The sequence below is a fragment of the Stenotrophobium rhamnosiphilum genome (assembly GCF_003052265.1).
Taxonomy (GTDB): Bacteria; Pseudomonadota; Gammaproteobacteria; order Nevskiales; family Nevskiaceae; genus Stenotrophobium; species Stenotrophobium rhamnosiphilum.
Map to the genome: position 1 here is coordinate 346,029 of NZ_QANS01000005.1, position 57,671 is coordinate 403,699.

53 protein-coding genes (2 of these 53 cut by a window edge) are annotated in these 57,671 nt (G+C 55.2%); 22 read left to right on the forward strand and 31 right to left on the reverse strand.

Translation table 11 applies throughout. The annotated features are described in order from the left end of the window. On the forward strand, nucleotides 1–253 hold the end of the coding sequence (locus CJD38_RS14545) for an ABC transporter substrate-binding protein (RefSeq protein WP_107941076.1). It extends 506 nt beyond the left edge of the window; the window shows 253 of its 759 coding nt (coding positions 507–759); its start codon lies off the left edge, out of view; its stop codon occupies nucleotides 251–253. A 29-nt stretch (nucleotides 254–282) separates the two neighbouring features. Here CJD38_RS14545 and hisD read toward each other — a convergent pair whose 3' ends face one another. Further along, complete coding sequence (gene hisD / locus CJD38_RS14550; protein WP_240783646.1) at nucleotides 283–1,578, reverse strand: histidinol dehydrogenase; 1,296 nt, start codon at nucleotides 1,576–1,578, stop codon at nucleotides 283–285. Beyond that, a complete protein-coding gene (gene hisG, locus CJD38_RS14555; protein ID WP_107941077.1) occupies nucleotides 1,571–2,203 on the reverse strand; it encodes an ATP phosphoribosyltransferase in 633 nt (210 codons plus the stop codon). The genes hisD and hisG overlap by 8 nt, the downstream gene beginning before the upstream one ends. 269 nt (nucleotides 2,204–2,472) lie before the next feature. On the opposite strand from hisG, the gene CJD38_RS14560 reads away from it, so the two are divergent. Both CJD38_RS14560 and eutC read left to right on the forward strand, forming a co-directional pair. Next, nucleotides 2,473–3,870 carry an ethanolamine ammonia-lyase subunit EutB gene (locus CJD38_RS14560; RefSeq protein ID WP_107941078.1) on the forward strand — a complete coding sequence of 466 codons (1,398 nt, stop codon included), beginning with the start codon at nucleotides 2,473–2,475 and terminating at the stop codon, nucleotides 3,868–3,870. Continuing rightward, nucleotides 3,867–4,625 (forward strand): ethanolamine ammonia-lyase subunit EutC, encoded by a 759-nt coding sequence (gene eutC / locus CJD38_RS14565; RefSeq protein WP_107941079.1) that lies wholly within the window; start codon nucleotides 3,867–3,869, stop codon nucleotides 4,623–4,625. The genes CJD38_RS14560 and eutC overlap by 4 nt, the downstream gene beginning before the upstream one ends. 46 nt (nucleotides 4,626–4,671) lie before the next feature. Here the strand turns inward: eutC and murA are convergent, their stop codons facing one another. From murA to CJD38_RS14580, 4 genes are all read right to left on the reverse strand, one after another. Beyond that, nucleotides 4,672–5,937, reverse strand: coding sequence for a UDP-N-acetylglucosamine 1-carboxyvinyltransferase (gene murA / locus CJD38_RS14570; RefSeq protein ID WP_107941080.1), 1,266 nt, complete (start codon nucleotides 5,935–5,937; stop codon nucleotides 4,672–4,674). A 130-nt stretch (nucleotides 5,938–6,067) separates the two neighbouring features. Next, a complete protein-coding gene (locus CJD38_RS18585) occupies nucleotides 6,068–6,286 on the reverse strand; it encodes a BolA family protein (RefSeq protein ID WP_206363015.1) in 219 nt (72 codons plus the stop codon). A 3-nt stretch (nucleotides 6,287–6,289) separates the two neighbouring features. Next, on the reverse strand, nucleotides 6,290–7,057 hold the full coding sequence (locus CJD38_RS14575; protein WP_206363016.1) for an ABC transporter permease: 768 nt from the start codon (nucleotides 7,055–7,057) through the stop codon (nucleotides 6,290–6,292). Then, the gene (locus CJD38_RS14580; protein ID WP_107941081.1) at nucleotides 7,054–7,977 is read right to left on the reverse strand and encodes an ABC transporter ATP-binding protein; all 924 of its coding nucleotides are present in this window, start codon (nucleotides 7,975–7,977) and stop codon (nucleotides 7,054–7,056) included. Before CJD38_RS14580 ends, CJD38_RS14575 begins: the two co-directional genes overlap by 4 nt. Before the next feature lie 96 nt (nucleotides 7,978–8,073). On the opposite strand from CJD38_RS14580, the gene CJD38_RS14585 reads away from it, so the two are divergent. From CJD38_RS14585 to CJD38_RS14630, 9 genes are all read left to right on the forward strand, one after another. Then, nucleotides 8,074–9,516: a cryptochrome/photolyase family protein gene (locus tag CJD38_RS14585; RefSeq protein ID WP_107941082.1), complete on the forward strand. Its 1,443-nt coding sequence runs from the start codon at nucleotides 8,074–8,076 to the stop codon at nucleotides 9,514–9,516. Between the two features lie 55 nt (nucleotides 9,517–9,571). Further along, the gene (locus tag CJD38_RS14590) at nucleotides 9,572–10,054 is read left to right on the forward strand and encodes a YajQ family cyclic di-GMP-binding protein (protein ID WP_107941083.1); all 483 of its coding nucleotides are present in this window, start codon (nucleotides 9,572–9,574) and stop codon (nucleotides 10,052–10,054) included. A 167-nt stretch (nucleotides 10,055–10,221) separates the two neighbouring features. Continuing rightward, nucleotides 10,222–11,193 (forward strand): KpsF/GutQ family sugar-phosphate isomerase, encoded by a 972-nt coding sequence (locus tag CJD38_RS14595; protein ID WP_107941084.1) that lies wholly within the window; start codon nucleotides 10,222–10,224, stop codon nucleotides 11,191–11,193. Continuing rightward, nucleotides 11,193–11,702: a KdsC family phosphatase gene (locus CJD38_RS14600; RefSeq protein ID WP_107941085.1), complete on the forward strand. Its 510-nt coding sequence runs from the start codon at nucleotides 11,193–11,195 to the stop codon at nucleotides 11,700–11,702. The genes CJD38_RS14595 and CJD38_RS14600 overlap by 1 nt, the downstream gene beginning before the upstream one ends. Next, on the forward strand, nucleotides 11,702–12,262 hold the full coding sequence (gene lptC / locus CJD38_RS14605) for an LPS export ABC transporter periplasmic protein LptC (RefSeq protein WP_107941086.1): 561 nt from the start codon (nucleotides 11,702–11,704) through the stop codon (nucleotides 12,260–12,262). Before CJD38_RS14600 ends, lptC begins: the two co-directional genes overlap by 1 nt. Continuing rightward, nucleotides 12,246–12,887, forward strand: a complete 642-nt coding sequence (gene lptA, locus CJD38_RS14610; protein WP_161554253.1) for a lipopolysaccharide transport periplasmic protein LptA — start codon at nucleotides 12,246–12,248, stop codon at nucleotides 12,885–12,887. Before lptC ends, lptA begins: the two co-directional genes overlap by 17 nt. Continuing rightward, nucleotides 12,884–13,612: an LPS export ABC transporter ATP-binding protein gene (gene lptB, locus CJD38_RS14615; RefSeq protein ID WP_107941088.1), complete on the forward strand. Its 729-nt coding sequence runs from the start codon at nucleotides 12,884–12,886 to the stop codon at nucleotides 13,610–13,612. The genes lptA and lptB overlap by 4 nt, the downstream gene beginning before the upstream one ends. Nucleotides 13,613–13,887: 275 nt before the next feature. Beyond that, nucleotides 13,888–15,288 (forward strand): DUF1329 domain-containing protein, encoded by a 1,401-nt coding sequence (locus CJD38_RS14625; RefSeq protein WP_107941090.1) that lies wholly within the window; start codon nucleotides 13,888–13,890, stop codon nucleotides 15,286–15,288. Nucleotides 15,289–15,348: 60 nt separating this feature from the next. Next, on the forward strand, nucleotides 15,349–17,616 hold the full coding sequence (locus CJD38_RS14630; protein WP_107941091.1) for a DUF1302 domain-containing protein: 2,268 nt from the start codon (nucleotides 15,349–15,351) through the stop codon (nucleotides 17,614–17,616). A gap of 106 nt (nucleotides 17,617–17,722) precedes the next feature. Here CJD38_RS14630 and mpl read toward each other — a convergent pair whose 3' ends face one another. Together mpl and CJD38_RS14640 are read right to left on the reverse strand one after the other, a co-directional pair. Continuing rightward, nucleotides 17,723–19,078: a UDP-N-acetylmuramate:L-alanyl-gamma-D-glutamyl-meso-diaminopimelate ligase gene (gene mpl, locus CJD38_RS14635; protein ID WP_107941092.1), complete on the reverse strand. Its 1,356-nt coding sequence runs from the start codon at nucleotides 19,076–19,078 to the stop codon at nucleotides 17,723–17,725. Between the two features lie 99 nt (nucleotides 19,079–19,177). Further along, entirely contained in the window at nucleotides 19,178–19,759 is a 582-nt protein-coding gene (locus CJD38_RS14640) for a hypothetical protein (protein ID WP_107941093.1), read from the reverse strand. A 323-nt stretch (nucleotides 19,760–20,082) separates the two neighbouring features. On the opposite strand from CJD38_RS14640, the gene rnd reads away from it, so the two are divergent. After that, entirely contained in the window at nucleotides 20,083–21,180 is a 1,098-nt protein-coding gene (gene rnd, locus CJD38_RS14645) for a ribonuclease D (protein WP_107941094.1), read from the forward strand. 75 nt (nucleotides 21,181–21,255) lie between these two features. On the opposite strand, the gene CJD38_RS14650 is transcribed toward rnd, so the two are convergent. Continuing rightward, nucleotides 21,256–21,816 (reverse strand): adenylate kinase, encoded by a 561-nt coding sequence (locus CJD38_RS14650; protein WP_107941095.1) that lies wholly within the window; start codon nucleotides 21,814–21,816, stop codon nucleotides 21,256–21,258. 331 nt (nucleotides 21,817–22,147) lie between these two features. Between CJD38_RS14650 and ppa the strand changes: the two genes are divergently transcribed. The 3 genes from ppa to CJD38_RS14670 all read left to right on the forward strand — a co-directional run bounded on the left by ppa (nucleotide 22,148) and on the right by CJD38_RS14670 (nucleotide 25,646). Further along, nucleotides 22,148–22,678, forward strand: a complete 531-nt coding sequence (gene ppa, locus CJD38_RS14655) for an inorganic diphosphatase (protein ID WP_107941096.1) — start codon at nucleotides 22,148–22,150, stop codon at nucleotides 22,676–22,678. Between the two features lie 604 nt (nucleotides 22,679–23,282). Continuing rightward, nucleotides 23,283–25,352: a putative bifunctional diguanylate cyclase/phosphodiesterase gene (locus CJD38_RS14665; protein WP_161554254.1), complete on the forward strand. Its 2,070-nt coding sequence runs from the start codon at nucleotides 23,283–23,285 to the stop codon at nucleotides 25,350–25,352. Between the two features lie 66 nt (nucleotides 25,353–25,418). Continuing rightward, the gene (locus tag CJD38_RS14670; protein ID WP_107941099.1) at nucleotides 25,419–25,646 is read left to right on the forward strand and encodes a TraR/DksA C4-type zinc finger protein; all 228 of its coding nucleotides are present in this window, start codon (nucleotides 25,419–25,421) and stop codon (nucleotides 25,644–25,646) included. Nucleotides 25,647–25,748: 102 nt separating this feature from the next. On the opposite strand, the gene CJD38_RS14675 is transcribed toward CJD38_RS14670, so the two are convergent. From CJD38_RS14675 to ilvB, 7 genes are all read right to left on the reverse strand, one after another. Next, nucleotides 25,749–28,430 (reverse strand): DUF1302 domain-containing protein, encoded by a 2,682-nt coding sequence (locus CJD38_RS14675; RefSeq protein ID WP_107941100.1) that lies wholly within the window; start codon nucleotides 28,428–28,430, stop codon nucleotides 25,749–25,751. A gap of 135 nt (nucleotides 28,431–28,565) precedes the next feature. Beyond that, the gene (locus tag CJD38_RS14680) at nucleotides 28,566–29,534 is read right to left on the reverse strand and encodes an ABC transporter ATP-binding protein (protein ID WP_107941101.1); all 969 of its coding nucleotides are present in this window, start codon (nucleotides 29,532–29,534) and stop codon (nucleotides 28,566–28,568) included. Next, the gene (locus tag CJD38_RS14685) at nucleotides 29,531–30,406 is read right to left on the reverse strand and encodes an ABC transporter permease subunit (RefSeq protein ID WP_107941102.1); all 876 of its coding nucleotides are present in this window, start codon (nucleotides 30,404–30,406) and stop codon (nucleotides 29,531–29,533) included. The genes CJD38_RS14680 and CJD38_RS14685 overlap by 4 nt, the downstream gene beginning before the upstream one ends. Beyond that, nucleotides 30,403–31,326: an oligopeptide ABC transporter permease OppB gene (gene oppB / locus CJD38_RS14690; RefSeq protein WP_107941103.1), complete on the reverse strand. Its 924-nt coding sequence runs from the start codon at nucleotides 31,324–31,326 to the stop codon at nucleotides 30,403–30,405. Before oppB ends, CJD38_RS14685 begins: the two co-directional genes overlap by 4 nt. After that, complete coding sequence (locus tag CJD38_RS14695) at nucleotides 31,326–32,912, reverse strand: peptide ABC transporter substrate-binding protein (RefSeq protein ID WP_107941104.1); 1,587 nt, start codon at nucleotides 32,910–32,912, stop codon at nucleotides 31,326–31,328. Before CJD38_RS14695 ends, oppB begins: the two co-directional genes overlap by 1 nt. 101 nt (nucleotides 32,913–33,013) lie before the next feature. Further along, nucleotides 33,014–33,931 (reverse strand): EamA family transporter, encoded by a 918-nt coding sequence (locus CJD38_RS14700; protein ID WP_107941105.1) that lies wholly within the window; start codon nucleotides 33,929–33,931, stop codon nucleotides 33,014–33,016. Nucleotides 33,932–33,946: 15 nt separating this feature from the next. Continuing rightward, complete coding sequence (ilvB, locus tag CJD38_RS14705; RefSeq protein WP_107941160.1) at nucleotides 33,947–35,608, reverse strand: biosynthetic-type acetolactate synthase large subunit; 1,662 nt, start codon at nucleotides 35,606–35,608, stop codon at nucleotides 33,947–33,949. A gap of 333 nt (nucleotides 35,609–35,941) precedes the next feature. Between ilvB and CJD38_RS14710 the strand changes: the two genes are divergently transcribed. Beyond that, complete coding sequence (locus CJD38_RS14710) at nucleotides 35,942–36,964, forward strand: AI-2E family transporter (RefSeq protein WP_107941106.1); 1,023 nt, start codon at nucleotides 35,942–35,944, stop codon at nucleotides 36,962–36,964. Here CJD38_RS14710 and CJD38_RS14715 read toward each other — a convergent pair. Then, on the reverse strand, nucleotides 36,961–37,608 hold the full coding sequence (locus tag CJD38_RS14715) for a trimeric intracellular cation channel family protein (RefSeq protein WP_107941161.1): 648 nt from the start codon (nucleotides 37,606–37,608) through the stop codon (nucleotides 36,961–36,963). The genes CJD38_RS14710 and CJD38_RS14715 overlap by 4 nt on opposite strands. Before the next feature lie 122 nt (nucleotides 37,609–37,730). On the opposite strand from CJD38_RS14715, the gene dinB reads away from it, so the two are divergent. Next, nucleotides 37,731–38,792, forward strand: coding sequence for a DNA polymerase IV (gene dinB / locus CJD38_RS14720; protein ID WP_107941107.1), 1,062 nt, complete (start codon nucleotides 37,731–37,733; stop codon nucleotides 38,790–38,792). Between the two features lie 6 nt (nucleotides 38,793–38,798). On the opposite strand, the gene CJD38_RS14725 is transcribed toward dinB, so the two are convergent. After that, on the reverse strand, nucleotides 38,799–39,359 hold the full coding sequence (locus CJD38_RS14725) for a YceI family protein (protein WP_107941108.1): 561 nt from the start codon (nucleotides 39,357–39,359) through the stop codon (nucleotides 38,799–38,801). A gap of 20 nt (nucleotides 39,360–39,379) precedes the next feature. Further along, nucleotides 39,380–39,922, reverse strand: coding sequence for a cytochrome b (locus tag CJD38_RS14730; RefSeq protein ID WP_107941109.1), 543 nt, complete (start codon nucleotides 39,920–39,922; stop codon nucleotides 39,380–39,382). A 110-nt stretch (nucleotides 39,923–40,032) separates the two neighbouring features. Here CJD38_RS14730 and CJD38_RS14735 point away from each other — a divergent pair, with 110 nt between their 5' ends. Together CJD38_RS14735 and CJD38_RS14740 are read left to right on the forward strand one after the other, a co-directional pair. Then, complete coding sequence (locus tag CJD38_RS14735; protein WP_107941162.1) at nucleotides 40,033–40,758, forward strand: esterase/lipase family protein; 726 nt, start codon at nucleotides 40,033–40,035, stop codon at nucleotides 40,756–40,758. A 4-nt stretch (nucleotides 40,759–40,762) separates the two neighbouring features. Then, nucleotides 40,763–41,380: a DUF1294 domain-containing protein gene (locus CJD38_RS14740; RefSeq protein WP_161554255.1), complete on the forward strand. Its 618-nt coding sequence runs from the start codon at nucleotides 40,763–40,765 to the stop codon at nucleotides 41,378–41,380. A gap of 418 nt (nucleotides 41,381–41,798) precedes the next feature. Here CJD38_RS14740 and dusB read toward each other — a convergent pair whose 3' ends face one another. The 7 genes from dusB to CJD38_RS14775 all read right to left on the reverse strand — a co-directional run bounded on the left by dusB (nucleotide 41,799) and on the right by CJD38_RS14775 (nucleotide 49,822). Further along, the gene (gene dusB, locus CJD38_RS14745) at nucleotides 41,799–42,782 is read right to left on the reverse strand and encodes a tRNA dihydrouridine synthase DusB (RefSeq protein WP_107941111.1); all 984 of its coding nucleotides are present in this window, start codon (nucleotides 42,780–42,782) and stop codon (nucleotides 41,799–41,801) included. A gap of 78 nt (nucleotides 42,783–42,860) precedes the next feature. Continuing rightward, nucleotides 42,861–44,453 carry a GMC family oxidoreductase gene (locus CJD38_RS14750; RefSeq protein WP_107941112.1) on the reverse strand — a complete coding sequence of 531 codons (1,593 nt, stop codon included), beginning with the start codon at nucleotides 44,451–44,453 and terminating at the stop codon, nucleotides 42,861–42,863. 187 nt (nucleotides 44,454–44,640) lie between these two features. Further along, complete coding sequence (locus tag CJD38_RS14755; protein WP_107941113.1) at nucleotides 44,641–45,570, reverse strand: MBL fold metallo-hydrolase; 930 nt, start codon at nucleotides 45,568–45,570, stop codon at nucleotides 44,641–44,643. Between the two features lie 46 nt (nucleotides 45,571–45,616). Then, on the reverse strand, nucleotides 45,617–46,078 hold the full coding sequence (locus tag CJD38_RS14760) for a DUF6691 family protein (protein WP_206363018.1): 462 nt from the start codon (nucleotides 46,076–46,078) through the stop codon (nucleotides 45,617–45,619). Between the two features lies 1 nt (nucleotide 46,079). Further along, complete coding sequence (locus CJD38_RS14765; RefSeq protein ID WP_107941114.1) at nucleotides 46,080–46,493, reverse strand: YeeE/YedE family protein; 414 nt, start codon at nucleotides 46,491–46,493, stop codon at nucleotides 46,080–46,082. Between the two features lie 10 nt (nucleotides 46,494–46,503). Next, complete coding sequence (locus tag CJD38_RS14770) at nucleotides 46,504–47,898, reverse strand: OmpP1/FadL family transporter (RefSeq protein ID WP_107941115.1); 1,395 nt, start codon at nucleotides 47,896–47,898, stop codon at nucleotides 46,504–46,506. A gap of 127 nt (nucleotides 47,899–48,025) precedes the next feature. Then, nucleotides 48,026–49,822, reverse strand: a complete 1,797-nt coding sequence (locus CJD38_RS14775) for an acyl-CoA dehydrogenase (RefSeq protein ID WP_107941116.1) — start codon at nucleotides 49,820–49,822, stop codon at nucleotides 48,026–48,028. 250 nt (nucleotides 49,823–50,072) lie between these two features. On the opposite strand from CJD38_RS14775, the gene CJD38_RS14780 reads away from it, so the two are divergent. Further along, entirely contained in the window at nucleotides 50,073–51,089 is a 1,017-nt protein-coding gene (locus CJD38_RS14780) for a response regulator (protein ID WP_107941117.1), read from the forward strand. Here the strand turns inward: CJD38_RS14780 and CJD38_RS14785 are convergent. Continuing rightward, nucleotides 51,019–51,387, reverse strand: a complete 369-nt coding sequence (locus CJD38_RS14785; protein WP_107941118.1) for a DUF423 domain-containing protein — start codon at nucleotides 51,385–51,387, stop codon at nucleotides 51,019–51,021. The genes CJD38_RS14780 and CJD38_RS14785 overlap by 71 nt on opposite strands. Next, entirely contained in the window at nucleotides 51,387–52,562 is a 1,176-nt protein-coding gene (locus tag CJD38_RS14790; RefSeq protein WP_107941163.1) for a saccharopine dehydrogenase family protein, read from the reverse strand. The genes CJD38_RS14785 and CJD38_RS14790 overlap by 1 nt, the downstream gene beginning before the upstream one ends. Nucleotides 52,563–52,746: 184 nt before the next feature. Between CJD38_RS14790 and CJD38_RS14795 the strand changes: the two genes are divergently transcribed. Beyond that, nucleotides 52,747–54,789 (forward strand): protein-disulfide reductase DsbD family protein, encoded by a 2,043-nt coding sequence (locus CJD38_RS14795; protein ID WP_107941119.1) that lies wholly within the window; start codon nucleotides 52,747–52,749, stop codon nucleotides 54,787–54,789. On the opposite strand, the gene CJD38_RS14800 is transcribed toward CJD38_RS14795, so the two are convergent. The 3 genes from CJD38_RS14800 to CJD38_RS14810 form a co-directional block, all read right to left on the reverse strand. Beyond that, entirely contained in the window at nucleotides 54,755–56,956 is a 2,202-nt protein-coding gene (locus tag CJD38_RS14800) for an Ig-like domain-containing protein (RefSeq protein WP_107941120.1), read from the reverse strand. The genes CJD38_RS14795 and CJD38_RS14800 overlap by 35 nt on opposite strands. After that, a complete protein-coding gene (locus tag CJD38_RS14805; protein ID WP_107941121.1) occupies nucleotides 56,953–57,315 on the reverse strand; it encodes a post-PEP-CTERM-1 domain-containing protein in 363 nt (120 codons plus the stop codon). The genes CJD38_RS14800 and CJD38_RS14805 overlap by 4 nt, the downstream gene beginning before the upstream one ends. A gap of 66 nt (nucleotides 57,316–57,381) precedes the next feature. Next, nucleotides 57,382–57,671 carry the 3' portion of a CsgG/HfaB family protein gene (locus CJD38_RS14810; protein ID WP_107941122.1) on the reverse strand. It continues 532 nt past the right edge of the window, so only the last 290 of its 822 coding nucleotides appear in the window; its start codon lies off the right edge, out of view — the gene reads right to left on this strand; its stop codon occupies nucleotides 57,382–57,384.

Genomic DNA, 57,671 nt, shown 5'->3' on the forward strand with positions numbered 1-57,671 from the left:
GGCAGCGAAGAGTATTCCATTAGAAGATTCAGCGGTCGTCGACGCAGCACCCGACGCCATCGTGATGAGTTGGTGTGGCGTGAAAGTGCAGAACTACCGCGCCGATGTTGTCATCCGCCGTCCCGGACACAACACAATTCCTGCGGTGCGTAATCAGCAGGTTCACGCAATCAGCGAAGAATTTTTAGGCCGCCCCGGCCCGCGCTTGGTCGAAGGCTATCGCGCGTTGCGCGACATTATTTCGAAGCTTTAGGAGCGCCTCTTAAGCGCTCCTACAAAATCTTAGAGACGATCTCTCGCACTGGCAGCATGCGCTTGCAAGCCTTCAGCATCCGCAATCGCACCAGCAATTTTCGCCAGTTCGCTCGCGCCCTTTGGGCTGCACTCAATCAGGCTGCTGCGTTTCTGGAATTCGTAAACGCCTAGCGGATTCGAGAAACGTGCGGCGCGTGAGGTTGGTAGCACGTGGTTGGGGCCCGCACAGTAATCGCCGAGTGCTTCTGGCGTGTGACGGCCGAGGAACACGGCGCCAGCGTGGCGGATTTTTGGCAGCCAATCGCGCGGAGCATCGACTGACAATTCCAAGTGCTCAGGCGCAATCTGGTTCGACAATGCAATTGCCTCGTCGAGACCACGCGTTGCGATCAGTGCACCGCGATTCTTCAGCGATGCGCGCACAGTCACTTCGCGCGGCAGTTCGCTCATGCGCTTAGCCATTGCATCAGCAACGCGGTTGAGAAACTCAACATCCGGCGAAAGCAGAATCGACTGCGAATCTTCGCCATGCTCGGCTTGCGAGAACAGGTCCATCGCAATCCAGCCCGGATCGGTTTTGCCATCGCAAATCACAACGATCTCGGATGGACCAGCAATCGAATCGATGCCGACCTGACCAAAAACAATGCGCTTGGCTGCAGCAACGTAGGCGTTGCCGGGGCCGACAATTTTATCGACTGGTGGAATCGTTTTCGTGCCGTATGCGAGCGCAGCAACAGCCTGCGCGCCGCCGACGGTGAAGACGCGATCAACGCCCGCGAGATGAGCAGCAGCGAGTACGACCGAATTCAGTTCACCACCGGGCGCAGGCACCACCATGATGACTTCGCGCACGCCAGCGACTTTCGCCGGAATTGCGTTCATCAGCACAGACGACGGATAAGCAGCTTTGCCGCCCGGCACATAAAGGCCTGCGCGATCCAGTGGCGTAACCATCTGGCCAAGTTGATTGCCGTGCTCGTCGGTGAACGAGAATGGCGCAATCGTCTGATGTTCTGCGTAAGCGCGAATGCGTTGGGCAGCGGCTTCAAGTGCAGCGCGCAATGCGGCAGGCTGTGCATCCCAAGCAGCTTTGCGCTGTTCAACGCTGACTTCGAGTTCTGCAACGCTAGCAACATTGCGACGATCAAATTTGTTGGTGAGTTCCAGCAGCGCGACATCACCACGCGTGCGCACATCAGCAACGATGTTCTCAACCGCGTGCGTCACATCTGCACTTTGCTCAGGCGCACGATCCATCAACGACGCAAATGCTGCGTCGAAATTTACATCGCTCGTGCTGAGGCGAGTGATCTCAACCACGCTCCACCACCCCACTCAGACGATCCAACCAATCCTGCACCATCGCGTGCTTGGTCTTCATCGACGCTTTGTTCACAACCATGCGCGCGCTGATCTGCGTGATGATTTCAGTTTCGATCAAGCCATTGGCTTTGAGCGTGTTGCCGGTGTCGACAAGATCAACAATCACGTCAGCCAAGCCCACGAGCGGCGCGAGTTCCATCGAGCCGTAAAGTTTGATCATCTCGACCTGCTGGCCCTTGGCGGCGTAGTGACGGCGCGTCAGTTCCAGATATTTGGTTGCGACGCGCAGGCGACGAATGCCGTCGTGCGGCGGTGCGTCTTTTTTCTGCGCGATCGACAAACGGCAGCGTGCGATGCCCAAATCCAGCGGCTCATAGAGCGCTTCGCCGCCGTGCTCCATCAGCACGTCTTTGCCGGTGATGCCCATGTCTGCCGCGCCGTATTCGACGAATGTCGGAACGTCGGCTGGGCGAATGATCAGCAGGCTGATGTTGGGATGATTGGTCGGCACGCGCAGCAGGCGGCCAATGTCGCCCGCTGGTTTGAGGCCAATCTTGGCCAGAAGCGGAAGGCTATCTTCGAGAATGCGGCCCTTCGAAAGGGCAATGGTCAGCGTCGTCATAAGGCGCGCATTCTAGCTGCGCAAGGCTAATAACGGAGGCTTTTTGCCATTTATCCATTAGTTTTCATGGAACAGACTTGTTTTATTATATTTGTTTAATATTTCTATAATAAATATTTAATAACAATATATGAAACGGACTCACTTTATTGATTTCGTTTAAGCGCGGGTGCGGCCCAAGTCTTGCGTCATTCATCTCAGAATTTATGAGCTCGCTTGCGTACCCGCTAACACGCTCGCAAGCTCTAAGCGCTTAAGGACTTGATCTCATGCAATACCGGCATCGCATTGGCCCCGTCACTCACGTCTTTAACGACCTGCGTGAACTCATGGCCAAAGCAACGCCTGCGCGCTCAGGTGATGTACTCGCTGGCGTCGCCGCGAAAAGTGCCGAAGAAAGAGTGGCCGCGCAAATGTGCCTCGCCGACTTGCCGCTGAGTACCTTCCTTAACGAGGCACTGATTCCTTATGAAGGCGACGAAGTCACACGACTGATTGTTGATCGTCACGACGCCGACGCCTTCGCACCAATCCGCGCACTCACCGTCGGTGGCTTTCGCGACTGGCTGCTCTCGGATCAAGTCGACAGTGAAACGCTCAAAAAACTTGCGGCTGGCGTCACGCCAGAAATGGCAGCCGCAGTGAGCAAGTTGATGCGCAATCAGGATCTGATTCTCGCTGCGCGCAAATGCAACGTCGTTACACGCTTCCGCAACACACTGGGCCTACCGGAGCGTTTGGCCGTGCGTCTGCAACCGAATCATCCAACAGACGACGCACGTGGCATCGCCGCTAGCATTCTCGATGGCCTGCTCTATGGCTGCGGCGATGCAGTGATCGGCATTAATCCGGCGAGCGAAGATCCGACTAAGTTGGCGCAACTCTGGCGCATGCTTGATGAGCTGATTCGTCGCTTCGAAATTCCGACGCAATCCTGCGTGCTGACTCATGTCACGCGCCAACTCGATGCCATCTCTGCGGGCGAGCCGCTGGATCTAATCTTTCAATCCATCGCAGGCAGCGAAGCAGCCAACCGCAGCTTCGGCATTGATCTCGCGCTGCTACGCGAAGCGCACTCTGCGGCCTTAAGCCTCAAGCGCGGCACAGTTGGTGACGACGTCATGTACTTTGAAACTGGCCAAGGCAGTGCGCTTTCAGCCAATGCGCATCACGGCGTTGATCAGCAAACGATGGAGACACGCGCTTATGCGGTAGCGCGCGAGTTCCGGCCACTACTGGTCAACACCGTGGTCGGCTTCATCGGCCCCGAATATCTCTACGACGGCAAGCAAATCATCCGCGCGGGACTCGAAGATCATTTCTGCGGCAAGCTCATGGGCCTGCCGATGGGCGTAGATGTTTGCTATACCAATCACGCCGAAGCCGATCAGGACGACATGGATACGCTGCTGACGCTGCTCGGCGCAGCAGGCGTGAACTACATCATGGGCGTGCCTGGTGCCGACGACATCATGCTGAACTATCAAAGCACTTCGTTTCACGATGCGCTGTATTTGCGTGAAGTGCTGGGGCTCAAGCGCGCGCCGGAATTCGAAGTCTGGCTAGAGAAAATGCGTCTGACCGATCACACAGGAAAACTTGCCGACGGAAGTGCATCACTCGCATTACCTGCCCTGCGAAAATTCACCGACGACAGTGCCGCATGAATAAGCCGCCAGTATTGATTGATCAATGGAGCGATCTGCGTCGCTACACCGCTGCGCGCATTGCACTAGGCCGCACCGGCGCAAGCCTGCCAGTGAATGAAGTACTGGAATTTGCCCTCGCTCATGCTCAAGCGCGCGATGCAGTACACACACCATTGGACGTAGAAGCGCTCACTGCACAACTTGAATTGCATGAGACCGAGGTTTTACAAATCCGCAGTCGCGCACAGGATCGCGCGACTTATCTGAGTCGCCCCGACTGGGGTCGACGACTTGATGATGAAAGCGCGAAGAAGCTAGCTGAATCGCAAAACAAAAATGCTGACGTGCTGTTCGTCCTCAGTGATGGCCTTTCATCTAGCGCCGTGCAAAAACATGCAGCGCCACTGCTGAATGCCTTGCGACCATTGCTTGCCAATTACCAATGGGCGCCACTACTGATTGCGACACAAGCACGAGTGGCGCTGGCCGACGAAGCTGGAGAATTGCTCGGCGCACGATTGGTGATCAGCCTGATTGGTGAACGCCCGGGTTTGAGTTCACCGGACAGTCTTGGCGCTTATCTGACGTTCAATCCGCGCATCGGTCGCAATGATTCCGAGCGCAATTGCATTTCCAATATTCGACCTGAAGGCTTGGACTACGCAGAAGCTGCGCGGCAAATCGCCGAGTTAATTCACGCAGCACTGAAGCTCTCGCTGACCGGCGTAAATCTACGACTCGATCCGACACTGCCCACGCTAAGCGCCATGTAGGGTGCGCTTTGCGCACCGACTACGAGAGCAGTGCCAGAACCGTTGCCTACATCAGATTGGTAACACGCTTCATGCGCGCACCGAGAGCGGTGAATTTGCCTTCGATATCTTCGTAGCCGCGGTCCATGTGATAGATGCGGTCGATGATGGTTTGGCCTTCTGCGCACAGCGCGGCAATAACCAGCGACGCCGAAGCGCGCAAATCGGTCGACATGATTGGCGCGGCCATCAGGCGCTCTTTGCCAGCGACGATAGCGAGATTGCCTTCGATGCGAATGTCCGCGCCCAGACGCAGCAGTTCTTGCGCATGCATGAAGCGGTTTTCAAAAATAGTTTCGCGAATCGTACCCACGCCTTCAGCCAAGCAATTCATTGCCATGAACTGCGCCTGCATGTCCGTTGGGAAACCCGGATGCGGCATGGTGTGAATGTTGACGGCTTTAGGACGGCGGCCTTGCATGTCGACTTCAATAAAGTCGGTGCCGGTGCGCACAACAGCCCCCGCTTGCTGCAGTTTCACCAGCACAGCATCGAGCAGCGCAGGATCAGTCTTGGTCACGCGCACGCAACCACGCGTTGCGGCTGCAGCGACGAGGAAGGTGCCGGTTTCAATACGATCTGGCAGCACGGAATGCGTGGCTTCGTGCAGCGCCTTCACGCCTTGGATGCGAATGGTGGTGGTGCCATCGCCAACAATATTGGCGCCCATGGCGCGCAGGCAGTTGGCAAGATCAACCACTTCTGGTTCGCGTGCAGCGTTTTCCAGAACGGTTTCGCCGTCAGCAAGCACAGCCGCCATCATCAAGTTCTCAGTGCCGGTGACCGTCACGGTATCGAACATGATGTGCGCGCCTTTGAGGCGGTTGCATTTAGCGTGGATGAAGCCGCCTTCGAGTTTGATCTCGGCGCCCATCGCTTCCAGACCCATCAAGTGCAGGTTCACCGGGCGCGCGCCAATGGCGCAACCGCCAGGCAATGACACATGCGCTTCACCGCGTGCAGCGAGCAGCGGACCGAGCACGAGGATCGACGCACGCATCGTGCGTACGAGTTCGTACGGCGCAATACACGTCGTGATGCTCTTGGCGTTGATGGTGATTTCGTGCGAGCCCGGTTGCTGCACATCCACACCCATCTGCGTGAGCAGTTTCTTGGTGGTGCCGATGTCCCAAAGCTTGGGCACGTTGGTGACGTGTAGCGGTTCGTTGGAAAGCAGACCTGCACAGAGAATCGGCAGCGCCGCATTCTTGGCTCCGCTGGCTGCGACTTCGCCTTTGAGAGGGCCGCTTTCTGCTACGACGAATTTATCCATGATTCTCTATCCATGATTTCCGCAGAGCGGAAGTCGGTGTGGCAATGCCGGAACAGTGACCGGCGATGTGGCAAAGATTAAATCTTTAGCTCAGCAAAGTTGTGCAGATTCAGTGCAATTTTTCAGGCTTTTAAGCCGCGCGGGTTTTCAACGCCAGCGCATGAATATCACGACCCATCTTGTCACCCAACGCGGCATAAACCATACGGTGCTGTGCCAGCGGCAGCTTGCCAGCAAAATCCGGGCAGATCACTTCGGCTTCAAAGTGCTGGCCATCATCGCCATGAACCGTCACGGTTGCATTCGGCAGGCCGGCTTCGATCAGTTTCTTAATGTCGTCTTTGTTCATGTCTTATTTTTTCATCTTGTAGCCGGTGATCAGCATCCACAAGCAGATGGCTGTCATCACGGCAAAAAATCCCGCAGTCCACATCAGGCTATGCCAAATGGAAACATCGGACACGCCGAAGAAACCAAAGCGGAAGCCGTCGATCATGTAGAAGAACGGGTTAAAGTGTGAAGCCTTGTACCAGAATGGCGGCAGCGCATGCACTGAGTAAAACACGCCAGACAAGAACGACATCGGCGTAATCAGGAAGTTGGTGAACGCTGCGATGTGATCAAACTTTTGCGCAACGATGCCTGCGATCAAACCCAGCACCGCGAGACTGCCACTGGTCAGCACAAAAATCGCGATCAGCGCGAGTGGCTGATGGATCGGCAGATGCACGAAGGGCAATACGACAACGAGCATCGCACTCGCAACAATCAAGGTGCGCACCAGCGCAGCGAGAATGTAAGCGAAGAACCATTCCCAAGGGCCAAGCGGCGCCATCTGCAGGAACACGAGATTGCCCATGACCTTGGATTGAATCAGCGACGATGAAGTATTGGCGAAGGCGTTTTGAATCACCGTCATCATCACCAAGCCCGGCACCAAGAATTCGGTGTAGCTCACGCCCGGATAAATTTCGGCGCGGCCTTTCATGGCTTGTGCAAATACCAAGAGATAGAGCAGCGCGGTGATGACAGGTGCAGTGACGGTCTGGCCAAGCACAGCCCAGAAGCGCATCACTTCTTTTTTCAGCAGCGTGTAGAAGCCGCGTTGATTAGGGGTCATGCCGCCACCTCACCCTTGCGACCGGTGAGTTCTACAAAGATGTCTTCCAAATCTGGATCGCGCGTTTGCACGTCTTCAATCGCCACGCCATCACGGCGCAGCAAGGCAAACACGGAGCTAAAGCTGTTCTTGGAAGTTTCCAATTTCAGTTCGAGACTGCCATTGATGTTGGCAGCAACCAGTGGCTGCAACTCAACCGGAAGCACCGCGCCTTCTGCAAGCTTCAGGCGCAGGAAACGGAACGGATGACGAGCCAGTAATTGCTGAGTCGTCTCCAGTGCTTTGATCTCGCCTTTGTCGATGATCGCGATGCGCTCGCACATCTCTTGTGCTTCTTCGAGATAGTGCGTGGTCAGCACAACGGTGGTGCCCTTGCTATGTAGATCGCGCATGAAAGTCCACAGCGTGCGGCGCAGTTCAACGTCTACGCCTGCGGTCGGTTCATCGAGAATGACGACGGGCGGTTTGTGCACCAGCGCTTGCGCAATCAGCACGCGGCGCTTCATGCCGCCAGAGAGTGCGCGCATCGAGACTTTGCGTTTTTCCCAAAGATCGAGACGCTGCAACATTTCGTCAATCCACGGCCATACTTCTTCGCCGCAGCCGTAGTAGCCGGCCTGAATGCGCAGCATGTCGGTGACGTTGAAGAAAGGATCGAAAACCAACTCCTGCGGCACGATGCCGAGCAGGCGACGCGCGGTACGGAAATCACTGACGGTGTCATGCCCGAGCACAGAAATATTGCCCGCACTCGCCTGCACCAAGCCAGCGATGATGTTGATGAGTGTCGATTTACCCGCGCCGTTGGGGCCGAGCAGGCCGAAAAACTCGCCGCGCTGAATCTGAAATTCAACGCCTTTGAGTGCTTCGAGCTTGCCGTAGGTCTTGCGGACGCCGGAGATTGTGAGGGCGGCGGTCATTGGGGCGGAATTATACGCGTGACCGCTCTATAAGAGCCTGCATCGACAAACATAGTTTCTGCGTATTCCCGTCCAACAACCCCTTATGCTTGCCCAATGACTACCGCCCTCCTCTGGCTGCGCCGCGACCTGCGCCTCACCGACCACCCCGCCCTTATCGCCGCTTGCGAGCGCCATGAACGGGTGCTGCCTGTCTACATTCATGCGCCGGACGAGGACGCCCCTTGGTCACCGGGCGCCGCCAGTCGCTGGTGGCTGCATCACAGCCTCAAGGCTTTGGGCGATTCGCTCAAAGCCATCGGCGCGCCACTCATCATTCGGGAAGGCGACAGCCTCACCAGCCTGCGTGCGTTGATCAAAGAAACCGACGCCAGCGCCGTCTACTGGAGCCGACTGTACGAACCCACCGCCATCGCCCGCGACACGCGCGTGAAAGAAGCGCTACGCAGTGACGAGATTGAGGCTGAGAGCTTCAACAGCGCCCTGCTGTTTGAACCCTGGACGCTGAAAACCCTGAGCGGCGAGCCTTATCGCGTGTTCACTCCGTTTTGGCGCAACGCTTCGGCCCGACTGCATTCGCCCGTGCCACTGGCGGCGCCGGAACACATCAGCGCGCCCAAAAAGTTGCCGAAAAGTCTGCCTCTAGATGCTCTCAACCTGCTGCCCAAAATTCCTTGGGCGGGCGGCTTCACCCCACGCTGGCAACCCGGCGAAGCAGGTGCATTTATCGCACTGAATGAGTTCTGCGAAGAGCGCATGCCCGACTACAAAGAGGCGCGCGATATTCCGTCCCTCGACGCCACCTCCTCACTCTCGCCCCATCTGCACTTCGGCGAAATCAGTCCACGCCAGATCATCGCCCGCGCGCAAGCACAGGCCGCCAGCGATGACGCGCCCGGCATGCTCGCAGGCAGCGAACATTTCGCCCGTGAAATCGGCTGGCGTGAGTTTGCGCATCACCTGCTGTTTCACTATCCGAAGACGCCAGACGAGCCGATGTACGCCAGCAAGTTCGGCCGCTTTCCGTGGCGCAAGCGCGGCGAATCGATTAATGATTTGGAAGCCTGGCAGCGCGGCCAAACTGGCATCCCGATTGTCGACGCCGGTATGCGCCAGCTGTGGACTACCGGCTATATGCACAACCGCGTTCGCATGATCGTCGCCAGCCTGCTGACCAAGAATCTGCTGATTCCCTGGCAAGACGGCGCGCACTGGTTTTGGGACACGCTGGTCGATGCGAGCCTGGCCAACAACACCCTCGGCTGGCAGTGGGTCGCCGGTTGCGGTGCCGATGCCGCGCCTTACTACCGAATCTTTAACCCCGTACTTCAGAGCGCCAAGTTCGATCCGCATGGCATTTACTTGCGCCGCTGGGTGCCGGAACTTGCCGCTCTGCCCGATAAGGATCTGCACGCTCCATGGGAAAAACCGGCGCTGCTCGCAGGCACCGGCTATCCCAAACCCATCGTTGATCTGGCCGACTCCCGCGTGCGGGCGTTGGCGGCTTATGAGGCAATAAAAGGCACAGATCCAGCATAGGTTCATCGCAGGCCCAATATACTGACGCCCGATCAACCCTTACCGACAAATCGCCATGCCCTCATTCGATATCATTTCCGAAGTCGACAAACACGAAATGACCAACGCGATCGACCAAGCCAAGCGTGACTTGGAAAATCGCTACGACCTGCGCGGTACCGGCGCCAGCTTCACCTTGGAAGGATTTGTCGTCGCCATGACCGCGCCGACCGAGTCCCATCTCGATCAGATGACGGAAATGCTGCACAAGCGCCTCGCCGGACGCGGCATCGATCTGCGCGCAATTGAAGCAGGCGATGTAGAAACCAATCTCGCCGGCGCACGCCAGAAGATCACGATCAAACAAGGCATCGAACAAGCGCAGGCAAAAAAGATCGTCGCCAAGATCAAAGAATCCAAGATCAAGGTCGACGCCTCCATCACCGGAGAAAAACTCCGTGTGAACGGCAAGAAGCGCGACGACCTTCAGTTGGCAATGGCGTTTCTACGCAAGGCTGAGCTGGAGATTGCGGTGCAGTTTGATAATTTCAGAGAGTGATCTCGTCAAAACGAGATCGACCAGATTGAATCTCAAGCGGCCGCAAGAAGTTCACATTAATAAATAATTAATCACAGCGATCTCCGCCAAAACATTGCTGTGGCTGCGCCATTTGAGTGCCCTGCGGTTATCATTCGCCCTCTTTATTTGTAGGAATTCTCTTGCTCATGGATGCCGCAGCGCTGCAACAGATGGGTCGCAAGGTTTTGGAGATTGAGCGCGACGCGCTTACCGCTTTGCTGCCGCGCATCAATGAGGACTTTGCTCGCGCTTGTCAGATCATGCTGGCTTGCACCGGCCGCGTAGTGGTTACGGGCATGGGCAAGAGTGGACATATCGGCGGCAAGATTGCGGCAACGCTCGCATCGACGGGTACGCCGTCATTCTTTGTGCACCCGGGCGAAGCCAGCCATGGCGACCTCGGCATGATCACCAAGCAGGATGTGGTGTTGGCACTCTCCAACTCTGGCGAGACCAACGAAGTACTGACGATTCTGCCGCTGATCAAACGCATGGGCGCGCCGCTGATTGCGATCACTGGCAAACCAACGTCCACGCTCGCAAAAGCTGCAGATGCACATCTCGACGTAACCGTCGCGCAGGAAGCCTGCCCGCACAACCTCGCCCCTACCGCCAGCACCACGGCGACTTTGGCGATGGGCGATGCGTTGGCCGTTGCGTTGCTCGAAGCACGCGGCTTTACGCCGGAAGATTTTGCGATGTCGCACCCCGGCGGTTCGCTCGGTCGCAAGTTGCTACTGAAAATTTCTGACCTGATGCACAAGGGCGAGCGCCTGCCCAAGGTGAGCCCAGACGCAACACTCTCCACTGCACTACTGGAGATGACGCGCAAAGGCTTGGGTATGACAGCCATCGTTTCGCCAGAAGACAAGGTCCTCGGCGTCTACACCGACGGTGATTTACGCCGCACGCTGGAAACCGGCATCGACGTGCGCACCGCCAAGATTCTCGACGTGATGACCCCAGGCGGTAAAACCGCCAAGGCTGATTGGCTGGCCGCGCAAGCGGTGCAGTTGATGGAGAAGCACAAGATCACCGTGCTGCTGGTGGTAGATGACAGCGCCAAACTCGTCGGCGCCATCCACATGCAGGACCTTTTGCGCGCTGGAGTGGTCTGATGGCTCTCACTCTTGCCGCGGTTAAGAAACGTGCAAAGAAAATTCGTTGCGTGTTTCTCGACATCGATGGCGTGATGACGGACTGCAAGCTGTATCTCGCCGCTGATGGCAGCGAGCTCAAAGCTGTGAATGTTAAGGACGGCCTCGGTATCAAGTTGCTGATGAAAGCGGGCATTGAAGTGGCGGTGATTTCTGGGCGCCCTTCAGAAGCCATGCAGAAGCGCCTTGAATATCTCGGTCTCAAACACATTTATCTGAACACCGAAGACAAACTACCGGCGTACGAAGCCATTCAAAAGAAGCTCGGCATCAAGGACGAACACTGCGCGCATATGGGCGATGACACGCCTGACATTCCGCTGTTCACACGCGTGGGCCTCGCGATTGCCGTGAATGACGCGCACCCGAAAGCACTCGCTAAAGCACATTGGAAAACCCGCAATATCGGCGGCAACGGCGCGATTCGTGAAGCAGCTGACATGATTCTTGCAGCACAGGGCAAGGGCTAATGCGTCGGCTTCTGCTCCTTGCCGTAGCACTCGCGATCAGCGTAGCGCTGTGGATGGGCGTGCAAAGCTTTGACCGTGCGAGCGAGCCACAAGCTCAAGATGAAAGTGGCCCACGCCCACAATATGCCTTGCGCGATGCGGAGTGGACGCGACTCGGTGCTGATGGCAAAACGCAGTTTCATATCACTGCGGCGACCATCGATTATTACGAAAATAAATCCGCCGTCATCGGTCGCATGAGCATGGATGGCCTCGGCGGTGACAAAGGCGCTTGGGCGCTCACCTCGCCTGCCGGCGAAGTGCCTGCGAATCAAGAACGCATTCTGATGAAAAAGCCGGTAGTGATTACGGGCAAGTCGAACAAGGGCGGCGCGCCCATGATGCTGTACACCGATGAACTGTGGGTGGATAGCAAGCGCAAAGAAATTTACACCAGCGCGCCGCTGCGTATGACTTACGGCGAGCAACAGGCCACCGCCACCGGCATGCGTGCTGACTGGGCGGGAGAAAATTTAAATCTGCTGCACGATGTTAAGGTTACATATGTCCCGCGCAGTTAAAACATTTGCGGCCTTGCTGTTGGCTGCCGCACTCGCACCGGCCTTTGCCGCGCCCGCCAAGAAAAATAACGCTGATGTGCTGCGCCCCACGGGCCCGGTAACAATCACTGCGGATCGCGCCGAATGGTCAAAAACCGGTGTGATGGTTTACACCGGCAATGTTTCGCTCGTCTCAGAAAAAATGAAGATGAACGGCAATCGTCTGGAACTCACGCAGTTCCCCGAGAGCCAATACACCGCCAAGATCACCGGCGATCAAGCACACTTGGAACACGCAGGCGAGCCGACCGAAAAAGGCGAGCCAACGCCAACCGTCACCGCCGACGCCAGCACGCTGCTTTACGATTCACGCACGAGCGTGGTCGATGTCATCGGCAACGCCAAGATGACGCGCGGCAAAGACGAAGTCACCGGCAGCAATATTCGCTACAACGTCGCTGAGCGTCGCATTCAGGCTACGGGCGGCGATGCGGGTCAGGTCAAAATCGTGATTCAGCCGCCGCCAGACAAGAAGTTGCAGCTGCAGAAAGCAGCAGAGTCCAAAGCCGCAGAAATCAAAGCGCCGGAAAGCACCACACCGGACGCAAAACCCGCTGTATCAAAACCGGCAGAAAACACACCGTGAGCTCCGTTCTCTCCGCGCGCAATCTGGTCAAGCAATATAAAAAACGCACTGTCGTGCGCGATGTTTCGCTGTCGGTGAAAGCCGGCGAAATCGTCGGCCTGCTCGGCCCTAACGGCGCAGGCAAAACCACTTCGTTCTACATGATCGTAGGCTTGGTGCCGGCTGATGGCGGCGTGATTGAGTTGGATGGCCAAGACATTACTTCCCTGCCGATGCACGCGCGCGCCAAGCTCGGCGTGGGTTATTTGCCGCAAGAAGCTAGCGTGTTTCGCAAGCTCTCGGTGGCCGACAACATCATGGCAATTTTAGAGATCCGCCCTGATCTCGATAAAGCCGGTCGCGCTGCTGAACTAGAGCGCCTGCTCAACGATTTGCACATCGCTCACATCCGCGATGGCGAAGGCCAAAGCCTGTCGGGTGGCGAACGTCGTCGCGTAGAAATTGCGCGTGCACTTGCCGCCAATCCACGCTTCATCCTGCTCGACGAACCCTTTGCAGGCGTTGACCCGATTGCGGTCGGCGACATTCAAAGCATCGTTAAACATCTACACAATCGCGGCATCGGCGTATTGATCACCGACCACAACGTCCGCGAAACCCTCGGCATCTGCGAACGCGCTTACATCCTCGCCGAAGGCAAAGTGATTGCTGAAGGCACGCCGGATGAAGTGCTGAAGAACGAAATGGTTCGCAAGGTTTATTTGGGCGAAAGCTTCAAGCTGTAGGGTGCGCCTCGCGCATCAATTGCCCTAATCCGTAGGGTGGGTGGAGCGCAGCGAATCTCACCATCTCGCAGCACGCACAGCGGTGGGTTTCGCTGCGCGCGGCAATTGCTCCATGCATTGCTCTATCGAAGGCATCCATGCCCTCGTCTACTCACCCTACGAAAGCCACGCCCCATTTCTGGGCAAGATCAAGATTAGTGCAAATTTATTTACGTATTTCTTGCCATTTCAGCTACTCTGAATAAAGTCTGCATAAAAAATCAGAGGAGAATCAGATGGCGACCTTTGCCGTGCGTATTTTCAAACGATACGCGTCTTTCGGAGTTACCGGCTCCACCGCTGCACTGTTAAGTCTTGGGCTGATTGCAACGCCCGCTTTAGCCAAAGTTTCTCAAGCCGAAGCAGACAAGCTGAAAAGCGAGTTGACGCCTGTCGGTGCCGAACGTGCGGCCAATAGCGCCGGCACGATTCCCAAATGGGAAGGTGGACTGAAAACAGCGCCGCCTTGCTATAAAGGCAGAGGCACTCGTTATTGCGATCCGTTCCCTTCAGATAAGCCACTGTTCACGATTACCAAGGCCAATCTTGCGACCTATAAGGGTCAGTTGACCGAAGGTCAGAAAGCACTGTTCGCCAAATTTGGCGATAGCTACAAGATGAACGTGTATCCAACGCGTCGTACGGTCGGCTTCCCAGATTTTGTTTACGAAGCCACCACCAAGAACGCGCTGAACGCCGAGCTCACCAATGGCGGTGAATCACTCAATGGCGCGGTGTTGGGCATTCCATTCCCGATTCCCAAGACCGGCAACGAGCCGATCTGGAACCACAAGCTGCGTTATCGCGGCGTCGGTGTTGATCGTTGGAACAATCAGGCTGCGGTCACCACTTCTGGCGATTTCAATCTGGTAAAAATTCACGAGCAAGTAAAGTTTCTTTACGACACTCGCGGCATTACGCCAGAGCAGCTCGATAACGTCGGCATTTACTTCATGCAGGTCGTTACTGCACCACCTCGTCTCGCAGGCCAGATTACGCTGGTGCACGAGACGATGGATCAGGTGAAAGAACCACGCCGCGCATGGCAGTACAACCCAGGTCAGCGTCGTCTGCGTCGCGCACCTAACGTCGGCTATGACAATCCGGGCACCGGCGCTGATGGTCTGCGTACCAACGACCAGACCGACACCTTTAACGGTGCAACCGATCGCTACACTTGGAAATTGGTCGGCAAGAAAGAGATGTACATCCCGTACAACGCGTACGTGGTGCACTCCGACAAGTACAAGTTCAAAGACATCATTCGCAAAGGTCATATCAACCAAGACCTACCGCGTTATGAACTGCACCGCGTTTGGGTTGTGGAATCCAACATCAAGCCAGGCACCACGCACATCTATCGTAAGCGCGTGTTCTATGTTGATGAAGACAGCTGGCAGATTGCAGCTGTAGATATTTACGACGCACGCCAAACCCTGTGGCGCGTACAGGAATCACACCTCATCGGCATTTACGATCTCCTGGGCAGCGGCCCTGTTTTGGAAACCGTTTATGACCTGCAGTCCGGCCGTTATCTGGCACAGGCGATGAACAACGAAGATCCGGAGACCAGCGAAAAGAATTTCGAGGTCAACTTCTTCGATCCTGCAAACGTCGCCAAACAAGCCAGCAAATAAATCGAGGCGTCGACCGCATCTGGGGAGGATGCGGTCGATGTGATTACATCAGGGGGGCTTATGAAATATTCCAACGCTAGCTGGCTGCGTGTTCAGTTGAACCGCGCCGCTACGATCACCGCCGTTATTCTTGCAACGCTATCTGTGTCTGCCAACGCTTTTGAAGTTGACGTTGCGGGCAAGACCATCAAAATCGACAACCTGCTAACCATCGGCGGCATGATGCGCATGCAAGACCGCGATGGTCAGTTGGTCGGCAAGTCATCGTTGAATCCAGGCATCTGCGCCAGACGCACGAGCCCCGATCCATACAACGTGAATCCCGCCTATGCCGGTCACACCTGTAATGCAGGTGAAGATGCGCCGGGCTATGCCAATGCCAACGCTTTTTTTGTCGATCAGCCCGGTTCGTACTCGCCCAACGGCGATGACGGCAACCTTAATTTCGACAAGCACGATATCGTTTCAACCACATTCAAGCTCACGACTGACTTCTCACTAGAAGTCGGCGGCTACAACATTTTTGTGCGTGCCTTGGGTTATGCCGATCCGCGCTATTTACGCTTGCAAGAAAGTCATCCAGACACCACCGCGCAGGCACGCTACACGGCGTACCGAGGCGAACCACGCAGACTCAATGGCCTGCGCTTCGAAATGCTGGATTACTTTGTTAGCAAAAACTTTGATATCGGCGACCGCGCTTTTAGCATCAAGGTTGGTAATCAGGTTCTGAACTGGGGCGAAAGCTCCTTCCTGCTCGCCAACTCGCTCAACTCAATCAACCCGCCAGACCAAGCTGCATTGCGCATGCCTGGCTTTGACTTGAAGGAACTGGCGCAGCCTGCAGGCATGGTGCTTTTCTCGGGCGATATCGTGGATGGCGTCAGCTTTCAGACCTTCTATCAATATAAGTGGGTACCGGTTATTCCGGATCCGGTCGGCAGTTACTTCTCAACGTCAGACATCGTTGGCGCAGGCGGCGACTACGCCATGCTGTCCTTCGCAAAGGCGCCAGAAGATCCAGAACAACTTTATGAACCCGCACGCAATCCAGACGATCCTGCATTCATCATCAACTCCAAATCCAGCCGCACGCTTTTGGTGGACCACGCTGCAAGCAGACGCGCTGAACCAAAGAATGGTGGGCAGTACGGCGCAGCCTTCAAGTTTTACTTAGAGGGATTGAATGGCACCGAGGTTGGTCTTTACTTTGCCAACTATCACGCACGCATTCCGAGCATCTCTGGCTACGCTGCAAACGCAACGTGTCTGCCTAACTCGGGCGTGACGCCGGTCGACACTATTTTGCAGATCGCGGTGAATTGCCTCAGCGATCTCAGTGAAGTTCCCTCCGCATTGGCTGCATTGGCCAACGGCGCGCCACAGATTCCTTTAGACAAAGAAGCGCTACCTTTGGACAGCGCACGTTTGTTTATCGAGTATCCGGAAAACGTGAAGATGTACGGCGTCTCGTTCAACACCACCGTCGGTGACATCGCGCTGGCTGGTGAATATGTCTATCGCCCTAATTTGCCTGGGCAGATTCATTCCACCGACTTGGTGTTTGCACTGCTGCAGCCTGCATTCCCTGAGCAGGATTTGAACTTGGGCATCGCCACGCTGCCTGGCCGTCGCTCAGCCGCACCGGATTTCTTGACGCAATATCGCAACCCGGGCTGTGCGCCTAATTGCGTCACTGCGGGCCAGTACATCCGCGGCTATGAACCGATGAAGATCGGTCAGCTCAATCTCAGCTTGCTCAAAACCATCGGTGGCGATAACCCGCTGGGCGCAAGCCAGATCACCTTGCTGCTGGAAAGCGGTTTCACACACATCATCGATTTCCCTGACTTGTCAGAACTGCAGTTCAACGGCGCAGGTACCGACAGCCACATCTCAAGCGGCGCTGATGGCAGCATCGGCATCAACCCACGCGATGTGCGCACCAATCCTAACGATCCTTCCACCAGCAAAACCGACGGCAATCTCACCGTGCGTCAGAACCCGACGGCTTGGAAAGATCACGGCGGCTTCGGCACCAAGTACTCGTACGGTTATCGCTTTGTAACGCTGACCCGTTATGACAGCGCGCTGTTCGGCGCCAACCTCGAGTTCCTCAACGCACTGTTCCATGACGTGCGCGGTGTCGGCCCTGGTCTTGGTCAGAACTTTGTTGGCGGTCGCAAACAAATTCTGTCGGGCATTCGCATCGACTATCTCTCGCGCGTATTCGGCGAAGTGCGCTACACCTGGTTCACCGGTGGTGGCGTGCGTGATGCGCAGCGTGACCGTGACAATCTGATGATCTACGGTGGTTATCAGTTCTAAGATTTATTTAGCAGTACAAATGAGAAAGCCGGGCCGCATTTCGCGGCCCGGCTTTTTTATTGCTTTACTCCCTCGCCCCGTTTACGGGGAGAGGGAGTAAAGAACGCTAGCCTTTAAGTGCGTCGACCAACTTCTGGTGAATCCCACCAAAGTCGCCATTGCTCATCACCACAATGCGATCGCCTTCGCGCGCTTCAGCTGCAATCGCCGCGATCAAAGGTTCGAGCGCCTGCTCTACGTGCAAACGTGAACCCACATCTTTCAGCGCAGATTTGGCGTCCCACTTGAGATCAGGTCGCGCGTATACAAAGCAGCGATCAGCATCACGCAAACTGCGCGCAAGTTCCTGTGCATGTGAACCCATGCGCATCGTGTTGGAGCGTGGCTCCAGCACGGCAAGTACACGACCACCCTGCTCTTTCACCGCGGCAAGCGTCACTTCAATCGCTGTTGGGTGATGCGCGAAATCGTCGTAAACCTTCACGCCGCGCGCTTCGCCAACCAATTCCAAGCGACGCTTCACGCTGTGAAACGCAGCAAGACCTTCAATCAATTTATCGAGCGAAGCCCCGACATGCGTTGCCGCAGCAAACGCTGCAAGGGTGTTGGAGCGATTGTGCGCACCCGCCATCGGCGTTTGCACGATACCTTTGGAACGCCCCTTCACATACAGCTCAAAGCCATCTTCACGTGGCTCCGCTTGCCATCCATCGACGTGATCGAAATGTTCGACCGAACTCCAGCAACCTTGCTGCAACACGTGTGCAAGATTGGCGTCGGTACCATTCACGACCAAGCGACCTTCGCCGGGGACGGTGCGAATCAGGTGATGAAACTGACGCTCAATCGCAGCGAGATCCGGAAAAATATCGGCGTGGTCGAATTCCAGATTATTCAGAATCGCCGTGCGCGGATGGTAGTGAACGAACTTGCTGCGCTTGTCGAAGAAGGCGGTGTCGTACTCATCCGCTTCAATCACAAAATATTTGGATTTGCCGAGGCGTGCGGACACGCCAAAGTTCACCGGCACCCCCCCGACCAAGAAGCCGGGCTCCAAACCTGCGTAATCGAGCAACCATGCGAGCAAGGAAGTCGTCGTAGTTTTGCCGTGCGTACCGGCAACCGCGAGCACGTGGCGACCTTGCAGTACGTTCTCAGCCAACCATTGCGGGCCAGAGATGTAAGGCAAGCCTGCATTGAGCACGTATTCCATCGCCGGATTGCCGCGCGTGACAACGTTGCCGACCACAACCACATCGGGCGCAGGCTGCAGATGCGATGGCTCATAGCCCTGCATCAGCGTGATGCCAAGCGCTTCGAGCTGCGTAGACATTGGTGGCCAAGCATTCGCATCTGAGCCGGTGACCTTGTAGCCCGCTTCGCGCGCAATCGCTGCGATACCAGCCATAAAGGTGCCGCAGATACCGAGAATATGAATGTGCTTGGGTTTAGCTTGGGACATCGACCTGACCTGATTGAACGATTGAAACCGCCACAGCGCTCCAATCGTTATTATTTATCCGCTTAGTTAATTTAGTTTAACAAATTTAAACAAAACCGATCAACTCACTGGCGCACCAAACAAGGCGCCTACAAACGTGCCGCCGACCACGCCAATGAACAGCATGACGCCAGCCGCAACAAAGCCGATCACAAAACCAACCCACATCGGCACGTTAGCCGCGTGACGGAAAATGTGCGCGGTAACAGCAAAGTTCCAGAAATTGAGCAGGTTCATTAGCAGCACAGGCAGCGTGGGCAATTTAATCGCCTCAGCATTCTTCATCGCTTCTGGATTTTTGGTCAGCTCCAGCAATTGCGGTGCTATCTGCGAGAACGGAATGACCGTAGCTAGCGTCAGCAAGAGCGTGGTGGCAAGCAGCGAATCAAACGTCTGCTGAAAGCGAGCGGTCAGATTGCGCAAGCGCAGCGTCCAGCGCACCACCAGCGCCATGCCGCCAATCATGGCGACAGCGATGCCTATCGCCATGCTCAGGGGCAAGACCTGCCCAAACACCAAGGCATTGGCTGTAGCGGCCAGCAACAAGAGCGCCGGACGAATGCCGATGGCATAGGGGAAATCCTGCGGTCCTGCGCGGAAAAACAGGATGCGGAGCGTGGGGGTGAGTACTTCGTTAAACATTTTTCAATCTTCAGCCTTCGATAGCCGATATTCTATGTGCTTTAGGGCGTGCTGGTCCTTATTTCACGTCAGCGCTGCCCCCTCAAAAATCGCCATGCAAGGCGCGACTGAGGAGGTTTAGTCGTTCTAAATAACGAAGGAGCAACGCGGCATGGCGATTTTTGAGGCAGCAGCCCGAAGGGGCGGAAGCCATTGGGCACATGGCCGCGTCATCGCTCGCTTACATAGTTCACTATGCCGCGCTAACTCTTCCTTGCCCTGCACCCAATGGCTCTCCGCCGCTGGCGCGAAATAAGGGCCAACACGCCCTAAGACCGAAGCTCATGCCCAATCACGTTTTTATCCAGACCGCCGACATTCTCCAAACCTATTTGGAACGCTGGGCCACGCGCCCTTGGTTGGCGGTGGACACCGAATTTGTCCGTGTCGATACCTATTACCCCAAGCTCTGCCTAGTGCAGATTGGCGACGGCGAGACCAGCGCCTGCATTGACGCGGTCACCATCAAAGACCTGAAACCGCTATTTGACCTGCTCAATCGCAAAGACATCCTCAAGGTGTTTCACGCCGCGAGTCAGGATCTGGAAATCTTTGTCGAACTCAGCGGCATCTGCCCTTCTCCAATCTTCGACACGCAAACCGCTTCCACAATACTGAGCCTCGGCGACCAAATGGGCTATGCCGCATTGGTGGAAAAACGCTGCGGCGTTGTGTTGGATAAAAGCCTGACGCGCACCGATTGGTCGCGTCGTCCGCTCACCGCGGCCGAGCTCGATTACGCTGCGCTCGACGTGCATTACCTCGCCGAAATTTATCCAGTGCTGCGTGAAGAACTCGCCACTGCAAATCGATTGGCGTGGCTGGAAGAAGATTGCGCACGCGCCTGCATCGCAGAAAATTATCTGAATGATCCCGCCGATGTTTGGCGTCGCCTTAAAGGTTTAGCGCGTCTAGCGCCACGCGCGCAGGTGATTGCTGCTGCGCTGGCAGAGTGGCGTGAAGTGGAAGCGCAAACACGTAATCGCCCACGTAAATGGATCATCGAAGACGATGCGATTTATCGCATGGCCGAACGCGCGCCAGAATCGCTGGAACAGATTGAAGCACTCAGCGTATTGCCACCGAAAACTTTTGCACGTCATGGCGAAGGTTTGTTGGAAGTGATCACTCATGCGCGCACGCTAGAGCCACGCACACTCGCAAGCGATGATCGCTTAGAGCCTGAAATCAAAGCGCGCGTTACCAAGCTGCAAGAACGTCTGCGCGCGATTGCTACAACGTTGCAAGTGCCACCCAGCACGCTGGCACCACGCGCTGATGTAGAAGCGCTCGCGCTATTTGGCGCAGAGGCAAAGGCCAATGTATTGATGGGCTGGCGGCGTGATGTGGCTGGAACTGAGCTACTGAAACTGTTGGTTTAACTCACATTCGCACAAAACGAAAAAGCCGCGAGCAATCGCTAGCGGCTTTTTGCGTACTAATTTTAAACGTGCTGTTTAGAGCGCGTCGATGATGCGATCAAAAATTTCGTCGAGCGAACCAATACCATCAACGTCCACCAGTTTGTGCTGATGCGCGTAGAAGTTCAGCAGCGGCTTGGTCTCGCCGTTGTAAACTTCAATGCGATGACGAATGACATCTTCCTTGTCATCAGCGCGGCCTTCTTTCTTGGCGCGATCAAGCAAACGGGCAACAATTTCTTCGTCAGCAACAGCCAAGTGAACTGAACGGCTAACAGGTGGCTGGCCGAGACGCTCCAACATGCCATCCAACACCTTGGCCTGCACAACGTTGCGCGGAAAGCCATCAAGGATGAAGCCATGTGCCGTATCCGGCTGCTGCAGGCGCTCTTCAACGATACCGATCACGATCTCATCAGCCACCAACTGGCCAGCGTCCATTGCGGCCTTGGCCTTGACGCCCATTGGGGTGCCGGCCTTAACAGCGCCGCGCAGAGCGTCGCCAGTCGAAATCTTGGGGATTTTGTAATGCGCAACCAGCTTCTCGCCTTGGGTGCCCTTTCCTGAGCCGGGCGCACCCAGCAGAACAATTCTCATGTTTTAACTATCTCTTTGACTTGGAGTTCTGTTTATCCGCAGCCTGTTTTGCCGAACGGCCGGCTGCTTTGGGTAGAAATTACCTGCTGGCCCTCCCTACGTCAACGCACTTTGTGGCTCGCAGTAGGCTTTCTCCATTAAACTAAGGGCTTATATCGCCATAAAACCAAGCCCTTTCCGGATGCCACAATGCCCTCCATGCCCCGCGGGGCGACATTGCGGCGGTCAACGAAACTGCGCGTCCGTACCGGAAAAATGGCGGCGTTTAAGCAACACTATTTTTTGTGCCGCGCACGCGCGGATTTTAAGTCACTGACCAAGAGGCAACATCATGGGTATTGAAGCACTGGGCCCGGGCGAAAAGGCCCCCAACGAGTTTTACGTCGTCATCGAAATCGCCGCTAACGCTGGCCCGGTGAAGTACGAAGTGGATAAAGAAAGCGGCATGTTGATGGTTGATCGCTTCATGAACGTGTCGATGCACTATCCAGCCAACTACGGCTACATTCCTAAGACCCTCGCTGGCGACGGCGATCCGACCGACGTGCTGGTGCTGACGCCGTTCCCGATCGTGCCTGGCTGCGTTATCAAGTGCCGCGCTGTTGCCGTTCTCGACACCGTCGACGAAAAAGGCACCGACGCCAAGCTGCTCGCCGTGCCGACCGACAAGGTTTCAACCAAGTACTACGAGAACATCAAAGACATCGGCGACGTTCCGCCACGCCTGCTCAACGAGATCAAGCACTTCTACGAACGCTACAAAGATCTGGAAGAAGGCAAGTGGGTGAAGGTTGCTGGCTGGCGCGATGCAGCGGCGGCTCGTGAGGAAGTTGTGAATGGTATTAAGGACTACAAGGGCTAAGTATTGGCCTTGTGGTGCATGAAGGGCGAGGCTTTGGCTTCGCCTTTTTTGTTTTTGGGCCGCCTGTTGAATATGCCGTTAGCTGTCGCTTCTGGGTGGTCTTTTGAGTAGGCTGACGCGGGAAAGGGGCGTTCCTGCGCGGCCATTAAATGGTGCCATTTAGGCTCCCACCAATCCCGCTCCTGCGCGGCCTTTAAGACAGGCCTGTGCTTAATGAGAGAATCCCGTTCCTGCGCATCCATGCGCCCACGGGATACAGTACGTCCTGTACATAAAAAAACCCGGCTTTGGGCCGGGCTAAATAATTGCGACGACTTGGGGGTAACATCGCATTTAAGGGGAGCGAAATTGCTTCCGCTCGAGCACAGATTGCGCTTGCGGAATTTAGCTCGCAATAGACAAAAACTACTGTCCTCACGGGACAAGTCGTACACTGACAATTACCCGGCAATGGCGCATGATCGCAAGCATTGGATATCTTAAAAAATATTCACTTTCGCCATAACTTGTTGCCCTGATCACCAAGCATTTAGCGCGAGAAAGAATGCCTTTCAATTTTGAAAAAATGACTGTCAGGGCAAAGCTTCTACTGATGGTTGCTTTGATGAACGGCCTGCTTGTTTTGGCAGGCGCATTTGTTCTTGCGCGTTTGTTTTTTGTTGCGACGAATTACGAAAACTTTCGCGAACACACCGTTCATTTTTCCAACATTAATTCAGTCGCCGAAGATCTCAGCAATCTTCAAGGAACATTGAATCTTGGGCTGCGCGCCAGCTTGACTACAGACGGCGCTTGGCCTGCCGAGGCCACCGCGCCACTGACCGACGAACTCAAAAGCCTGCGCACGCGCATTCGCTTGTTGGGTCAAGATCAAGAACAAGACACCAAAGAAATCGTTACCGCCGTTAGCAGTTTGGCCGACAGCGTTGAGCAAGCGTTGGCACTGCAACCTCGCGATCCGAAAGCCGCGAGCGTCGCGTTTTCGCAGTTGACTGACGAGCGCATGCCCGCCGTTTGGAAGCTGATGCTGGGCACCACGCGACAAGGCCTCACAACCGTCGATGTAGCGCAAGCCAAAATCACGCACGGAGACGTTCTCGCCCTGCAATATGGTTTGGTTGGCATCGGCTTGGCGTTGCTTGCTGGCCTCGGTATTTCCTACGGCATTTTTGATTCAGTGATACGCCCCATCGGCGATATGCACCGCACGCTTCTGCAAGTGCTCTCTGGCGATTTTCGTGGTGTGAGTTTGCCGCGTCGCGAAGATGAAATCGGCGCTATCGGCCGCGTGATTGAAGACATCAAAGCGCGCAGTGAACATGTTCACCGACTCGCTTATTACGACAATCTGACTGGTCTGCCGAACCGGCTACGACTTTCACGCGACGTTGGCGAAATCACGCGAGGTGCTGGAGATCAGCGCACCTTCGCCGTCATGCTAATTGGCATTGATCATTTTTCTGCGATCAGCTCAGGCTTCGGCCCTCGCTATGGCGATGAAGTGCTTCGCCAGATCGTGAAGCGCATTGAACCGCGCCTCGGCAGAGACGGAAAACTCTATCGCTATAGCGGTGACATCTTTGCCTGCGCACTCCGCGAGTGCGCCAGCGACCAAGAGATTCAGGGCATCGCTGAAGATCTGGCGCAGCTGATTACGGCTGACTTCCAGACGCCAATTCACGCTGGCGAACTCGACACCACACTCACCGTAAGTATTGGCGTTGCGTTATCACTGCAAACTGAACGTCCCGATGAAATTCTGACGGAAGCAGAAGCCGCATTGCTGGAAGCGAAAAAGGGCGGCGGCAATGCCACCGTCACAACGGTGCGCCAGCATTCAGAACAATTCCGCCGTCGCCTCAAGCTCGCTGATGACATTCGCAAAGGTATCGACGCGAAGGAATTTGAACCGTTCTATCAACCCGTTGTTGATGTTGAACGCGGCGTCACGGTGGGTGCAGAAACTTTGGTGCGCTGGCGCCGTGCTAACGGGCAGATCATGATGCCCGCCGAGTTTATTTTTGTCGCTGAAGAAAGTGATCTCATCCGCGGCATTACCAAACTCATGGTTAACCGCGCTTGCTCAAACTTCGCAGAATGGAATGCACAAGGGCGTGATCTGCGCGTTTCATTCAATGTCTCAGCGCGCCTGGTGCAGGTTGGCCTGAAAGAAATTATCGTGGATGCGCTGCAGCGCTCCGGGCTCCCGCCGGACTCGCTGGAGATGGAAATTACTGAAACCGTACTCATCGGCAACCAGAGCGAGGCCGAAAAACTGCTGCAAGACCTGAAAAAACTGGGCCTACGTCTGTCGCTAGACGATTTTGGCACCGGTTATTCGTCTATGGGCTATTTGAGTCGGTTCCAAGTTGATAAAATAAAGATCGACGCAAGCTTCGTTAAATCGCTTGCTGCTGGTGACAAGCAACGTGAAGTCGTTGCCAGCATTGTCCGACTTGCAAACCGTTTGAACATCGACGTGGTTGCTGAAGGAGTCGAAACGGTGGAGCAAATGCAACAACTCCGCGCCATGGGCTGCAAGCTCATGCAAGGCTGGTTGTTTGCTGCAGCATTGCCCGCACCGGATTTCCCACGATGGGTCGATTCAACGGGCGTATTGCTCGATGAACTGACACGCCAAAACAAGATGCCTACTGCAATCCGGGGCCTGTAGAAACGGCCAGCAGCGCAAAACGCTGCGTAGATGGATAGCAGGCTTTTAAATGATTAGGAGATTTAGATGGTTGATGACGCTGATATCAGCTCAGAAGTAGAAGAGATTGCCCGCGCCAACTCCTTGGCCGCATTGATGCGCAAAGCACCCACTGCAGAATCGCTGACCGAATGCGAAGAATGCGGAGAAGATATTCCCGAAGCACGCCGCAAGGCCGTAGCTGGCTGCAAACGCTGCATCGATTGTGCACGCAAAGCTGAGAAGACCACTGACCGCATGTTTCCGCAAAGCTAGTTTTAGCTTCGCCATAATTCGCAGTTCGCTCAAACCGAGCGCAGGCAGCACAAACAAAAACACCCTCTTTCGAGGGTGTTTTTTATTGCAACCGTTCGACGCTTAGAACTGGTACTTCACAATCGCGCGCGCTGCATCACGATCCATCAGCAAGTTCTTATCGCCACCGCCAGTGATCCAGTTATAGCCCAAACCAATTGAGAATGCCGACTTGTAACGCGTCGTTACCAAGATGTCGAAAACCTTGCGGCCGCCGAGGAAGTTGCCACCAGGGCCAGGTGCGTTGCCATTGACGTCATGCTTCGCCGTAACCTGCGATTCGATACTGATGCCCGGCAACACGCTCTCATAACGAATCAGAGCGACGAGGTTGTAGCCCCAAGCAAACTTGTTGGCGAAATCGCCGAGTGGAGCTTGATGCGGGTTAAAGCGCAGACCGTCTACGCCATCGCTGCCAGGAGAGTTAGCCTTCGAAACGCAGTAGTGCTTATTGCCAGCGCAAGCCTGCTGCGAACCATCAGCGCCTGAACCATCGGCACCCGCAGTCGCGGAGGTGTACGTGCTGCCTTCAGCAATGATCTGCAACTCGTCTCTGTCCGGAATATCCGCCCAGTTCGCGCCAACTTCATACAGCATCAAAATCTGGTCAGCCGCGATGAGGGCCGGCACCGTATCCGAAGCACCCCAAACCTGCGTTGCGCCCAAGTCGAACTGTGCCGTCTTGAAGCGCTCGTAACCCTGAATGTAGCCAACATTTTTGCGGTCCAGTGGCTTGGAGAAATCGGTCGGCGAGTTTTCGCCAATCAAACCACCACGATACGGAATGATGTAGTTCGGGAATGAACGAGCCGAACCGTCAGCATGACCAACAAGCAGCGTGAAGGTATCGCAACCGGAACCGTAGTTAGTGCCAATACCAAGGCCAGGCGTACAGCCGGACGTTACGTCGCTAGGACCATAATCAACTGCACTCGTTACTGTCTGAGCGAGATTGCCCAAAAGAGCCTTGAGCGTCGAGGTTAATTGCGTTGCATTGGTGATCTGCGAAACCAAATCTGGGCTCGTCAGCGCTGTACCAATGCAATTGCCGCGATGGCATGACGTCAACGTCGGGCCGAAAGCTGCAAACAACACGTCAACCGGATTGACCTGCAACGGCGCATTTGGACGATACGCAACTTCGCCTTGCAGCGAGATGCTACCAACGGTGGTGTTGAAGCTGGCGCCGATCAAGTGAATGTTGCGTGGATATTCAATCCAGAGCTTGGCGGTATCAAGCGGTACAGCATCGCTAAACAGTGACTGCCCCGCTGCGTTCATCGAAGGCACGCCCGGCAGTGGGCCAGAAGACGCTGGATCACCTGGCTGCCACTTCACGCTGCCCGGATGCAGAATGTCTGCGAGCAAAGGAATGTTGGAGCAAGCTGCACCAAACGTCGCGGTGTCAAAAGCATTGAGGCCCGTGCCGCCGCTCAGAGACGGCAAGCTATTGCCAGCAAGGCTCGGATCCCAACCGTTGATCGAGTCAGCACCGCGTGCGCAGCTGGCGCGCGTTGCAAAGGCACTCGCGAACGGCAAGCGCGAGTGATAGTTCATGTAGTAGAGACCCAAGCCCGTACCGTTGTTCAACCATTCGGCGTAGTACTTCAGCGCAATGCCGTACTGGCCCGTGCCATTGGGTTTGTCATCTTTAATTTTGCCGACGTGAGCAGAAGACGGCGTGATGCCGCTCAAAGGGTTGTCTTGCAAGTAACCCAAACCATAAGGGTCATCTGCGGCAGTACCAAAGCTCAGGTTAGCGCCACCTGAAGCATTGTTGGTACCGACGATGTCGTTACCCGAATAAAAGCTGCCAGCTGCCGGAGCTTCTAGTGGTTTCCACTCATATTGGTAAAAGGTTTCAACGGTGAGGCCTTCATAAACGTCAGCACTGAGGAACGCCATGCCGACCGGAATAAAGACTTCTTCAACTTGGAAACCCATGCGGTAGAAGTTGTTGGCATTAACCGGGTTCGCCGAGTTGATCGAGTTGATCACGTTGAGCGTACTTTCGCCCCAGTTCACAGTTTGGCGACCGAGCTTGAAACCAACTTCGGTATCAAACACTGGCACCTTGCCGTAAACGTAGGCATCGAGCAGCTGTAAATTGGTGCCAACCTGTTCAAGCGTTGCGCCGTTATTGCGGCGGCTTTTAACAACTGCGCCCTTGGGAACAACCTTGCGTGGCAAGCCGCTTGGATCATCAACGCGCAGAGAATCGATGTTCTCTGGCGTGATCATGTTGGGGTGGTATTCGGTGAAGTTGTTGTTCACCTGATCATAGAAATACAGAGCCTTGGCAAAAAAACCATAGTCTTTGTAGGTCAATGAAAGATCTTGTGTGATCTTGCCGACAGCAGAAAAAATGTCGTGTTTTTTGTAGTTGAGGTCGCCGTCGTCGTTGTTCATCGAGAACGCACCACGAGCAGCAGCAGCCGTTGCTGCTGGGTGCAGGCCGCCGGGAATCGACGCCGAACCCTGATTCTTGAACGTGCCTTGGCAGATCTGCTGACCGGCGCAAACATCAGGATTAAGGTTGCCCTTACCGACGATGTTGCTGGATTGATTCTGCATACGCATACCAACGCCGACAGTCAGCGTTGTATTGAGCGTTCCTGCAATGTCTTCATCGTTGAACGGAACCGTGAACTCCAGTGCCGACGCGAGCGGTGCATAGCCCGCAGACAGACAAAGGACAAGTCCACCCAATGAAACGGCCCAACGAGATGAAGCATGAATGCTCATCAGATTCTCCCCACGCACGTGTTAGGCCAAATCTATGGCCATTTATTTTCATGTACCCGGTCGCACCTGTAGTGCGCCGCGTATCTCACGAGTGGAAATTAACAGCTAATTCGGGACTTACGCAACATACCGCACTCATTTTTTACATAGGGAGACAGCGTGACAAGCGCACTGTCGACCAGCGCTTGTCTCGAGGTCTGGCATTTGGCGATTACAGCGATCAAAAGCCAGCTCACAGCGCGGCGCAAACGGGCAGCCAAATATGCGCTCAATCGGTGATGGCGGCGCTCCGGCAATCACTGGCAAATCACGCTCAACGTCCATATCCAATCGCGGACGCGAGGCAATCAGCGCTCGGGTATACGGATGTACAGGGTCTGTGAGCAACGCCCTACAAGGCCCCTGCTCCATCGCGCGACCGCCGTACATGACTAATGAACGGTCACAAACTTCAGCCATTACGCCAAGATCATGGGTAATCAGGATTAGCGATAAACCAAATTCGCGGCGCAGTTCCACCAACAGTCGGAGAATCTGCGCTTGAACTGTCACATCCAAGGCCGTCGTCGGCTCATCAGCAATCAACAGCTGCGGCCGACATAGCAAAGCCATGGCGATCATCACGCGCTGACGTTGCCCACCTGAAAGCTCGTGTGGATAGTGCTGCAACCGCGCCGTGGCATCAGGAATATGCACCGCCTGCATCATGCGCGCCGATTCCGCCATCGCCTGCTGCCAAGACTGGCCACGATGTGACACCAGCACTTCAGCCAGTTGCGTACCAATACGCAGATGCGGATTAAGCGCCGTCATTGGATCTTGAAAGATCATGCCGATGCGTTGACCGCGCACTTTGAGCATGTCCTGCGCCGATAGACGCAGCAGATCTTGGCCGTCGAACAGAACCTCGCCATCCACCGCAGCATTGCGTGCCAATAAACGCAGAATCGCCATCGCGGTCTGGCTCTTGCCAGATCCTGACTCGCCGACAATGCCGAGCGTCTCTCCAGTAGCCAAAGTAAAACTAAGATCCGTCACCGCACGCACAACACCATCGGCGGTGTTGAAGCTGACGCTGAGATTTCTGACGTTGAGCAAGCTCATCGATCTTTCGGATCCAGCGCGTCGCGCAAACCATCACCGATGAAATTGAAGCAGAACAACGTCGTCGCTAAAAATGCAGCAGGGAAAATCAACGCCCATGGCGTAGCTTCCATCTCGCGCGCGCCATCGTTCACCAACATGCCCCAACTCGTCGCTGGCTCTTGCACGCCGAGTCCAAGAAAACTCAAGAATGACTCAACCAAAATGACTTGCGGAATAGTGAGCGTGGCGTAAACCACAACCACGCCGAGCAGATTGGGAACGATGTGATGACGGATGATCGCGCCCGATCCAAGGCCAGAAGTCACCGCAGCAGCAACGAATTCTTTCTGTCGTAGCGACAGTGTCTGCCCGCGCACGATGCGCGCCATGTCCAACCAATTCACCGCACCAATCGCGACAAAAATTAGAACGAGATGATGGCCAAACAAAACCATCAGCAAGATCACAAAAAACATGAAGGGCATCGCATAGAGAATATCGACGATACGCATCATCACGTTATCGATGCGGCCGCCGTAGTAACCCGCGACTGCACCCCAAGTCACGCCGATCAGCAAAGACACCAGCGTCGCGACGAATCCAACTAATAGTGAGATACGCCCACCTTGTAAGGTGCGCGCAAACAAATCACGGCCAAGGCTATCGGTGCCAAACCAATGCGAACCACTCAGGCTTGGTGCTGCCCCCCAATCGCCATCAAAGTCGATGTAGTCATAACTCCAAGGCGCAAACCAAGGACCGACAATCACCAGCGCCACCAGCGCGCCTAATACGATCATCGCAACCAATGCCGCACGATTGCGTCGCAAGCGACGCCACGCGTCTTGCCAGAGGCTGCGTCCTTGTTCTGGTTGAGGCAGACGACTCATTGCGGTCTGGCCCTCGGATCGAGCACGCCATAAAGCAGATCGACCAAGAAGTTAAACAAGATCACCAGCACGCCGTAAAAAATCACCACGCCCATCACCACCGTGTAATCACGGTTGAGTGCTGCGGTCACAAAGTAACGACCAATTCCAGGAATACCAAAAATCTGTTCGATCACCACCGAGCCCGTAATGATGCCTGCGCTTGCGGGGCCCAGATAAGACAGCACAGGCAACAGTGCTGGGCGCAGTGCATGGCGCAAAATCACGACGCGCTCAGACAAACCTTTAGCACGCGCAGTACGAATGTAAGGCGCGTGCAAAACTTCAATCATGCTGCCGCGCATCAAGCGCGCGATGTAAGCGACTTGCGGTGCAGCTAACGCCAACACGGGCAACACCAAGTTGGACAACGCGCCATCATTCCAACCGCCTGCGGGCAGCCAACCTAACGTCACAGCAAACAAAAGAATCGCCAGCGGCGCGAAAACATAATTCGGAATAGAAATCCCAACCATCGCCAAGGTCATCACGCCGTAGTCAATCACACCGTTTTGCTTCAACGCGGCGACGATGCCTAGTGCGCCACCAAGCAAGAGTGCAAGCAGCATCGCCAAGCCGCCAATCTTTAAAGAGACAGGAAAGCCAACGGCGATCAGTTCATTAACACTGCGATCCCCATACTTAAACGAGGGCCCAAGATCACCCTGTGATAACGCAGTCAGGTAACGTCCATATTGCTTCCACAATGATTCATCAAGGTGATAAGCCTGCTCCAACTTGGCACGCACCTCTGGCGACACATCACGCTCGCGATCAAACGGTCCACCGGGCGCCGCACGCATCATGAAGAACGTCAGCGTGATCAGAATCAGCAATGCGGGGATCGCGCTCAACAATCTTATGAATGCGTAGCGAAGCATTAGTGCGCCAAGACCTTCATGTTCTTGGTGTAGTGGTGATCCATGATGTTGCCTTGCCAGCCGACGACGTAGGGCTTGGCCAAGCGCTTATTCACATAGAAATAAAGTGGGATCATTGGCTGGTCTTCCAGCATCAGATGCTCGGCTTGCTCCAGATATTGCATACGACGAGTCGCGTCGATTTCAGTTGCTGCTTGTTCCAATAAGCTGTCGTAATTCACATTGACATAGCCCATATCGTTGCGGCCGTTTTTTGAATACAGCAATTCGGAAAACGTATAGGGATCGTTGAAGTCCCCAATCCAGCCTGATCTGAATGCTTGCGTGATTTTCTTCTGCGTACGATCACGCAGGAAAACCTTGAATTCCTGATTCACCAAACGCGTCTTTACACCTAAATACTGTTTCCACATCGCAGCGATAACCAGCGCAATCTTCTTGTGGTCTTCGCTGGTGTTGTAACGAATCTCCACCTCGACTGGATTCGCAGCAGAGTAGCCGGCTTCTGCATACAAGCGACGCGCTTCTGCCAAACGCTTTTCACGCGGCCATGCGCCCCACTCTGCTGTTTGCTGTTTGTATCCGGGAATCGGAGGCACCCAGCTATACGCAGGCAACTCGCCAGTTCCAATCACCTTTTTAACAATGACTTCGCGATCTATCGCCAGCGACAGTGCACGACGCAGCTTAGGATTGTTCTTGAACGGTGGCTGCGTCAGATTGAGGCCGTAGTAATACACGCCCAGATACGGCGAAACGCGAAATTCCTGCGGAATATTTTTCCTAATCCAACGCACCTGCGTCACAGGCACAGATTCCGTCCAATCAATTTCGCCCGCGCGATAACGCTTGAACTCAGAACTCAGATCTTCTGTGGCGTGGTAGTAAACGCGCTCAATTGTTGTATGGGCGTCATCCCAATATTGGCGATTGCGCGAGAGCAGTACATGCGATTGCACCACCCACTCCGTCGCTTTGTACGCGCCATTGCCGACAATGTTCTCGGCACGAAATGCACGCGCACCATATTTTTCGATGCTGGGACGATGCACCGGATAAGTCGAAGCGTGATTCAACAAGCCAAGAAAATACGGCGTGACTGCTCGCAATCGAATCACAAGCGTGTGTGCATCAGGTGCAAAAACCGCAAGACGTGACGGCGGCAGCTTGCCCGTCGTCACCTCTGCTGCATTCTCAATCGGCTCAAGAATCGAAGAGTAATTGGAAGCCGTTGCCGGATCGGCGCTGCGCTGCAAGCTGTAGACAAAATCGCTCGCCGTCAGCGCATCACCGTTAGACCAGCGTGCGTTTTCGCGCAGGTGGAAGGTATAGGTTTTACCGTCTTCGCTTAGCTCCCAGCTTTGCGCAACACCGGGAATCAAGTGGCCATCAGGCGCTTCACTCGTCAACCCTTCAAACAGATCGCGAAGAATGTTCGAAGTGTTCACGCCCTCCGCACGATGCGGATCTAGCGCTTCTGGTTCAGGACCATTTCCCTTATGCAGTACCTGCTCGCGCGCCAGCGTCTGCGACCACGCGGTGGTGCAGCTCAGCAATAAGGTCAGGGCGAGAAAGAGTGAACGCATGCGGGATGATTAAATTATTTCCACTTTTGTTATGCCGCACATCATTGCTTGGCACTCACGACTAAATTGCCAGAGCTGCCAACATCTCACAAGCCCAAAGTTCAGGCTTTACGTCGCCTCGGCGTCAGCGTCACCAGCAACACCGCTGCGAGAATGACCAAAGTGCCGATGACCTGCGTTTGGGTCAGCGTTTCATCCAGAATCAGCCAGCCCATCAACACCGCGACCGCTGGATTCACATACGCATAAGTGCCGAGTAGCGCCGGAGTCACTTGCTGTACCAGCCACACATAAGCAGCGTAAGCGATACAGGAACCAAACACGATCAGGTAGGCCATGGCCAACAGCGAGCGCGGCTCCCAACGAAGTTGCTCCTGTTCGCCCATCAGCAAACCCGCGATGGTCATCACGATGCCCGCAGTCAGCATCTGTAATGCCGCCGTCATCAATGGCGTATTCGAGACAGGATGTCGGCGCGAGTGTACGGAGCCCACTGCCCATGTGATCGGCGCAAACAACAGCGCGGCATACGCCATCAGTGGCGCTGAGCGGGCCGAGAGGCCGCCGCCAACTAACACCGCCACACCCGCAAAGCCGATCAGCAATCCGGCAATCGTTAGTGGCCGCAGTTTCTCGCCGCTATTGCCAAACGTGCCGAACCACGCGATCCACAAAGCGCCAGTCGCGACGATCAAGGCCGCCTGATTCGACGGCACCCATTGCTCGCTATAGGTCACAAGGCCGTTGCCGCCGATCAACATCATTGAACCGGTAAAAACAATGTTGAACCAATCACGACGAGTTGCGGGCAGCCGATGTCCACGCGATAAGGCGTAAATCAGAATCAAGGTTCCTGCGATATCAAAACGCAGTCCCGCACAAAGCGCAGGCGGAATTGATTCCACCGCCACACGAATAGCGAGGTACGTAGAACCCCAAACGATGTAGACGATGGCGAATGCCAACAAGATTTTCGTCTTGTGGTTGCTAGCGATTGCGATGGAAGACTGAGTACTCATGTTGAATTATAGTCATTAAGCATCTATCGCCTCCGTATTCGCCTTGCCCGAAAACACCATCGGCATCACATGATGCTGCATGGTCACCGGCACGCGGATCAAACAGGGGCCCGGCACTTCAAATGCTTCTTGCAACGCGATGCGCGCATCTTCGGTTTCTTCCAGATCAATTGCCGGAACACCGAAGGCTTGCGCCAAGGCGCACAAATCCGTCGGCCGCTGGAATTGCGAAGCCGTATTCGAGCCGTAGAACAAGGTCTGCTGCTGATGCACCATGCCGAGCGCCGCGTTATCGAGCACAACGATCTTCACATTGAGATCGAGTTCCGCCAACGTCGCGAACTCTTGCACGTTCATCAACAAGCTGCCGTCGCCGCTAAAACAAACGGCCAAGGTATCGGGCAAAGCCAAGGCCGCACCAATGGCCGCAGGCAAACCAAAACCCATCGTGCCAAGGCCACCAGAAGTGAGCCAACGATCAGGGCGCTGGAATGGATAGCTCTGCGCCACCCACATCTGGTGCTGTCCCACGTCGGTGGTCACGGCCGCATCAGGCCCAACGATTTCGGCAACGGCGCGCACGATGCCGTAAGGCGTCCGCGGATCGTGCAAGCCCGGCGTACGCAGCGGCATCTGTCGTCGCAAAGCGGCAACGTGCAACAACCAATCGTTACGCATCTGCGCTTTCACCAAAGGCCACAGCGCACGCAAGGCTTCACCCGCGTCCGCCTCAATCGCGAGCGTTGGCTTTTTGATTTTTCCGAATTCGCGACGATCCACATCAATGTGAATGATTTTGGCGTTAGCGCAAAAGCGATCCACACGACCCGTCGCGCGATCATCAAAGCGCGCGCCCACAGCAATCACGAGATCCGCATCGTCCATCACCTGATTGGTAAAGCGCGCGCCATGCATGCCCAACATACCCAGCGCGAGTGGATGACCAGACGGCATCGCGCCCAGCGCCATCAACGTTGCAGCAGCAGGCAACGCAGCACGCTCTGCCAATGCGAGTGCATCAGCCTGCGCACGCGCTTTCACCACTCCACCACCGAGATACAACACGGGGCGCTTGGCGGCATCAATCATCGCCGCAGCTTCTGCGATCAGTGCGTGATCCAATATTGGCATTGCGTAAGCGCGACCCGGCGCGGGCAAATCACTGATGGTGATGCGCTCAATCTGCACGTCCTTGGGAACGTCGATCAACACTGGCCCAGGACGCCCGCCTTCGGCAATGCGAAAAGCTTCGGGAATTAAATCGAGCAAATCACTCGCACTTCGCGCGATGAAGTTGGCCTTGGTGATGGTCTCAGCCAAGTAGCCGGTCTTCACTTCTTGAAACGCATCAGTGCCCATCAGATGTCGTGACACCTGACCAGTGATGCAAACCATCGGAATCGAATCGGCCTTGGCATCCGCCAATGCAGTGAGCAAATTAGTGACGCCGGGGCCAGACGTGGCAATGCACACCGCAGCGCGACCAGTGACACGCGCCATGCCCTGCGCGATAAAGCCTGCGCCTTGTTCATGACGTGCGAGGACGTGGCGAATCTGCGTGCTCGCGCCCAAGGCCTGATAAAGCGGCAGCACTGCGCCACCCGGAATGCCAGCGACGATCTTTACGCCCTGACGTTCCAGCAATTGCACGATGAGTTCTGCGCCTGAGATATCCATGTTCGTTTCCTTGTCGAGTAAACCCGAGGAGAAAACCGGCGCGGAAATGAAGAACCCCCCGCCGGTTTGCACCGGCGGGGGGCTGTTTAATGCAAGCAGCGTCCCTTACGGTGCGTCGGTAACGACGACCAGTGCGAGGACGACTACAATATGCTGCATGCGATTCATTTAAAAAATTACGGCTGCTTAGGTATGGCAGGGCGCGGAGTATAGCCGCGTGGCCTGACGCATCTCAAGCGGCCATCGGCGGCCGAGCCCACTGTGTTAGCTTTGCCCGAAACTCTGCAGCGACTTTAGCTGTCTGATTCCCCTACATAACCTGCAACAGATTCCATGACCTCACTCTCCCCAGACAGCATCACCCGCTCCGACCTTTTCACCTGGTTCGCCGCTGCCGTGGTGCTTGGCCTGACCCTGCAACTGCATCTGCTGTCTGCACTGATTGCTGGCCTGTTGGTTTATGAATTGGTCCATGTGCTGGCCTCGCGCCTGCGTGAGCGCCAAGTCGGCAGCGACCGCGCCAAATTATTGGCCGTGGCATTAATCGCAATCTTTGTCGTGGCTGCGATCACCGCTGCTGTCCTCGGCATCATCACCTTCTTACGTAACGGCAATGACAGCTTGCCGGCTCTGCTACAGAAATTGGCAGACATCATCGAGGCTTCTCGCGGGCAATTGCCGCATTGGTCATTGGAATACATTCCGTCTGACGCTGACGAACTACGCATCACCATCACCGAATGGTTACGCAAGCACTCGGGCTCACTGCCGCTCGCTGGCACCACGCTGGCAAAAATCACTGCTCACATTCTGATTGGCATGGTTGTCGGCGCGCTGTTGGCCTTGAAGCCATCGATGTCGCTAGAAGCACGTCGCCCCGTCGCACGCGCAATTGCGGATAGCACTGCCCGCTTGGGCAATGCGTTCCGTCGCGTAGTGTTCGCACAAGCTTGGATCGCCAGTATCAACACGGTGTTCACCGCAATTTATTTGGCGGTCGTGTTACCGATGCTGGACATTCATTTGCCGCTGATCAAAACGATGATTGCGGTAACGTTCCTTGCGGGTCTGATGCCGATCCTGGGCAATCTCATTTCCAACACCGTGATCGTGCTGGTGAGCTTGAGTGTGTCGGTTCAAGTCGCCGTCGGCTCTTTGGCGTTTCTGATCAGCGTGCATAAGCTGGAATACTTCCTCAACGCACGCATCATCGGCTCGCACATCCGCGCGCAGGCTTGGGAATTACTCATTGCGATGGTGATCATGGACGCCATGTTTGGCATCCCCGGCCTAATTGCCGCGCCGATCTTCTACGCTTTTGCCAAAGACACGCTGACGGAAAAAGGGCTGATCTAGTCGTCGCCTTTTTTGTCGTCACCATGACGACCATGATCCTGCAGGCTGAATACCGGCAGCTCTAAATTCCAGACGATCGCGGCCAAGCGCAAGCCCACCACGATCGCCATGCCTGCAAGTGCAGGCACTGTCGGATCAAGATCAAAATTCTTCAGCAGGACAAATCCTGTCGCACCGGCGATAGCTGCCGTGGCGTAGATGTGTCCCTTGCGCAGAATCATTGGAATCTCTGCACACAGCACATCGCGCAGCACACCACCAAACACACCGGTGATGACTGCCATCATCACCACAACCACACCATCGACACCGGCCTCATAAGCGATGCGCGCGCCCGAGATGGTGAACAGCGCAAGACCAAAAGCATCTGCAACCAACAACAAACGCTCGGGTGGTTTGAAGTAGCGCACATAGAGCAAGGTAAACAGTGCGGCGGCGATGGCAACAATCAGATAACCAGTATGCGCAATCCAAAACACAGGATGACGATCCAGCAACAGATCACGCAGTGTGCCGCCACCAATCGAAGTCGCGATGGCAATCACCACCACACCAAGTAAATCGAGACTGCGACGGCCAGCCGCAAGCGCGCCAGAAATCGCACAAACCGCGACACCTGCATAGTCGAGAGCAAACTGAACCATCATGGCCTTCGATCCCCCTGAATAATGGCGCGAGACTATCATTTCGTCAGCGCATTACAACGCCAAGGGCTTACCATAGACCTATCTTTTAACGCGTAATTCCGCCCCCCGCCAACACTCGCATGTCTCAACGCAAAATCGTTCACGTCGACATGGATGCGTTCTACGCATCGGTGGAGCAGCGCGACGACCCAACGTTGCGCGGGCGACCTGTCGTTGTTGCATGGCGAGGCAGTCGCTCAGTGGTTTGTGCAGCGTCTTATGAAGCACGAAAATTTGGCGTGCGCTCCGCTATGCCTGCCGTGCGTGCTGAACGTTTATGTCCAGAGGCTGTTTTCGTCCCGCCTGATTTTGTTCGTTACCGCGCAGTATCAAACGCAGTGCGCGCGATCATGTTGCAGCACACGGAACTCGTGGAGCCGCTATCTCTGGACGAGGCGTATCTAGACGTCACCGAGAACAAGACTGGCCTGCCGACGGCGACACGCGTAGCAAGTTCGATCCGCACGCAGATTCGTGAGGAACTAAAGCTCACCGCGTCCGCAGGCATCGCGCCCAATAAATTCCTCGCGAAGATTGCATCGGACTGGCGCAAGCCAGATGGCCAGTTTGTGATTCAACCAGCAGACATCGACACTTTTCTCCCGCCGCTACCCGTAGGCCGCTTACCCGGCGTTGGCAAAGTGATGGAAGAGAAGCTCAAAGAAATGGGCGTTGCCACCGTCGGCGATCTACGCGAGCTGACCGCAGTGGCGCTTGAGCAACGCTTCGGCCGCTACGGCGTCCGCCTGCACAATCTTTCACTCGGCATTGATCACAGCGAAGTGAAGCCTGATCGTCCGACACAATCCATCTCTGCTGAAGACACTTTTGCAGAAGATGTTTTGATCACCGCGCTTGAGCCCACGATTCGCAGCATGGCTGAGAAAACCTGGAAGGCTACACGCAAAACTTCACGCATCGGTCGCACTGTCGTTCTCAAACTCAAGACGTCAGATTTTAGAAGCCTCACACGCAGTCACACACCGGCATCACCGCCTTCATCTTGCGAAGTGCTGACAGAGATTGCGCTATCACTGATAGATCGCGTTGACGAAGACCCGCAGCAACGCTATCGACTTGTTGGCGTTGGCTTGAGTAATTTCAGTGAAGCCGAAGAAGTACAAGCCAAACTATTTGAGTAATCGCTATCAACGTTTTGTCGCGGCCGCTGGAGCGACAACGAGATGGAATTTAACCAGCACATCATTGGCAACAATATCAACGGCACTCCACTCGCCTTCGCCAATCTTGTAGTCGCCGCGCTTGAGGGTGAACTGTCCGTCGACGATGGCATTCGCGCCCTGCTCTTTATATTCAAAAGGCACCGTCACCTCTCGGCTCGCACCCTTAATGCTGAGCGTGCCCGTCGCCTGATAACGTCCGCCACCTAAAGCTTTGACGTTTTTGCTGACGAAACGCGCTTGTGGGAACGCAGCGGCATTAAGCCAGATGGGCTTGATCACTTCAGGATCAGCCTCTTCATAGATGCTGATGCTCGCGATATCAACCAACATCTCGATGCTGGAGGTTTCTGGCTTGGCCGCGTCGAAATTAATTTTTCCGCTGAATTTCTTAAAGCTGCCATCCATCGACACATTCATTTGCTTGAACGCGAAGGCGATGCGGCTGCCCGCAGTTTGCAAGGTGCGTTCTGCGGCAAACGTTGGGAAACTCATGCATAAGGCCAAGGCAAAAATTAATGCGCGCATCTTTAACTCCTGAAACTGATTTATTTAGACCGCGGCTTCATGCCGGGCACCATTCGCGCCAGCACATCGTCGCGATCGATGAAGTGATGCTTAAACGCAGCCAATACGTGCACCGCGACAAAAGCCAAAATGATGAAGCCCAGTGCTTCGTGAACTTCAGACAATGCTTTCCCCAGCGGCGGGCTCTTGTAGAGCAGATCGGGGAGCGGAATCACGCCAAACCAAACCGTCTGAATACCTTTGGCCGAACTCATCAGCCAGCCACTGAGTGGCATCGCCAACATCAAGATGTAGAGCACCCGATGCATCCCCTCCGCCGCGCCGCGCTCTAATTTGGACATATGCGTCGGCAAGGCTGGCGGCGGATTCATCAAGCGCCAAGTCAGGCGCAGTAGCACCAGGACAAAAATCGTCACGCCGGTCCACTTATGCCAAGACACCAACTGTAGCTTGCTCGGGCTTAGCGGCAGGTCATGCATATAAAAGCCGACCGTAAATGCCCCACTCATCAGGGCAAATACCAGCCAGTGCAGCGTTTTAGCGATTCCGGTGTAACTCTGCATGGGTAACTCCACTTGGCAATATGGCCATGCTAGGCCCGCGCTTAGGCCGCGACAAGCGCAAAGATCTGACCGCATAATGGCCGCCATCGTTCCGTCTCAGGAAAATGAACATGGCCGTTCAAGCACAGCGCGAAGATGAAGTTTCCGTCGCAGCACCCTCGAAGCTCCTGCTCCTCTTAGAAGGCCGCGCGTTTGCCGAATTCGGCAGCATGATGCTGACACTGCCATGGCTGCGGAAACTCCCGCATGGCGATGGCCACCCAGTGATGCTGGTGCCGGGCTTTGGCACCACCGATGGCTCGATGCAGCCTCTACGCCGCGTACTGCAAATGCTCGGCTACAAAGTCTACGGCTGGAACCAAGGCCGCAATCTGGGTATGCGCAAAGGCATGCGAGAAAAACTCGCCACACATCTGCAAGACATTCACCTCCGACACGATGACCGCAAAGTCACGCTTATCGGCTGGAGCCTCGGCGGCGTTTTCGTCCGCGAGATGGCACGTGCGCAGCCTGAGTTGGTGCGTCGTGTCATTACCCTGGGCAGTCCGATCAACGGACATCCGAATGCCAACAATGTGGATGGTCTGTTCCGCTTTGCGAATCGCAAGAATCCGCCGAAATTAGATTGGGATGGTTTCCAACGCCGTCGTATAGCACCGCCTGTTCCTTGCACTGCGATTTACAGCAAGACAGATGGCGTCGTCGCGTGGAAGTGTTCTCTGGAAGAACCGGCGGAGAATACGGAGAACGTGGAAGTGTTTAGTAGCCACTTTGGGCTTGGGTTTAATCCGCAGGTTTTGAAGGTAATTGCGGAGAGGTTGGCGCAGTCGGAATAAACGCGTGCGTTATCAAGGAAGAATTACTAAGTGGAACGACGACAAAGGATTTGGTTTTGTCGTCCGACATGGAGATGAAACTCTTGTCTTCGTTCATATAAAAGCATTCGCGAGAGGGGCACCGCGCCCTCAAGAGAATGACATCATTACCTATGAAATAGGCAAGGATGAAAACGGGCGCAATCGAGCTGTCAGGGTCGCCTTCCCACGTAGAATCGACTCAGTCGATACAACCCAATCTGAACTAGGCTGGGTTGCCATTTGTTTTACTATGATTTTTCTAAGCCTTCTGATTTACGCAGTTTCTTCAGGCCGTATATCGCTATACATTCTCTTCATGTATACGGCTGCCAGCCTCCTCGCATTCATTGTTTACGCATGGGATAAATCTTCAGCCCGCAACAACGATTGGCGAACATCAGAATCAACGCTGCTTTTTTTCGGGCTTATATGCGGTTGGCCTGGCGCATTTATGGCGCAGCGTCTTCTTCACCATAAGAACAAGAAAAAAACTTTTCAGAATGCGTTTTGGATAACGGTTGTATTCAATATATTCGGCTTGGTGTTGCTCACATCAGATGCAGGGTTAACTGCTTTGCGTAATTTGTTTGGAGTCTGGTAACGCAGCGCGTAGGCTGGGGTTGAAGCGGAGCGAAACCCAGCAGCAACTCTAATCGGCAAGATGCTGGGTTTGGCTTCGCGGCAACCCAGCCTACGATCACTTCCGCTTGTAGCGAATGTGCCGCGAGCATTCATCGCTCGTACAAATGCTGAAGCGGTTACCTGTTTCTCGCATAGAGCGAGTAAACAGCGACCGTATCGACTCCATTCCCATCAAAGCACAAGTGGATTGAGGTGCTTTCTTTGGTTACTTTCTTTGCACCAGCAAAGAAAGTAACACGCACCACAGTGCGGAACACGCCACCTCAATCAGAGCAGGCAGCAGCCCGCGAAGCGCGCACAAAACGGTGGGTTTCGCTACGCTCTACCACCCCACATTCAGCGCAATATGAACAGCGTGCGCACGGCGCACCCTACGATCACGCAGCTGTGGCGTAACCGATATCACCATCAAAGAACGCAGCAACCTTTGCGCGTTGCTCCGAAGCATCCGTCACGCGATTAATCGCAGTCCAAAACGCTTCGCGCCCTTCTTCATCCTGGCAATACCACTGAATGTGCTTACGCGCGACACGCAAGCCGCGGCCTTCGCCGTAGAAGGAATATAGATCGTCGAGATGCTCCAGCAACCAGCGACTCACTTCAAAGCGCGATGGCGCAGCAAGTTTTTCGCCCGTCGCAAGATAGTGCGCAATCTCGCGGAAAATCCATGGTCGACCTTGTGCCGCACGACCAATCATCACGGCATCGGCCTTGGTGTAATCGAGCACGTAACGTGCACGCTCTGGCGTTGAGATATCCCCATTCGCAAGCACAGGAATGCTCAACGCTTGTTTGATCGCAGCAATGGTGTCGTACTCAGCGTCGCCTTCGTAGAGATCTTGTCGCGTACGACCATGCACCGCGAGTGCAGCGATGCCGCTGTCTTCTGCGATACGTGCAATCACCAAACCATTTTTATGTTCACGCGCCCAGCCGGTGCGAATCTTTAGCGTCACCGGCACGTTCACGGCTTTGGCAACAGCAGCGCAAATCTCGCCAACGAGTTTTTCGTCTTTCATCAGCGCAGAGCCAGAATCGACCTTGCAAACTTTCTTGGCCGGGCAACCCATGTTGATGTCGATGATCTGCGCGCCATGATCGACATTGAATCGCGCCGCGTCGGCCATCATCTGCGGGTCGTACCCTGCGATTTGCACACTCACAGGCTCGGCTTCACCCGCATGATCACGACGAAGTCGCGACTTCTCGGTGTGCCACAGCGTGGCATCGGCAATCGTCATCTCGGACACGCACAGACCCGCACCGAGCTTCTTGCAGAGCTGGCGAAACGGGAGGTCTGTAACGCCCGCCATCGGTGCAAGCACCACGGGCGGGTCGATGAGATAAGGGCCGATTTGCATGTGCGTATTGTCGGGGATTTTGATCCCCTACAACAGCATGGCCCTGCTCAGCGGTAGAAAACGAGGAGAAACCGCAGCTTACGCCGCGGCCAGAATCATCTCTGCAGCCTTCTCGGCGATCATCGTCGTTGGCGCATTGGTGTTACCGCCAATCAAGGTCGGCATGATGGACGCATCCACCACGCGCAAACCCTGCACACCACGCACGCGCAGCTCTGGGTCCACAACGGCCAACTCGTCGACACCCATTTTGCAGGTGCCAACGGGGTGATACACCGTCTCGGCGTTCTCGCGGACCCATGCTTGAATCTGCTCGTCGCTCTGCACCGAAGCGCCCGGCTGCAACTCTTCGCCGCGATGCGGCGCAAATGCAGACTGCGCCATGATCTCGCGACCCTTCTTGATGCAGATGACCATGCGCCGCATGTCGTCTTCATCAGCCAGATAGTTGGCTTGAATACGTGGTGGCGCGAGTGGATCTGCTTTTTCCAACGTCAGTTCACCAATGCTGCGCGGGCGCAGATTGCAGAACATGATGGTGTAGGCGTACCTAAATACCGGGATCAGATTCAGTGCGTGATGCGAATACGCCAGCGGTGCAAAGTGAATTTGGAAATCAGGAACTGCTTCACTCGAATCGCTCTTCATGAAACCACCCGACTCAGCAACGTTGCTGGTGAGCAAACCACGGCGACCAAAAATGTAGTGAAACACTGCTTTGATGCTCGTCCAAAGCGACAGCGGATTCAACGAAACCGAGAAACGGGTTTTCTCACGTGATGACACCACCACGTCCAAGTGATCCTGCAAATTTTTACCAACGCCCGGCAAATCATGCACCGACTCGATGCCATGACGACGAATTTCATCCGCGGGGCCAACGCCAGACAGCAACAACAACTGCGGCGAATTGATTGCACCACCGCTCAGAATCACTTCGCGAGCGGCGCGCACATCGTGCAGCTTGCCACCGCAGGAATAACGCACGCCTACAGCACGCTTGCCTTCAAACAAAACGCGGGTGACCTGTGCACTCGTGATCACCGTGAGATTGGAACGTGATTCTGCTGGACGCAAAAACGCGCGCGCATTGCTGCAACGTTCGCCGTCTTTTTGGAAGACGCGATAGAAGTTGAAACCTTCTTGTTGCGCACCATTGAAGTCTGGTGTTGTCGGATAACCCGCCTGCTTGGCAGCGGCGAGAAACGCATGGCTCAGCGGATTGGTGAAGCGCAGCGCCGACACATTCAGCTCACCGCCCTGCCCGTTGTATTGATCTGCACCGAGTTCGCAGTTCTGCGATTTCTTGAAGTAAGGCAACACATCCGCGTAGCTCCAACCTTTGTTGCCGAGACTCGCCCAATGGTCGTAGTCCCAAGCATTGCCACGGATATAAACCTGCGCGTTGATCGAGGAACTGCCACCGAGTGTTTTGCCGCGCGGCCAGAACATGCGGCGCTTGCCCATGTGAGGTTCTGGTGCCGTCCAGAAATGCCAGTTGTGGCTCTTACCACGCAGAAGCGGAATGACGCCTGAGGGAATCTTGATGAATGGGCTGGTGTCTGCAGGACCAGCTTCGATCAAACAAACTTTGTGCTGACCGCTGGCGCTCAAGCGATTGGCAAGTACGCAGCCTGCTGAACCACCGCCAACGATGATGTAATCGTACATTCCATTCTCCTCAACAACGATGCGCCGTCACGAATTTTAAGGCCCGCCATTTGACCTTCTTATTTCGTGTTTTGCAAAGCTAATGCAGCAGAAATCGACGATCACCTACGAGGAATAGAACAATGGAAATAACTGTTACCAATGACCCGCGCTAATCAGCGCATTTCGATAAGAAATGCGCGAACGATTAGCTGCCGAGTTTGGGTAGCGTGTCCCACACGCGGCGATCATGCGCAGGCACGATCACCAGATCAGGCATCGCGGCCTTCAGTTGATGCATCTGCACGATGAGATCACGAGTGCGTGATTCATCCCAATCCACCAGCTTGCGTGAGATCCATGGTTTCTCAGCAGGAATCTCCACGCCTTCGTTCTGCCAAACCAAATCACCAATCAATGCGTAGCGCTTGCCACCAGGCACTGTGATGAAAGCAATGATCGAACCCGGCGTGTGGCCGGACGCTGGCACCAACACCACGCTGCCGTCATCGAAAACGTCATAGCTCTTTTTAAATCCGAGATACGGCCCGCTCGGAAAGTTGTAGACGCGATAGTTGAGCTTGCCAAAGCTGCGAATCAAAGCCGTAGCATCGTCACCGTATTTGATAAAGCTCATTTCTTGATCGTTGACCCAGACCGGCACGCCGGGCAGGTCAGCAAGTCCGCTCACATGATCCCAATGCGAGTGCGTGAGAATCACTGCCTTGAACGTAGAGGGCTCAATGCCCGCTGCGTGCAGCTGCACTGCAACGGTTGGCTCTTTCTCGTACTTGGAGGTTGCCTGCATCAACGCAGGAATCGTTTTGAAGTGCGCATCAACATCTTTGCCAAAGCCCGTGTCGAACAACAAGGTGCCTTGTGGATGTTTGATCAGGATGCCGCCCATGCCGAACACGCGTGGCTCAGCGATGTTGCCGCCGCGATAGGCGAAGCCTGCTTGCGACAACATCTTGCCGGCTTCAATCGCGTAGAGACGCATCTCTGCCGGAGGATTCGCCGAAGGCACCAGCACCTTAGGCAAAGAATCCACTGCGAGCTTTGCCGGCATAAAGCTAACGGCAAGTGCACCGAGACCAATCAGCAGCACAATGAGCAACAGCAGCAGAATTCTTTTCATCACACGCCCCTATTTGATAAGAGCATTGTGCCGAAATACGAAAGAATTATCCGCTGACGCTGCTGCCTGCGGGATCTGCCGCTGCTGCCACCGTGCGCGGCAGCAAAAACGCGCGATAGAAATAAATGCCAGCGGCAATGCTGGCGACAAACAGCAAAGGCTCCCACTGGCCACTCAATGCAATGAGCAAGCCCGGCCCCGGGCAAATGCCACTCAAGCCCCAGCCCACACCAAACAAGGCGCTGCCGATCACAAGACGCGGCGTAATAGTTTTGCGATCAATGCGCGCGAGCGCTTGACCCGCCAACGAATTGCCACGGCTGCGTGCATAAGCAAACACCGGCAAGGCGACTGCAATCGCGCCACCCATCACCAACATCAGCGCGGGACTCCATGCATCCCCCGCCACATCAAGGAACGCCAAAATGCGTTGTGGATCAGTCATGCCAGACAACAACAAACCGATGCCGAAAATGAGGCCCGCAGCAAAAGCGATCAAAGTGCCCATATCAGCCTCCCACCACATGACGTGCGATGTACACGGTGACACCTGCGACGAACATAAAGGTCACCGTTGCAACGAGTGAGCGCGTCGATAAATTTCCGAGGCCGCATACGCCATGACCGCTGGTGCAACCCGTTCCGAGTTGCGTCCCCACGCCAACGAGAAAACCCGCAACGATGATGCCGGGCAAACTGAGTTGGATGTTGGAAGCGATCCACTGATGCGTAAACAGATAGAACAACACTGGCGAGAGCAAAAAGCCTGCGAGAAATGCCAATCGCCAACGGCCCTCACCAAAATTGCCAGTGATGGTATTGCCGAAGATGCCGCTGATGCCCGCGAGCTGCCCGCGGCCTAGCAAAAGCACCGAAACGCCTACGCCGATAATCAATCCGCCAATCAGTGATTGCAGCAACATGGCCGCTCCTTTAGTCGAAGTGAATGGTTAGCGCGACGCCAACCGTTTGTTCTTTGAGATGGATATCCGCTTCACCACCGCCAAAATTCTGCGGCGGCAATCCTTCCAGCGGGCCACCACCCGGAATCGAATTTTTTCCGCGCACGGTTTTCTGCGGCGCATACAAATACGACAAGCTCAGATCATAGCCGCCGCCCAGAGTGATCAAAGCGCCTGCGGTGTAATGCTGCTCGATAACGCCGGGAGCAAGAATGTTGAACAGCGTCTGATCTTCCGGCACCGGCTGCTTGCCGTAGCTATAACCCACGCGCAGCAACAGCGGCTTGAACACCTGCACCGCAGCGCCAAACTTGTAGATCGTCATGTTGCGCCAGCCGAAGCCGGGGCCATCATTTGCGCCGAGCTTCGCGCCATCAACAAACGGCTGAAGCGGACGACCAACCGATGACACATCGTTGTAGTTGATGCGCTGCACGTCGGCAGAAACCACCAGCAACTTCTGCCAGCGATACGCAACGCCACCGCCATAGTTTTCCGGCACATCAAACACGCCGCCGCCTGCAAACAAACCAGCGTATTTCTTGAAGCGCGACATGTGAACCTTGGGCTGATAACTGGCGCCGACTGTGAAGCCTTCAAAAGGCTCTGCCAAATATCCAACGCGATAACCAATGCCGTAGGAATTATCCGCGCCGTTATCCGTCACTTTGTCTGGCGCTACAGAGAATGGGCCCACAATCGGCAACTGCGGGCTCGGAAAGCCCGTCAGCGCAAATGCCTGCAATCCATAGGCTTTGAATTTTTGATAAACCAGATCAAGCGATATGCCGATCGACTGATGATCCGTTATACGAAACGCCAAGGTCGGTGCGATAAATAATTGCGAGAGATCAACGCCTGCACTTTTCGGCGTGCCTTGCAGCTGGAATGCAGCAAATGGATTGACCAGATAGTTGGTCTGCAACCCGCCGTTGCCGTACATCGCAACGCCCCAACTCAAGCGATCGTTGAAGCGCGAGGCGTACCCAAAGTTGGGAATGTAAGCGTTGGTTTTGAGATCGCCGTTATACGTGTCGTTGGCGTCCGGACCGGTTAAGCCAGTACCACCGCCAATCACGCTGCCACTGTTGATCAGCGGCGCGATGGATTCGTTGCCATAAATCGTGGCGCCGCGACGTGGCGTGAACCAGTCAACACCAAAGTCCAAACGATCGCCCACCAACGTCAAACCAGCAGGATTGGCCGCAGGCGCAAGCGCGTCTTGTGGCAGCGCATAACCGACACCACCCATGGCTGCCGATGCGGCGCCATAGCCGTGCAAGAAATAACCGTTGGTCGCGAGTGCCGGCGTTGCTGCAATAGCGAGAACAAAGCCTGCCGCTCCTGTGATCTTTTTGAACTGCATGATGCGCTCCCTGCGTATTCATGGTCCTGCAGCAACCCCGCTGCGGTCCGACAGTTATCGTATTTTTTATGGGCTTATTTTGATATGCCTTTTTGATACCGATTATTCATTTACTTATGCCCTTAACCTACAGAACCGACGGTGAAAGATTTAGGCAAGTGTCGTCGAGCTTGGCGAGTAACTCTGCTTGGCGATGTGCCTTGGGCAGTTCGTAGCGGAAGAAATATTGGCAGGCGATGCGCTTGCCCTCGTAGAAATCACGATCAGCCGCCGTTGCCTTGGCCTGCCCCGCGTGCGCGCATTGCGCCTGCTGCAACCACTGCCACGCGACAACAATATGGCCGAGCATTTCCAGATAGAGATTGGCATTGGCGAGGAACAAATCCACCTTGCCTTGCACCGCCGCTGCTGCGAGCGTTTGCGTCGTCGCGGCGGCGACTTCTACAGCTTTGCCTAGTGCAACAGAGAACTCGGCGAGGCTGGCATCGCCCGCTGTTGCTTGCACGGTTTGCTGAATCTTGCCGAGCAGCAGTCGAAACGCCGCGCCGTTTTTCATCGTCACCTTGCGACCGAGCAAGTCGAGGCCTTGAATGCCGTGGGTACCTTCATGAATCGCGTTGAGACGGTTATCGCGATAGTGGCGCTCTACCGGATAGTCGCGCGTATAACCGTAACCACCGAGCACTTGAATCGCAAGCTTGTTGGCTTCCAGACAAAATTCTGCAGGCCAGGACTTCGCAATCGGCGTGAGAATTTCCAGCAGCAAACTGATCTCTTCTTTTTGCTTTGCATCTTCTGCCGTCGCTTTTTCATCGACGAGTTTGGCGCAGTACAAGCAAAGCGCGAGGCCACCTTCTACATAGGCTTTCTGCTGCAACAACATGCGGCGTACGTCGCTGTGCTCAATGATCGCGACGGGTTTGCTCTCGGGACTTTTATCCGTCGGCAAACGACCTTGCGGACGCTGGCGTGCGTAATCAAGCGCAAACAAATACGCCGCGTAGCCAGACATAACACCAGCCAGACCAACCGCGATGCGCGCCTCATTCATCATGTGGAACATGCAGGCCAAACCTTCATTCGGCTTGCCAACGAGATAGCCCGTGCAAGGCGTATCGCCAAAGCTCAGCACCGTGTTGACCGTGCCGCGACAACCCATCTTGTGATTGAGGCCGACGAGTCGCACGCCGTTACGTGCGCCGAGCGTGCCGTTATCGTTGACATGAAATTTCGGCACGATAAATAGCGAAATACCTTTAACGCCCGCAGGCGCGCCATCGAGACGCGCCAGCACGAGATGCACGATGTTCTCCGAGAGATCGTGCTCGCCACCAGAGATCCACATCTTGTTACCGCTGATGCTGTAGCTGCCATCTGGCAAAGCTTGTGCGCGTGTCTTGATGTCACCGAGTGAAGAGCCCGCCTGCGGCTCCGACAAACACATGGTGCCGAACCAACGGCCTTCCATCATCGGTCGCATATAGCGCGTCTTTTGCTCCTCAGTGCCGTGCACATTGAGCAGATTGGATGCCGCCATCGTCAGCAAGGTGTAACCCACAGCCGGGCCATTGGCGGAAGCAAACAACGCAGCTACGGATTGTGCGATGACATAGGGCAATTGCGAACCGCCGTTTTCAGCATCGAATGCCGTGGCGAGAAAGCCGCCGTCGACATAAGCCTTCAGCGCTTCCTTTACCTCTGGAATGATGTGCACGCGTTCGCCGTCAAAGTGCGGCTCGCTGGCATCCAGCTTGGCGGCGAAGGGCAGGAATTTTTCTTCTGCCAGCGCGTGTGCCGCTTCAATCACGGATTCAAAGGTGTCGCGATCATGCTGCGCGTAACGCGGGGTCTGGCACAGCGCAGGAACATCCAGCATTTCGTACAGCATGAAATCCAGATCACGACGATTGATCAGAGCAGACACGGCATCCCCCAAATAGTTAGACGCGAACCCTAATCAGCCAAAGGCCAAACAACAAGTTGCATTGAAGAGGGCGGGCACTGACTCAAAGCAATCGTTTTTAAGTATTTTATTAAGTACACATTTATTAATAATTAATAACACCCAACCGTCGGAATATTCCCACAAGGAATCGCCTGAAAAGAGTGTTACAGCGCGCCATCACGATGCTACAGTCACCTTAGGTCGCAAATAAAATTCTAAGGGGAAGAACATGGCGTTCAAGACCGCGTTGGTCGTGGATGATTCGAAGTCGGCGCGGTTTTCTTTGCGTCGGTTTTTAGAGAATCAGTACTACAAGGTAGAGACTGCCGAAAGCGCGGAAGAGTGCTACACCGTGCTGCGCGGCCTGCGCCCTGATGTCATTTTTCTTGATCACGTTATGCCCGGCGCAGACGGCTTTGAAGTGCTGCGCCAGATCAAATCAGACGCCGCAACGTCTGAGATCAAAGTAGTGATCTGCTCGTCTCACGACAGCCCTGAGTTTATGGATCAAGCCATCGCTGGCGGTGCCGTCGGCGTGTTGGTGAAACCGCCGAGCGCTGAGCAGCTCGCGAACATTCTGAATAATCTGAACAACGCTGTGGCCGCGCCAAGCGTGCCGCCACCTATTCCGACCGTGATTCCGACACCAGCATCTGTTGCTGTTGCGCCACCATCAAAGGTCGCCAATATTCGCGAGCCTGATGTTGCGATTGAACAGCGCGTGATGAATACCGTGCGCAGCACCTTGTCGACGCCGCCACCACTGCCGCAGTCGATGCCACCGCCGCTTCCAAACAATGCGCTGAATGAAGTCGCGCAAAGCTTGTCGGTGCAAATTGCGCAGCTGCAATCACAAGCGGTGCAATTGCAATCGCGCATCGACGAAGAACAGGTCTCTGTTAAAAATCAGGAAGACCTGCAGCAGTTGTCACAAGAATTGGCTGTGCAGAGTGATCGCATCTCAGCGCTGGAGAAATTGGTCGACGACCATTTCAACGAACTGCATTCGGCACTAGAAGCTGGCTTGCGCGCTCACGCCGAACGCGCGGATCAAATCGCCGCTGCTGCTGGCGAACGTGCGCGCGAAGAAGCTGAGCGCACGATGATGAATGCCGCAGCGCGCATTTCGGATCAGCTCGCCAGCTCGATCCTCAGCGCGCTACGCAATGTCTCGACTAGCTCTTCAGCACCGCATAGCCCAGCAGGATCCAACCCGCCAGGAACAACAGACCGCCTAAAGGCGTAACTGCGCCGAGAATGCGGATGTCGCTCAAGGCGAGCGCGTAGAGACTGCCGGAAAAAATCAACACGCCGAGCGCGAAACAAGCGCCGCCCGCATTCAATGCAGCGGATGGCGTTTGTCTTGCGATGATGCCGAGCAGGATCAGCGCCAGCGCGTGATAGAAGTGATACTCCACGCCCGTGCGCCACACCGCGAGCATTTCTGTCGAGAGTCTTTGCTTAAGGGCATGCGCGCCGAATGCGCCAAGCGCTACGGCGAGAAAACCATACGCCGCGCCAAACCCAATCCAAATTTTGTCCATTAGCTTTCCAACACTTTGAAGCTGATCCCTGCAGCTTGCAGGCGTTCAATCAGTGCACCACCCATCGCCTGCGCAGGCGTGACCACACCCGCCTTGCGTGGCAAACGATCTTGCGCGAGACACAACGCAGACTCCGCCAGCATCTTCGAAGTTTCGCCGTAGCCCGGATCGCCACCACTCACTTCCGTGACGACTTTCTTGCCGCCGCCCTGCCCAATAAAGCGGACGCGGAACCAACCTTTCTGACGCTGCGCTTCATCAGGGCCATCGCCAGGCGCTTTGAGCTTGAGCAATTGCTCGCGTGTGAACTTGATTTGCGCGCCAGCGAATATCGCACCGACACCGCCAACCAAAGCAGCAACGCGCACAATCTTCTTCACCAATACGTAATGCCCATAGCTAAAGCTGGGGCCGTAACGATCATCAGCGACAGCGGAGCGGCGCACCATTTGTGGATCAATCGTCGGCATCGGCACAGCCCATGCACCCAACTCACGTTGATAGTGAATGCGCTGACGCGTGGAGCTGATTTTGCGATCGACTGGATAACCTTCGCGATCACGACGCGCCTTGCGAACTTTTTCATATTCGCGCAAACGCGAAAACGCGGTGACGGCAGAATGCAGCGTGCCGCCTGAGAACGTACCGCCAGCACGCACAAAACCTTCCACCTTGAGCGGCACATCCTGCGGCAACTGCTGCACGGTGAAGTAAGCACCGAGATCATGCGGAATACTGTCGAAGCCGCAGCAATTCACAATGCGTGCGCCGGTGCTGCGCGCCAACTCGTGATAACGCAGCCACATCAGATCAACGAATTCTGGTTCGCCGGTGAGATCAACATAGTCGGTGCCCGCTGCCGCACAAGCCGCCACCAAAGGTTCGCCGTAACGGATGTAAGGCCCGACCGTCGTAATCACAACTTTGCTTGAGCCTGCGATCTCTTTAATAGAGTCCACATCGTCGACATCTGCTTGTAGCAAATCCAGATCGGCGAGCGCGGGATTGATCTCTACCAAGCGCTCACGCACTAGTTTGAGTTTTGCTTCGCTGCGGCCCGCCAAAGCCCAACGCAATTTGCTGCCCGCATTCCGCGCCAGATATTCAGCCGTTAAACCGCCAGTAAAGCCGGTGGCTCCGAATATCACGATGTCGAATTTACGCCGCGTTGCCATAACCATCCCCGAATCTCATTGGGTGGGAATGATACGGAAAATCCCCGAATGTTGATCTGGCTCTTATGTGCCTGCCTGGCGGCGCTGCGGCATCCAATGCGTTTAAAGCTTCGTATGTTAATTTACGGCCCGAACCCTTGAGCCTTATTGCGGTCTGTACAGTCGCCAGGTTGCCGAAGCCCCCATGAATATCCGACTCCGATTTTTGCTGCTGCTCGCCCTGCTCTCGGCCAGCATCACTGCGCACGCCGCACCGGTCCGCGCAGATCACATCGAAGCCGAGTTGATTGCCGAACACACCGCGCTGAAACCCGGCGAGAACTGGGTGGCGCTGCGCCTCAAGCCTGACGCCAACTGGCACACCTATTGGCAGAACCCGGGCGATGTCGGCCTGCCCACGCAATTGGGCTGGACACTGCCGAAGGGCGTAACTGCCGGCGCCATCCAGTGGCCTTACCCGCAACTGCATAAGCTCGGCGGCCTTGGTTATTTTGGTTACGGCGAAGAAACGCTGCATTTGGTGCAGATCACATTGCCCGCGAATTGGCCGAGCAGCCGTCCGGTCGATCTCAAAGCTGAAGCCAAATGGTTGGTCTGCGCGGATGTCTGCATTCCAGGCAAGGCAACGCTCTCGCTGACTTTGCCAACAAACGCCGCGCCCGCGATTGATAGTCGCTGGACCCAGCTCTTTGCCGAGACGCGCGCGCGCTTGCCAATCGCAGCGCCGTGGAAATCACAGTTCAGCGCCAGCAACGGTGATTTCTCTTTGCGTCTTGAGGGTGCAAAGCTTGAAGGCGCAACCATCACCTTCTTTCAATACGACAGTGACCTGCTGAATTCCGCCGCACCGCAAAGAATTGCGTTTGATGCAGATGGCATCCGCCTCTCGCAGAAGCTGAGCCCGTATTTTGCAAAAGCACCTGCCAAGGCGCAGGGCGTTCTAGTGGTGCAACAGTCCGGCAAAACGCAGGCTTACGAACTCACAGCAGAACCCGGCACCGTCGCTGTCGTTAAAACCGTCGCGAAAGTTGATACCCCAATCACCCTGCCATTAGTGCTGCTGTTCGCCGTGCTCGGTGGTTTGATTCTTAATCTGATGCCTTGCGTGTTTCCGGTGCTGTCGCTCAAAGCGATCTCGGTCATGCAGAACCGTGGCCATGCGGCCAAGCAGCAACGCGGTCATGCGCTGGCCTATACGGCAGGCGTCGTTCTATCTTGTGGCGCTGTCGCGGTGACGTTGCTGGCGCTACGCGCTGGCGGACAAGCCATCGGCTGGGGCTTCCAACTTCAATCACCGATCTTTGTGGGCTTGCTGGCCTATCTGATGTTTGCGCTTGGACTCTCAATGTCTGGTGCAGTGGAATTCGGCACGCGCTTGATGGGCGTCGGACAATCGCTAACGCAAGGTTCGGGCTACGGCAGTTCCTTCTTCACCGGCGTTCTCGCCACCATCGTTGCCAGCCCTTGCACCGCGCCGTTCATGGGCACGGCACTCGGTTATGCCTTAACGCAACCGCCGCTGTTGTCGCTGAGTGTTTTTCTCGCGCTTGGCTTGGGCTTGGCGCTGCCATTTTTACTGCTCGGATTCTTCCCGCGACTTGCGGCATTTTTGCCACGCCCCGGCGCGTGGATGGAAACCTTCAAGCAGGTCATGGCCTATCCGCTGTATCTGACAGTGGTCTGGCTCATTTGGGTACTCGCACATCAAACCAGCATTGATGGCGCTGGCGTGGCGCTGGTCGGCCTAGTGTTGGTGGCGTTTGCGCTGTGGCTGTGGAATCGCCGCGGTGTATTGGCCAAAACTTTGCAGATCGCCTCGCTCGCAGGCGCGCTTGCCCTGCTCGCACATCCGCTACTTCAAACGACACCAGCCAGTGCCGCTTTAAGCGTAGATCCATCGGGCGTTTATTCAGCCGAGCGCCTGCAAAAATTGCGCTCACAAGGGCACACCGTGTTTATCGACTTCACCGCAGATTGGTGCATCACCTGCAAGGTCAATGAACAAACGGTGCTGAAGACCAAACGTGTCCAAGAAGCGTTTGCCGCCAAGAACGTCACCACGTTGGTGGGCGACTGGACGCGCGCGGATCCAGAAATCACAAAGGTTCTAGAAGAGTTTGGTCGCAGCGGCGTGCCGCTCTATCTGATGTATGTCAACGGCGGCGAGCCGAAAGTGCTGCCGCAGATTTTGACTACCGACACGGTACTCGAAGCATTGAACCCCTGAGCGCACGCAACTGCCGTAAGCCAACAAGGATCAGCAGCCACAACAGATTCGGCATCGCGCCACCGCCGCCGCCACTTTGCTCGGCTACGGTTGCAGGCGCGGTCACTGTAATGCTTACCGTCGCGCTATTTGAATCCGTGAAGCCGTCGTTCACTTTGAAGGTAAAGCTATCTGCCCCGCTATATCCGCTTGTTGGCGTATAGCTGAGATTGGGCGCGGTTCCACTGAGCACGCCATGCAGCGGCTGCTCGACTCGATAACTCAAAGCATCGCCATCCACATCGCTAGCCGTTAAGACAACCGCTTTCGTCACGTCTTGTGCGGTCTGTGTGGACTGAGCATTCGCTACCGGGGCATGGTTGCCACTCACCGTAATGTTGATCGAAGCACTCGCGCTGGCCGCACCATCATTTACTCTAAAAGTGAAACTGTCCGTCCCGGTGTAACCCGTCGCCGGCGAGTAAACAATATTTGGGGGCGTACCCGTCAACGTGCCATGCGCTGGTGATGTTGCAATGCTAAACGTTAAAGCATCGCCATCCGCATCCGTCGCTGACAGCGTAACTGTACGCTCTGTGTTACGCGTCACTTGCACTGACTGCGTCACAGCAACCGGCACTTGATTCGTCACGACAATGCTCACCGTGGTGGCAGCGGAATTCGCGATGCCGTCATTTGCTTTGAAGGTAAAACTGTCGGGGCCGACATAACCCGCCTCTGGCCGATAAACCAATCTCGGTAATGTGCCGGTTAAAGTGCCATGACTCACGCCTTTGACGACGCTGAACGTCAAGGCATCCGCATCGACATCTGTTCCAGATAAAACAATCAAAACAGCATGCTCATGAATGACAGAAACATTCTGTGCGACTGCGACAGGAGCAGTATTGGTTTTCGCAACGTTGATGCCGATGGTCGCTGTTGCGGAATTGACCTTTCCATCATTAGCGACGAATTGAAAACTATCTGCACCCGTAAAATTAAGATTGGGCACATAGATCACTAACGGCGGCGTTCCGATTAGAAGACCGTTCTTCGGCATCGTGACGACGGAATAATTAAGTGGATCACCATCAGCATCACTGGCCGTGAGCGTCAGCGATAAGTTAATGCCTAAGAAAGTTCGCAGCGTCTGCGTATTCGCAACCGGCGGATGATTGACGAGCACACCATCGGGACAACTCACCGCAGGCCCAAGCTGCCAACCCATATCGGCAAACGCACACGCTGTGAAATCAACACCGGCAGCGGCCTTTAGTGCAGGCGCATCGAAAGGCTCCATCAATAAATGTGGCGAAGCAGCATTGCTCCAATGTGAAACAGAAGAACCCGGCTGACCAGGATTGGGCGCATAGAGTTGCAGATGTCCAGCAGCAGTCACACCCGCGCTCAGCCGTGATGCCGCACTGTTCACCGCCGCTCCATTCCAAACCAGCTTGCCATCATTAATGGCCGACATCACGCGCATCGACGTCGTCATTTGTGGCCAGAATGATGTTGCTGTTTCGTCGTAAACAAACTGATCGTAAATGCCGAGTTGATTAGGGTTAGACGTATCCGCACCTTGCCCGGTGACTTCGTCAACGAGCGAGGTAAATCCCAAGCCATGCCCCATTTCATGCATGACGGTATTGAGCAGATCAATCTTGTTGCCGGGATTGTTATCCAAGCCGTAATAAAAGCCTTTGCCATTCAAGCAAGACGTACCACCGTCATCGATCGTTGAATTGAATTCAGCAATGACATCAGCCGTGGCACTGCGATTTGCGATGGTGGGTACGCTGCGATCAATTCGCTTTTGCGCGAGTGCGTTTGCCAAAGCGGCCGGGTAATACACATTGAGTCTTGGCGCATTCGGAAAGTTTTTAAAAAAGGCGTTTGCTGCCGCCTGACCCAAAAGGGCTTGATTGGGAGAACAAGACAAATCATAAAAATCCACGCTCACGTAAATCGGCTGACTGCTGACGATTTTCTGCGCCCAGAGTGTCGCCGCTCGCTGAAACAAATTCAGACGCGCTTGTCCCAGCGTCGTTGCCGCGTTACCGCCGACAGGAGTCACTGCAGTGGAATCTGCAAATCCATCGCCGGGGAGAATCGTGATGGTCGTGGCCTGCACAGATGTTGTGAACAGCAATGCAAAGAGCGCCGCCGAACCAATCTTGTTCATGGCTGCGCTTTAATCGGCAGCTCATCGTTGCAATGCATATGAATCTCACCGTCCGCAGTGACCTCGGCGTGGATTTGATTCTTGGGCCTGTGAAGGAACAGGCCGACTGTGCCGTCGGGATAGTCAACAATCTTTGGCGCTGAAGTGCTTTTCGCTGAGGCCGCCGATTTTTCTACCGCGGGCAGCTGCTGTAGTTCTTCACGGGTCGGTGCGCGCGGCGTGCCGGTGACGGGATCGAGAAAAATACGTTGCGTAGATTTCTGGTTCTGCTGCGCGTCTGCAGCACTTAGATCAGCGCTGACGAAGCCGCCAAAAGCTGCAAGGACCAGAACACAAATTCCGCCTGAACGTAGCGACATACATCAACCCCTGTAGCCTTAACGACCACGCTGCAATATTCAATTGCAGCTTAGTTAAAACTTTCTTTAAGGGGTGCCCGTTTGTCTGCTGATTTGCTCCACTGCTGCGGCTACCATCTTCTGTAGCGCTGCTTCGATGGGGGTATTGTTGAAGTACTGCAACAGGCCCGGCAATTTAATGTTGTAACCGCGTAGGCCAACAATGCTCGCGAGATCCGCGCCAAATTTCCAGTTTTTTCCTTCAACCGCTGTCGTGTTCAGTACACGCCCAGTCGCAACATCAATGATGCGTAAATCCATCGCGATGTAACCGCGCTTGGCGCTGATATTGACTACACCGAAGTCACCATTCTTTG

Coding starts and splice junctions, on each gene's coding strand:
- hisG (WP_107941077.1), bottom strand. CDS start 2,203: ATGACGACGCTGACCATTGCCCTTTCGAAGGGCCGCATTCTCGAAGAT.
- CJD38_RS14560 (WP_107941078.1), top strand. CDS start 2,473: ATGCAATACCGGCATCGCATTGGCCCCGTCACTCACGTCTTTAACGAC.
- eutC (WP_107941079.1), top strand. CDS start 3,867: ATGAATAAGCCGCCAGTATTGATTGATCAATGGAGCGATCTGCGTCGC.
- murA (WP_107941080.1), bottom strand. CDS start 5,937: ATGGATAAATTCGTCGTAGCAGAAAGCGGCCCTCTCAAAGGCGAAGTC.
- CJD38_RS18585 (WP_206363015.1), bottom strand. CDS start 6,286: ATGAACAAAGACGACATTAAGAAACTGATCGAAGCCGGCCTGCCGAAT.
- CJD38_RS14575 (WP_206363016.1), bottom strand. CDS start 7,057: ATGACCCCTAATCAACGCGGCTTCTACACGCTGCTGAAAAAAGAAGTG.
- CJD38_RS14580 (WP_107941081.1), bottom strand. CDS start 7,977: ATGACCGCCGCCCTCACAATCTCCGGCGTCCGCAAGACCTACGGCAAG.
- CJD38_RS14585 (WP_107941082.1), top strand. CDS start 8,074: ATGACTACCGCCCTCCTCTGGCTGCGCCGCGACCTGCGCCTCACCGAC.
- CJD38_RS14590 (WP_107941083.1), top strand. CDS start 9,572: ATGCCCTCATTCGATATCATTTCCGAAGTCGACAAACACGAAATGACC.
- CJD38_RS14595 (WP_107941084.1), top strand. CDS start 10,222: ATGGATGCCGCAGCGCTGCAACAGATGGGTCGCAAGGTTTTGGAGATT.
- CJD38_RS14600 (WP_107941085.1), top strand. CDS start 11,193: ATGGCTCTCACTCTTGCCGCGGTTAAGAAACGTGCAAAGAAAATTCGT.
- lptC (WP_107941086.1), top strand. CDS start 11,702: ATGCGTCGGCTTCTGCTCCTTGCCGTAGCACTCGCGATCAGCGTAGCG.
- lptA (WP_161554253.1), top strand. CDS start 12,246: ATGTCCCGCGCAGTTAAAACATTTGCGGCCTTGCTGTTGGCTGCCGCA.
- CJD38_RS14625 (WP_107941090.1), top strand. CDS start 13,888: ATGGCGACCTTTGCCGTGCGTATTTTCAAACGATACGCGTCTTTCGGA.
- CJD38_RS14630 (WP_107941091.1), top strand. CDS start 15,349: ATGAAATATTCCAACGCTAGCTGGCTGCGTGTTCAGTTGAACCGCGCC.
- mpl (WP_107941092.1), bottom strand. CDS start 19,078: ATGTCCCAAGCTAAACCCAAGCACATTCATATTCTCGGTATCTGCGGC.
- CJD38_RS14640 (WP_107941093.1), bottom strand. CDS start 19,759: ATGTTTAACGAAGTACTCACCCCCACGCTCCGCATCCTGTTTTTCCGC.
- rnd (WP_107941094.1), top strand. CDS start 20,083: ATGCCCAATCACGTTTTTATCCAGACCGCCGACATTCTCCAAACCTAT.
- CJD38_RS14650 (WP_107941095.1), bottom strand. CDS start 21,816: ATGAGAATTGTTCTGCTGGGTGCGCCCGGCTCAGGAAAGGGCACCCAA.
- ppa (WP_107941096.1), top strand. CDS start 22,148: ATGGGTATTGAAGCACTGGGCCCGGGCGAAAAGGCCCCCAACGAGTTT.
- CJD38_RS14665 (WP_161554254.1), top strand. CDS start 23,283: ATGAACGGCCTGCTTGTTTTGGCAGGCGCATTTGTTCTTGCGCGTTTG.
- CJD38_RS14670 (WP_107941099.1), top strand. CDS start 25,419: ATGGTTGATGACGCTGATATCAGCTCAGAAGTAGAAGAGATTGCCCGC.
- CJD38_RS14675 (WP_107941100.1), bottom strand. CDS start 28,430: ATGAGCATTCATGCTTCATCTCGTTGGGCCGTTTCATTGGGTGGACTT.
- CJD38_RS14680 (WP_107941101.1), bottom strand. CDS start 29,534: ATGAGCTTGCTCAACGTCAGAAATCTCAGCGTCAGCTTCAACACCGCC.
- CJD38_RS14685 (WP_107941102.1), bottom strand. CDS start 30,406: ATGAGTCGTCTGCCTCAACCAGAACAAGGACGCAGCCTCTGGCAAGAC.
- oppB (WP_107941103.1), bottom strand. CDS start 31,326: ATGCTTCGCTACGCATTCATAAGATTGTTGAGCGCGATCCCCGCATTG.
- CJD38_RS14695 (WP_107941104.1), bottom strand. CDS start 32,912: ATGCGTTCACTCTTTCTCGCCCTGACCTTATTGCTGAGCTGCACCACC.
- CJD38_RS14700 (WP_107941105.1), bottom strand. CDS start 33,931: ATGAGTACTCAGTCTTCCATCGCAATCGCTAGCAACCACAAGACGAAA.
- ilvB (WP_107941160.1), bottom strand. CDS start 35,608: ATGGATATCTCAGGCGCAGAACTCATCGTGCAATTGCTGGAACGTCAG.
- CJD38_RS14710 (WP_107941106.1), top strand. CDS start 35,942: ATGACCTCACTCTCCCCAGACAGCATCACCCGCTCCGACCTTTTCACC.
- CJD38_RS14715 (WP_107941161.1), bottom strand. CDS start 37,608: ATGGTTCAGTTTGCTCTCGACTATGCAGGTGTCGCGGTTTGTGCGATT.
- dinB (WP_107941107.1), top strand. CDS start 37,731: ATGTCTCAACGCAAAATCGTTCACGTCGACATGGATGCGTTCTACGCA.
- CJD38_RS14725 (WP_107941108.1), bottom strand. CDS start 39,359: ATGCGCGCATTAATTTTTGCCTTGGCCTTATGCATGAGTTTCCCAACG.
- CJD38_RS14730 (WP_107941109.1), bottom strand. CDS start 39,922: ATGCAGAGTTACACCGGAATCGCTAAAACGCTGCACTGGCTGGTATTT.
- CJD38_RS14735 (WP_107941162.1), top strand. CDS start 40,033: ATGGCCGTTCAAGCACAGCGCGAAGATGAAGTTTCCGTCGCAGCACCC.
- dusB (WP_107941111.1), bottom strand. CDS start 42,782: ATGCAAATCGGCCCTTATCTCATCGACCCGCCCGTGGTGCTTGCACCG.
- CJD38_RS14750 (WP_107941112.1), bottom strand. CDS start 44,453: ATGTACGATTACATCATCGTTGGCGGTGGTTCAGCAGGCTGCGTACTT.
- CJD38_RS14755 (WP_107941113.1), bottom strand. CDS start 45,570: ATGAAAAGAATTCTGCTGCTGTTGCTCATTGTGCTGCTGATTGGTCTC.
- CJD38_RS14760 (WP_206363018.1), bottom strand. CDS start 46,078: ATGGGCACTTTGATCGCTTTTGCTGCGGGCCTCATTTTCGGCATCGGT.
- CJD38_RS14765 (WP_107941114.1), bottom strand. CDS start 46,493: ATGTTGCTGCAATCACTGATTGGCGGATTGATTATCGGCGTAGGCGTT.
- CJD38_RS14770 (WP_107941115.1), bottom strand. CDS start 47,898: ATGCAGTTCAAAAAGATCACAGGAGCGGCAGGCTTTGTTCTCGCTATT.
- CJD38_RS14780 (WP_107941117.1), top strand. CDS start 50,073: ATGGCGTTCAAGACCGCGTTGGTCGTGGATGATTCGAAGTCGGCGCGG.
- CJD38_RS14785 (WP_107941118.1), bottom strand. CDS start 51,387: ATGGACAAAATTTGGATTGGGTTTGGCGCGGCGTATGGTTTTCTCGCC.
- CJD38_RS14790 (WP_107941163.1), bottom strand. CDS start 52,562: ATGGCAACGCGGCGTAAATTCGACATCGTGATATTCGGAGCCACCGGC.
- CJD38_RS14795 (WP_107941119.1), top strand. CDS start 52,747: ATGAATATCCGACTCCGATTTTTGCTGCTGCTCGCCCTGCTCTCGGCC.
- CJD38_RS14800 (WP_107941120.1), bottom strand. CDS start 56,956: ATGAACAAGATTGGTTCGGCGGCGCTCTTTGCATTGCTGTTCACAACA.
- CJD38_RS14805 (WP_107941121.1), bottom strand. CDS start 57,315: ATGTCGCTACGTTCAGGCGGAATTTGTGTTCTGGTCCTTGCAGCTTTT.